Source organism: Agathobaculum butyriciproducens, from assembly GCA_003096535.1.
Classification (GTDB): domain Bacteria; phylum Bacillota; class Clostridia; order Oscillospirales; family Butyricicoccaceae; genus Agathobaculum; species Agathobaculum butyriciproducens.
In genome coordinates, this window is sequence record QEKJ01000007.1 from 1 (window position 1) to 57,391 (window position 57,391).

Annotated in this window: 55 protein-coding genes, 6 tRNA genes and 1 rRNA gene (1 of these 62 cut by a window edge); 45 read left to right on the top strand and 17 right to left on the bottom strand. The window is 55.2% G+C overall.

Annotated elements, in window-relative coordinates:
* Positions 1-236 precede the first annotated feature (236 nt).
* The 8 genes from C7386_RS06950 (at position 237) to C7386_RS06985 (ending at position 1,604) form a co-directional block, all read left to right on the top strand.
* A tRNA-Lys gene (locus C7386_RS06950) sits at positions 237-312 on the top strand.
* A gap of 69 nt (positions 313-381) precedes the next feature.
* A tRNA-Glu gene (locus tag C7386_RS06955) sits at positions 382-456 on the top strand.
* 80 nt (positions 457-536) lie between these two features.
* Positions 537-653 (top strand): 5S ribosomal RNA (gene rrf, locus C7386_RS06960).
* 27 nt (positions 654-680) lie between these two features.
* Positions 681-756, top strand: a tRNA-Asn gene (locus C7386_RS06965).
* Between the two features lie 60 nt (positions 757-816).
* Positions 817-893, top strand: a tRNA-Ile gene (locus C7386_RS06970).
* Positions 894-907: 14 nt separating this feature from the next.
* Positions 908-984 (top strand) — tRNA-Asp (locus tag C7386_RS06975).
* Between the two features lie 34 nt (positions 985-1,018).
* Positions 1,019-1,094: transfer RNA gene (locus C7386_RS06980), tRNA-Thr, on the top strand.
* A 141-nt stretch (positions 1,095-1,235) separates the two neighbouring features.
* On the top strand, positions 1,236-1,604 hold the full coding sequence (locus tag C7386_RS06985) for an Hpt domain-containing protein (RefSeq protein ID WP_110436076.1): 369 nt from the start codon (positions 1,236-1,238) through the stop codon (positions 1,602-1,604).
* A gap of 8 nt (positions 1,605-1,612) precedes the next feature.
* Here the strand turns inward: C7386_RS06985 and C7386_RS06990 are convergent, their stop codons facing one another.
* A complete protein-coding gene (locus tag C7386_RS06990) occupies positions 1,613-1,837 on the bottom strand; it encodes a DUF6514 family protein (RefSeq protein ID WP_110436077.1) in 225 nt (74 codons plus the stop codon).
* Positions 1,838-2,024: 187 nt separating this feature from the next.
* Here C7386_RS06990 and C7386_RS06995 point away from each other — a divergent pair, with 187 nt between their 5' ends.
* Positions 2,025-2,741, top strand: coding sequence for a LytR/AlgR family response regulator transcription factor (locus C7386_RS06995; RefSeq protein ID WP_110436078.1), 717 nt, complete (start codon positions 2,025-2,027; stop codon positions 2,739-2,741).
* 131 nt (positions 2,742-2,872) lie between these two features.
* Here C7386_RS06995 and C7386_RS07000 read toward each other — a convergent pair whose 3' ends face one another.
* The gene (locus tag C7386_RS07000; protein WP_207655856.1) at positions 2,873-3,670 is read right to left on the bottom strand and encodes a ZIP family metal transporter; all 798 of its coding nucleotides are present in this window, start codon (positions 3,668-3,670) and stop codon (positions 2,873-2,875) included.
* Between the two features lie 137 nt (positions 3,671-3,807).
* Between C7386_RS07000 and C7386_RS07005 the strand changes: the two genes are divergently transcribed.
* The 18 genes from C7386_RS07005 (at position 3,808) to C7386_RS07090 (ending at position 20,900) form a co-directional block, all read left to right on the top strand.
* A complete protein-coding gene (locus C7386_RS07005) occupies positions 3,808-4,182 on the top strand; it encodes a DUF3783 domain-containing protein (RefSeq protein WP_158557306.1) in 375 nt (124 codons plus the stop codon).
* Positions 4,179-4,991, top strand: a complete 813-nt coding sequence (locus C7386_RS07010; RefSeq protein ID WP_116705144.1) for a DNA-3-methyladenine glycosylase family protein — start codon at positions 4,179-4,181, stop codon at positions 4,989-4,991. Before C7386_RS07005 ends, C7386_RS07010 begins: the two co-directional genes overlap by 4 nt.
* Before the next feature lie 12 nt (positions 4,992-5,003).
* Positions 5,004-5,312, top strand: coding sequence for a thioredoxin (gene trxA / locus C7386_RS07015; RefSeq protein WP_116705145.1), 309 nt, complete (start codon positions 5,004-5,006; stop codon positions 5,310-5,312).
* A 215-nt stretch (positions 5,313-5,527) separates the two neighbouring features.
* The gene (locus C7386_RS07020) at positions 5,528-7,438 is read left to right on the top strand and encodes a glycoside hydrolase family 13 protein (RefSeq protein WP_318261247.1); all 1,911 of its coding nucleotides are present in this window, start codon (positions 5,528-5,530) and stop codon (positions 7,436-7,438) included.
* A 13-nt stretch (positions 7,439-7,451) separates the two neighbouring features.
* A complete protein-coding gene (locus C7386_RS07025; protein WP_116705146.1) occupies positions 7,452-7,991 on the top strand; it encodes an NUDIX hydrolase in 540 nt (179 codons plus the stop codon).
* Between the two features lie 41 nt (positions 7,992-8,032).
* Entirely contained in the window at positions 8,033-8,728 is a 696-nt protein-coding gene (locus tag C7386_RS07030) for a response regulator (protein ID WP_110436083.1), read from the top strand.
* 3 nt (positions 8,729-8,731) lie between these two features.
* The gene (locus tag C7386_RS07035) at positions 8,732-10,507 is read left to right on the top strand and encodes an ATP-binding protein (RefSeq protein ID WP_110436084.1); all 1,776 of its coding nucleotides are present in this window, start codon (positions 8,732-8,734) and stop codon (positions 10,505-10,507) included.
* Positions 10,504-11,820, top strand: coding sequence for a hypothetical protein (locus C7386_RS07040; protein ID WP_110436085.1), 1,317 nt, complete (start codon positions 10,504-10,506; stop codon positions 11,818-11,820). The genes C7386_RS07035 and C7386_RS07040 overlap by 4 nt, the downstream gene beginning before the upstream one ends.
* Positions 11,821-11,843: 23 nt before the next feature.
* A complete protein-coding gene (locus C7386_RS07045) occupies positions 11,844-12,671 on the top strand; it encodes a two-component system regulatory protein YycI (protein WP_110436086.1) in 828 nt (275 codons plus the stop codon).
* 188 nt (positions 12,672-12,859) lie between these two features.
* Positions 12,860-14,146: a UDP-N-acetylglucosamine 1-carboxyvinyltransferase gene (murA, locus tag C7386_RS07050; RefSeq protein ID WP_110436087.1), complete on the top strand. Its 1,287-nt coding sequence runs from the start codon at positions 12,860-12,862 to the stop codon at positions 14,144-14,146.
* Positions 14,147-14,215: 69 nt separating this feature from the next.
* Positions 14,216-14,683: a GNAT family N-acetyltransferase gene (locus C7386_RS07055; protein WP_165815494.1), complete on the top strand. Its 468-nt coding sequence runs from the start codon at positions 14,216-14,218 to the stop codon at positions 14,681-14,683.
* 22 nt (positions 14,684-14,705) lie between these two features.
* On the top strand, positions 14,706-15,515 hold the full coding sequence (locus tag C7386_RS07060) for an MBL fold metallo-hydrolase (RefSeq protein ID WP_110436089.1): 810 nt from the start codon (positions 14,706-14,708) through the stop codon (positions 15,513-15,515).
* Complete coding sequence (gene rlmH / locus C7386_RS07065; protein WP_110436090.1) at positions 15,497-15,979, top strand: 23S rRNA (pseudouridine(1915)-N(3))-methyltransferase RlmH; 483 nt, start codon at positions 15,497-15,499, stop codon at positions 15,977-15,979. The genes C7386_RS07060 and rlmH overlap by 19 nt, the downstream gene beginning before the upstream one ends.
* A 12-nt stretch (positions 15,980-15,991) precedes the next feature.
* A complete protein-coding gene (locus C7386_RS07070; protein WP_110436091.1) occupies positions 15,992-16,216 on the top strand; it encodes a hypothetical protein in 225 nt (74 codons plus the stop codon).
* 166 nt (positions 16,217-16,382) lie between these two features.
* Positions 16,383-17,324: a 1-phosphofructokinase family hexose kinase gene (locus C7386_RS07075; RefSeq protein ID WP_158580252.1), complete on the top strand. Its 942-nt coding sequence runs from the start codon at positions 16,383-16,385 to the stop codon at positions 17,322-17,324.
* Positions 17,325-17,600: 276 nt separating this feature from the next.
* Positions 17,601-18,443 (top strand): DUF2238 domain-containing protein, encoded by an 843-nt coding sequence (locus C7386_RS07080; protein ID WP_116705148.1) that lies wholly within the window; start codon positions 17,601-17,603, stop codon positions 18,441-18,443.
* Positions 18,444-18,497: 54 nt separating this feature from the next.
* Positions 18,498-20,246: an S-layer homology domain-containing protein gene (locus C7386_RS07085; RefSeq protein ID WP_116705149.1), complete on the top strand. Its 1,749-nt coding sequence runs from the start codon at positions 18,498-18,500 to the stop codon at positions 20,244-20,246.
* A 102-nt stretch (positions 20,247-20,348) separates the two neighbouring features.
* Positions 20,349-20,900: an ECF transporter S component gene (locus C7386_RS07090; protein WP_110436095.1), complete on the top strand. Its 552-nt coding sequence runs from the start codon at positions 20,349-20,351 to the stop codon at positions 20,898-20,900.
* A gap of 251 nt (positions 20,901-21,151) precedes the next feature.
* Here C7386_RS07090 and C7386_RS07095 read toward each other — a convergent pair whose 3' ends face one another.
* The gene (locus tag C7386_RS07095; RefSeq protein WP_116705150.1) at positions 21,152-23,290 is read right to left on the bottom strand and encodes a hypothetical protein; all 2,139 of its coding nucleotides are present in this window, start codon (positions 23,288-23,290) and stop codon (positions 21,152-21,154) included.
* Positions 23,277-25,763: an efflux RND transporter permease subunit gene (locus tag C7386_RS07100; RefSeq protein WP_318261253.1), complete on the bottom strand. Its 2,487-nt coding sequence runs from the start codon at positions 25,761-25,763 to the stop codon at positions 23,277-23,279. The genes C7386_RS07095 and C7386_RS07100 overlap by 14 nt, the downstream gene beginning before the upstream one ends.
* Positions 25,764-25,962: 199 nt before the next feature.
* On the opposite strand from C7386_RS07100, the gene C7386_RS07105 reads away from it, so the two are divergent.
* Positions 25,963-26,538, top strand: coding sequence for a TetR/AcrR family transcriptional regulator (locus C7386_RS07105; RefSeq protein ID WP_116705151.1), 576 nt, complete (start codon positions 25,963-25,965; stop codon positions 26,536-26,538).
* A gap of 317 nt (positions 26,539-26,855) precedes the next feature.
* Here the strand turns inward: C7386_RS07105 and C7386_RS07110 are convergent, their stop codons facing one another.
* Positions 26,856-27,986: an MGDG synthase family glycosyltransferase gene (locus C7386_RS07110; RefSeq protein ID WP_116705152.1), complete on the bottom strand. Its 1,131-nt coding sequence runs from the start codon at positions 27,984-27,986 to the stop codon at positions 26,856-26,858.
* Between the two features lie 261 nt (positions 27,987-28,247).
* Here C7386_RS07110 and murC point away from each other — a divergent pair, with 261 nt between their 5' ends.
* The 5 genes from murC (at position 28,248) to C7386_RS07135 (ending at position 32,664) form a co-directional block, all read left to right on the top strand.
* The gene (murC, locus tag C7386_RS07115; RefSeq protein WP_116705153.1) at positions 28,248-29,624 is read left to right on the top strand and encodes a UDP-N-acetylmuramate--L-alanine ligase; all 1,377 of its coding nucleotides are present in this window, start codon (positions 28,248-28,250) and stop codon (positions 29,622-29,624) included.
* Positions 29,625-30,255: 631 nt separating this feature from the next.
* Entirely contained in the window at positions 30,256-30,867 is a 612-nt protein-coding gene (locus C7386_RS07120) for a cytidylate kinase-like family protein (protein ID WP_110436100.1), read from the top strand.
* A 98-nt stretch (positions 30,868-30,965) separates the two neighbouring features.
* The gene (locus C7386_RS07125; RefSeq protein WP_110436101.1) at positions 30,966-31,346 is read left to right on the top strand and encodes a hypothetical protein; all 381 of its coding nucleotides are present in this window, start codon (positions 30,966-30,968) and stop codon (positions 31,344-31,346) included.
* Positions 31,347-31,410: 64 nt separating this feature from the next.
* Positions 31,411-32,031: a hypothetical protein gene (locus C7386_RS13710; RefSeq protein ID WP_252197099.1), complete on the top strand. Its 621-nt coding sequence runs from the start codon at positions 31,411-31,413 to the stop codon at positions 32,029-32,031.
* A gap of 12 nt (positions 32,032-32,043) precedes the next feature.
* Positions 32,044-32,664 (top strand): LptM family lipoprotein, encoded by a 621-nt coding sequence (locus C7386_RS07135; protein WP_207655857.1) that lies wholly within the window; start codon positions 32,044-32,046, stop codon positions 32,662-32,664.
* 46 nt (positions 32,665-32,710) lie between these two features.
* Here C7386_RS07135 and C7386_RS13445 read toward each other — a convergent pair whose 3' ends face one another.
* The gene (locus tag C7386_RS13445) at positions 32,711-33,274 is read right to left on the bottom strand and encodes a hypothetical protein (protein WP_165815495.1); all 564 of its coding nucleotides are present in this window, start codon (positions 33,272-33,274) and stop codon (positions 32,711-32,713) included.
* Between the two features lie 168 nt (positions 33,275-33,442).
* On the opposite strand from C7386_RS13445, the gene C7386_RS07150 reads away from it, so the two are divergent.
* Positions 33,443-33,823, top strand: a complete 381-nt coding sequence (locus tag C7386_RS07150) for a metallopeptidase family protein (RefSeq protein WP_110436104.1) — start codon at positions 33,443-33,445, stop codon at positions 33,821-33,823.
* Positions 33,824-34,100: 277 nt separating this feature from the next.
* Here C7386_RS07150 and C7386_RS07155 read toward each other — a convergent pair whose 3' ends face one another.
* The 5 genes from C7386_RS07155 to C7386_RS07175 all read right to left on the bottom strand — a co-directional run bounded on the left by C7386_RS07155 (position 34,101) and on the right by C7386_RS07175 (position 37,906).
* Positions 34,101-34,625: a transcription repressor NadR gene (locus C7386_RS07155; protein WP_110436105.1), complete on the bottom strand. Its 525-nt coding sequence runs from the start codon at positions 34,623-34,625 to the stop codon at positions 34,101-34,103.
* Positions 34,626-35,100: 475 nt separating this feature from the next.
* Positions 35,101-35,547 (bottom strand): HEPN domain-containing protein, encoded by a 447-nt coding sequence (locus C7386_RS07160; RefSeq protein WP_110436106.1) that lies wholly within the window; start codon positions 35,545-35,547, stop codon positions 35,101-35,103.
* Positions 35,531-35,842 carry a hypothetical protein gene (locus C7386_RS07165; protein ID WP_110436107.1) on the bottom strand — a complete coding sequence of 104 codons (312 nt, stop codon included), beginning with the start codon at positions 35,840-35,842 and terminating at the stop codon, positions 35,531-35,533. The genes C7386_RS07160 and C7386_RS07165 overlap by 17 nt, the downstream gene beginning before the upstream one ends.
* Complete coding sequence (locus tag C7386_RS07170) at positions 35,839-36,579, bottom strand: acyl-[acyl-carrier-protein] thioesterase (RefSeq protein ID WP_118729123.1); 741 nt, start codon at positions 36,577-36,579, stop codon at positions 35,839-35,841. The genes C7386_RS07165 and C7386_RS07170 overlap by 4 nt, the downstream gene beginning before the upstream one ends.
* 28 nt (positions 36,580-36,607) lie before the next feature.
* Positions 36,608-37,906 carry a glycoside hydrolase family 10-like protein gene (locus tag C7386_RS07175; RefSeq protein ID WP_110436109.1) on the bottom strand — a complete coding sequence of 433 codons (1,299 nt, stop codon included), beginning with the start codon at positions 37,904-37,906 and terminating at the stop codon, positions 36,608-36,610.
* A 296-nt stretch (positions 37,907-38,202) separates the two neighbouring features.
* Here C7386_RS07175 and C7386_RS07180 point away from each other — a divergent pair, with 296 nt between their 5' ends.
* Positions 38,203-39,048: a PfkB family carbohydrate kinase gene (locus C7386_RS07180; RefSeq protein ID WP_116705154.1), complete on the top strand. Its 846-nt coding sequence runs from the start codon at positions 38,203-38,205 to the stop codon at positions 39,046-39,048.
* Between the two features lie 60 nt (positions 39,049-39,108).
* A complete protein-coding gene (locus C7386_RS07185) occupies positions 39,109-39,747 on the top strand; it encodes a phosphoribosyltransferase (RefSeq protein WP_116705155.1) in 639 nt (212 codons plus the stop codon).
* Positions 39,748-40,215: 468 nt separating this feature from the next.
* On the opposite strand, the gene trmB is transcribed toward C7386_RS07185, so the two are convergent.
* Positions 40,216-40,875 (bottom strand): tRNA (guanosine(46)-N7)-methyltransferase TrmB, encoded by a 660-nt coding sequence (gene trmB / locus C7386_RS07190; protein WP_110436112.1) that lies wholly within the window; start codon positions 40,873-40,875, stop codon positions 40,216-40,218.
* Positions 40,876-41,325: 450 nt separating this feature from the next.
* On the opposite strand from trmB, the gene malQ reads away from it, so the two are divergent.
* Entirely contained in the window at positions 41,326-42,819 is a 1,494-nt protein-coding gene (malQ, locus tag C7386_RS07195) for a 4-alpha-glucanotransferase (RefSeq protein ID WP_116705156.1), read from the top strand.
* Positions 42,820-42,902: 83 nt separating this feature from the next.
* Positions 42,903-44,141, top strand: a complete 1,239-nt coding sequence (locus tag C7386_RS13715) for an HAD-IA family hydrolase (protein ID WP_286050299.1) — start codon at positions 42,903-42,905, stop codon at positions 44,139-44,141.
* Between the two features lie 450 nt (positions 44,142-44,591).
* On the opposite strand, the gene C7386_RS07205 is transcribed toward C7386_RS13715, so the two are convergent.
* Both C7386_RS07205 and C7386_RS07210 read right to left on the bottom strand, forming a co-directional pair.
* Positions 44,592-45,524, bottom strand: coding sequence for an AEC family transporter (locus tag C7386_RS07205; protein ID WP_110436115.1), 933 nt, complete (start codon positions 45,522-45,524; stop codon positions 44,592-44,594).
* Positions 45,525-45,610: 86 nt separating this feature from the next.
* The gene (locus C7386_RS07210) at positions 45,611-47,281 is read right to left on the bottom strand and encodes a formate--tetrahydrofolate ligase (RefSeq protein ID WP_110436116.1); all 1,671 of its coding nucleotides are present in this window, start codon (positions 47,279-47,281) and stop codon (positions 45,611-45,613) included.
* Positions 47,282-47,561: 280 nt separating this feature from the next.
* Between C7386_RS07210 and C7386_RS07215 the strand changes: the two genes are divergently transcribed.
* The 4 genes from C7386_RS07215 to C7386_RS07230 all read left to right on the top strand — a co-directional run bounded on the left by C7386_RS07215 (position 47,562) and on the right by C7386_RS07230 (position 51,830).
* A complete protein-coding gene (locus C7386_RS07215; RefSeq protein WP_116705157.1) occupies positions 47,562-48,707 on the top strand; it encodes an FtsW/RodA/SpoVE family cell cycle protein in 1,146 nt (381 codons plus the stop codon).
* A gap of 54 nt (positions 48,708-48,761) precedes the next feature.
* Positions 48,762-49,328 carry a hydrolase gene (locus C7386_RS07220; protein ID WP_110436118.1) on the top strand — a complete coding sequence of 189 codons (567 nt, stop codon included), beginning with the start codon at positions 48,762-48,764 and terminating at the stop codon, positions 49,326-49,328.
* Positions 49,329-49,500: 172 nt separating this feature from the next.
* Positions 49,501-51,327, top strand: coding sequence for an N-acetylmuramoyl-L-alanine amidase (locus C7386_RS07225; RefSeq protein ID WP_110436119.1), 1,827 nt, complete (start codon positions 49,501-49,503; stop codon positions 51,325-51,327).
* 98 nt (positions 51,328-51,425) lie between these two features.
* Positions 51,426-51,830: a C-GCAxxG-C-C family protein gene (locus C7386_RS07230; RefSeq protein WP_110436120.1), complete on the top strand. Its 405-nt coding sequence runs from the start codon at positions 51,426-51,428 to the stop codon at positions 51,828-51,830.
* 115 nt (positions 51,831-51,945) lie between these two features.
* Here the strand turns inward: C7386_RS07230 and C7386_RS07235 are convergent, their stop codons facing one another.
* From C7386_RS07235 to C7386_RS07245, 3 genes are all read right to left on the bottom strand, one after another.
* On the bottom strand, positions 51,946-52,512 hold the full coding sequence (locus C7386_RS07235) for a chromate transporter (protein ID WP_110436121.1): 567 nt from the start codon (positions 52,510-52,512) through the stop codon (positions 51,946-51,948).
* Positions 52,509-53,051: a chromate transporter gene (locus C7386_RS07240; RefSeq protein ID WP_116705158.1), complete on the bottom strand. Its 543-nt coding sequence runs from the start codon at positions 53,049-53,051 to the stop codon at positions 52,509-52,511. Before C7386_RS07240 ends, C7386_RS07235 begins: the two co-directional genes overlap by 4 nt.
* Before the next feature lie 125 nt (positions 53,052-53,176).
* Positions 53,177-53,545: a VOC family protein gene (locus C7386_RS07245; protein ID WP_116705159.1), complete on the bottom strand. Its 369-nt coding sequence runs from the start codon at positions 53,543-53,545 to the stop codon at positions 53,177-53,179.
* A gap of 168 nt (positions 53,546-53,713) precedes the next feature.
* Between C7386_RS07245 and C7386_RS07250 the strand changes: the two genes are divergently transcribed.
* From C7386_RS07250 to dnaB, 3 genes are all read left to right on the top strand, one after another.
* Entirely contained in the window at positions 53,714-55,714 is a 2,001-nt protein-coding gene (locus tag C7386_RS07250) for a DHH family phosphoesterase (RefSeq protein ID WP_116705160.1), read from the top strand.
* Positions 55,715-55,817: 103 nt separating this feature from the next.
* Positions 55,818-56,264: a 50S ribosomal protein L9 gene (gene rplI, locus C7386_RS07255; protein WP_110436125.1), complete on the top strand. Its 447-nt coding sequence runs from the start codon at positions 55,818-55,820 to the stop codon at positions 56,262-56,264.
* Between the two features lie 362 nt (positions 56,265-56,626).
* Positions 56,627-57,391, top strand: the 5' portion of a protein-coding gene (gene dnaB, locus C7386_RS07260) for a replicative DNA helicase (protein ID WP_188886039.1). 603 nt of this gene lie beyond the right edge of the window; only the first 765 of its 1,368 coding nucleotides appear in the window; it begins with the start codon at positions 56,627-56,629; its stop codon lies beyond the right edge, outside the window.

Consider the following 57,391-nt stretch of genomic DNA (forward strand, 5'->3'; position numbering starts at 1 on the left):
AGGTTGATAGGTCAGGAGTGGAAGTGCAGTAATGTATGGAGCGGACTGATACTAATAGGCCGAGGGCTTGACCTTAAATGTTAGGTAACCTCGAAAGATAGCTTGTGAGTAGGATTGTTCAGTTTTGAGGGTGTAAAGAAATAAATTACACTTTCAGATTGTGAATGAGAAAGTAAAGCACACGAAGTGTGCAGGTAAAGTTTTCTTTGCATACTTTCTTGTACACAAGAAAGTATGCACCATTAGCTCAGTTGGTAGAGCAACTGACTCTTAATCAGTGGGTCCACGGTTCGAGCCCGTGATGGTGTACCAGATTCGGTGCGCTGTGGGTTCGAGAGAGTCCACAGCGGAACCGAGAAATACCGGAAGTCTAACTGTTATGGCCCGTTGGTCAAGCGGCTAAGACGGCGGCCTCTCACGCCGCAAACGGGAGTTCGATTCTCCCACGGGTCACCAAATTTCTTCAAGAAAGATGTTGACAGCAGACTGATGGTATGGTATAATAACAAAGCTGCACAGGAATGTGCAACGAAATAGTAGGTGTTAATGGTGACGAGGGTACACCTGTTCCCATTCCGAACACAGTAGTTAAGCTCGTTTACGGTGACAATACTTGGCTGGCGACGGCCCGGGAAGATAACTCAACGCCTACACCTGCGGATCGCAGATCCGCTCGATATTCCTCAATAGCTCAGTTGGTAGAGCATGCGGCTGTTAACCGCAGGGTCGTTGGTTCGAGTCCAACTTGAGGAGCCACTCAGACAATGCTTTGCCGTCACTTCATTGTGACGGCAGGGTAAAGTCGATTCCCTATATGGGCCTTTAGCTCAGTTGGTTAGAGCAACCGGCTCATAACCGGTCGGTCCCGGGTTCAAGTCCCCGAAGGCCCACCAAATTAAGTTAATATGGCCCGGTAGCTCAGTTGGTTAGAGCGCTAGCCTGTCACGCTAGAGGCCGTGGGTTCAAGTCCCATCCGGGTCGCCAAAAACGGTACCATAATTGTGCCGTTTTTTCTTTCGCTGCTATAGCTCAGTCGGTAGAGTGCATCCTTGGTAAGGATGAGGTCACCAGTTCAAATCTGGTTAGCAGCTCCATGAAAACGCCTGATCATTTGATCAGGCGTTTTTCTTTTACTGCAAACCGCGATCTTTGTCGAGAAATGGCGATAGAAAACTATTTTCACCCCTTGCCAGTCGATTTTTGAAATGATAAAATATGCATAGGGAGATGTCGATATGTCTCTGCATAAATTTTATCAAGCAATAGATGGAGATTTTGAAGCAGCCTGCCGCCGGTTTTACAACGAGAATATGCTGCAGAAATTCCTGATCCGATTTTTGGACGAGCCTTGCTGCGCGGAATTGAACGATGCCCTGGGTCGGCACGATCGTGATGCAGCAATCAAAGCGGTACACACGCTGACCGGACAGGCACGCAGCTTTGGCTTTATACGGCTGGAAAAGAAGAGCGCAGCACTGTTGCAAGCGCTGCGCGGCAATCAGGATGAGGAAATCACGGAACTGCGATACGAAGTCACGACCGAATACATCCGCATTGTGCATGCAATTCGCTCGCTGGCCTCTGAGCTGGGCATTTTTATGTAAGCTGCGTGTTAAACGCCCAATGCGTCCTCGATCACATCGATCAAATGGATAGGCGACACCTGAAGCGTATTCAGGCGTTCTGTAAAGGCGCGTGCTTCCGACTCGTCGATGAACACATCGGGAACGAAGCAGGTTTGTCCGTGCTCCGGATCGTGGGCACTGATACCGAAAGATATATAGGCCCCGGTCTCAGGCGAATAGTGGTTTTTGCTGATTACTTTGTAGACAAACATGATGCTTCCTCCGTCGATATTTGCTGATGTTCCCACTTCGTTTGGGAACATGTTCATTTTATCAGAAGAATTACGCGGTTTTTGCTATTCTGTGAAATTGGAGCAGAATCTTGTGAAATCGGCAGAACATGTTTAGAAACCGTTAAGAAATTCGACAAAAACTGACGAGAAAGGACTGTCAATAACCATGCTGCGGGTCGCAATTTGTGATGATTCGGCGTTAGAACGGGATATCCTTGCGGATTTTCTCAGTCATTACTGCAATGCACATGCGATTGACTATTCCTGCAAAATGTACGACAGCGGTGAACCGCTCTATTATGAGCTTGGGGACGGCGGATGGTTTGATATTATTCTGCTGGATATTCTGATGGACCCGCCGCTCGGCATTGATGTAGCACGCCGTCTGCGTGAGATCGGCTACAAGGGCACGATCGTATTTTGTACCGCTGCGCTGGATTTTGCACCGGACAGCTTTGAAGTCGGTGCATCCGGTTATCTGCTCAAGCCATATACCCCGGAGACGTTCGAGCGAACCATGCACCGCGTACTATCCGATATCGTCGAGAATACATATGCGATCAAGAATCGTTCGCAGGTGCTGCACATTCCGCGCGAAGAGATTATGTATGTGGAAAGCCATAATTCACAGTGTATTCTGCATCAGGCGGGGCAAAAGACATACACATTATATAAAAAGCTCGGCGAGATTGAGCAGGAACTGACGGCTCCGTGTTTTCTGCGGTGCCACCAGAGCTTCCTTGTGAATATGAACTACGTCAAAGCTGTGGATAAGGACTTCACCCTTACAAACGATGATGTAGTGCTTATTCGCAAGAAAAATCTGAAGGAATTGCGGCAAATCTATTTTGATTACCGCAAACAGATTCATAATAGATATTGAGGATAATTTGTGTTTGGCAAAGTTAAAACACGGATTATCTGAAAAACGAAAAGCGTCCCATTGGGACGCTTTTCGTTTTTGTGGAAGGAGAAAGAAAACTTCATTTTCCATTCTCAATTCTCCATTTTCAATTATCCCAAAGCTGTATCCAGCACCATCATCACCAGAAACCCCGCCATCACACCAAGTGTGCCCGGATGCGAATGCTCACCGAGATGTGCCTCGGGAATCAACTCCTCGACCACGACGTACAGCATCGCGCCTGCGGCGGCGGACAGCAGCCACGGCATGAATGGTGTCAGCGCGGACGCGCACAGCACAACAAGCACGCCGAAGATAGGTTCGACAATGCCGGACAGCGAACCGTAAACGAACGAGCGCGTGCGGCTGAGTCCCTCCTGATGGAGCGGAAGCGCGACTGCGGCTCCTTCCGGGAAATTCTGAATGCCGATGCCGATGGCAAGCGCACCTGCCGCTGCAAACAATCCTGCGTTGCCGGTATGCTGTGCCGCACGAGCAAATGACAGACCAACCGCCATGCCTTCCGGAATGTTGTGCAGCGTCACTGCGAGGACGAGCAGCGTTGTCCGTCGAAAGGAGGACGGCAGACCTTCGGCATGCTCTGCGCCGCTGTGCAGGTGCGGCATTAAGCCGTCCAGCGTAAGCATAAGCACCAAACCGAGGATAAAGCCGCCTGCAGCGGGTATCCAGCCCGGCTGGCCGTTCTGCGCGGCTTCGTCAATCGCGGGAATGAGCAGACTCCAGATGGACGCGGCGATCATCACACCGGACGCGAATCCGAGAAAAATCTGCTGCATCAGTGCACTGGACTGCCGTTTCATAAAGAATACCATGGCGGCGCCGATCGTGGTCATCAGGAAGGTGAATCCTGTGCCTGCGGCCGCCCAAAGCAATGCCTGCTGTATCATAAACACCTCTCTTTTTTGCGGTTAGTTGTTACTAACTATGAGCATAGCACCGAATACACTTTCTGTCAATAGGGGTTGACAGAAATGATATAATATTAGTATACAATCTTATGGGAATAAAACAGGAGGATTCCACTATGGCGGCATCCCGTGAAAAAGTGTTATATTTTGAGCCGCAGCCGAGCGAACAGACTGCGGCGCTCAAGACCGTGCTCGTTCGCATGGGCGTGCGGATTAAGAACGTCGAAGCAGTCTCTGCCGGTCAGACGGTCGGCTTTCTGCTGAACCGCAAGGGCTTTGAGCCGACTGACGAGACTGCAGATGCGCCTTCCGCACCGATGATGGTGCTGGACGGCTTTACCGAAAAGAGACTGGACATTCTGCTCCGTGAAATGAAGGCATACGGTGTTTCCGTGCCGTACAAAGCCATGGTCACCGAGCACAATATCGGCTGGACGCTGAGTGACCTGTTTACCGAGCTGGTGCGCGAGCATGAGGCTATGCACCAATGATCGAACGCGTACTGAACGATTTCGACATCGACCAGATCGCAAACTCCGGTCAGTGCTTCCGTTTCCACAGGGTTGGGGATAAGTCGTACAACTTAATTGCGGGAACACACCTGCTGAATATTCAGCAGAACGGCCGGACCGTACGGTTCGACTGCGATGAAGACGAGTTTAACGCCATCTGGCGGCCGTATTTCGATCTGGATACGGACTACGGCCGCTGCAAAGCCGCAGTTGCCAAACGCGACATCTATCTGCAGAACGCCGTTGCATACGGCGGCGGACTGCGTATTCTGCGGCAGGATCTGTGGGAAACTATTCTATGCTTTATCATCTCGCAGCAGAACAATATCGCGCGGATTACCAAGTGTGTCGAAAATTTGTGTTCCCTTTTCGGGGAAATCTGTTATAATAAGAGTGAACAGGTATACAATAGCATTCCCGCGGCAGAGCGTCTGGCGGTGTGCACGCCCGAGGACCTTGCGCCGGTGCGGCTCGGCTACCGCGCCAAATACATTTGTGCTGCGGCCCGGCAGGTCGCGTCCGGTGAGGTTGATCTGGAGGCTATCCGGCACATGGATTACGCCCGCGCCAAGGACGAACTGCTGCGCCTGACCGGTGTCGGCATCAAGGTTGCGGAGTGTATCTGTCTGTTTGCACTGCATCACATCGACGCATTTCCGGTCGATACGCATATCCGGCAAATGCTGGACACACACTATCCGAAAGGGTTTCCGCTGAAACGATATAAAGGCTTTGCGGGTGTCATGCAGCAGTATGCATTTTACTATGAATTATCACTGAAAGGTTAAGGAGTGTTTAATATGGCAGTAGTAACCATTACGAAGGAAAATTTCGAGAACGAAGTGCTGAAGTCGGACAAGCCGGTCCTGCTGGACTTCTGGGCAACGTGGTGCGGTCCCTGCCGCATGGTTTCGCCGATTGTGGACGAGATCGCAAACGAGCGTGACGATATCAAGGTCGGTAAGATCAATGTAGACGAGCAGGGTGAGCTGTCCATGCAGTTCCGCATTGTCTCTATCCCGACCCTGATCGTGATGAAGAACGGCGAGGTTGCCAATAAGGCTGTCGGCGCTATGCCGAAGGAAGAAATCCTGAATCTGCTTGGCTAAAATCAAAACCGAATCAAAAGAGCTGACTCCGTTGGAGCCAGCTCTTTGCTTTGCACCTAAAAAGTTTGTATTGAGCCGGTTTTCTTTTCTTTCGTGCGACAGCTTTTGTTTACCGTTTTGCGGTTTTGTGCTATACTAAAAATACTACCGCCAATATTGCTGATATAATGGTAAGGTATGATTTGGCAAGAGGATATGTGTTTGGAGGAGCTTGCGTGAATCGCATTTCTGATAGTATGTTTCACTCCCGCAGCACTGCATGCAAGAAGCCGTATGGCGCGGTACCGGCAGGGCAGGCGGTCGAGTTTTCTGTTTATCCGCAGCGGGCACAGGGCGCGCTGCACGTTACCCTTTGGATTGAGGAAGACGGCTGTCAGGCCGAATCCTATCCGCTGCACTGGTGCGGCTATCAAGGCTCACACGACCGGTATACGGTAACCTATACGCCGCCGCATCCCGGTCTGTACTGGTATTATTTTTCGGTGGAGCTGGCGGATGGTCTGCACTACTGTGCACGCGGCTACGGCGGTCAGGCGGAGCTGCTCGAGGCGGTCGGCGATAAGTACCAGCTGACCGTGTACGACGGCGAGTACCATACGCCGCGCTGGTTCGGCGAGGGCATCACCTACAACATTTTTCCGGACCGTTTCTGCCGCGACAAGGCGCCCGAGCAGCCGGAGAGTGAAGGCGTGGTCGAGCGTGTGCTGCACCAGAACTGGGACGATATTCCGGTCTATCTGCCGGATGAGCACGGCGAAATCCTCAACAACGACTTTTTCGGCGGCACGCTGCGCGGCGTATACGCCAAGCTGGATTATCTGGAGAGCCTGCACGTTACCACCATTTATTTCAATCCGATCTTTCAGGCGTATTCCAATCACCGCTACGATACCGGCGATTACAAGCGCATCGACCCGCTGCTCGGCTGTGAGGAGGACTTCCGTGCGCTGTGCAGCGAAGCCGCCAGACGCGGCATGCGCGTTGTACTGGACGGCGTGTTCAATCACACCGGCTACGACAGCCGCTATTTCAACGCACGCGGCCATTATGACAGCGTAGGCGCGTTCCAGTCCAAGGAATCGCCGTATTTCAGCTGGTTCGACTTTCACAACTGGCCGAACGAGTACGGTTCGTGGTGGGGCATCTACACGCTCCCGCAGGTCAATGAGAGCGACGGCAGCTATCAGGATTACATCATCGAGGACGAGGACAGCGTGGTCCGCCGCTGGCTGCGGCTGGGCGCGTCCGGCTGGCGGCTGGATGTTGCCGACGAGCTGCCGGACAGCTTCATCCAGAAGCTGAACGCTGCCGCCCGCAGGGAGAAATCCGATGCGCTCATCATCGGTGAGGTGTGGGAGGATGCGTCCAACAAAATTGCGTACTCCGAGCGTCGGCGCTATTTCCAGGGCGGCGAACTGGATTCCGTCATGAACTACCCGCTGCGAGACGCCATCCTCGGCTTTTTGAACGGCGGCACTGCCGAGCATTTCGCGGAGAGCATGGAGTGCATCCGTGAAAACTACCCGCGGGACGTGTTCTACAACCTGATGAACGTTGTAGGTACGCATGACACCGCGCGTGCGCTCACCCTTCTCGGCGTAACCGAGAACGAGTGGAAGATGGACAGAAACGGCCGCGCACACTATCAGCTACCGCCGGACCGTCTGGAGATTGCGCTGCGCCGTCTGCGGATGGCGGCAGTCATCCAGTTCACTATGCCGGGTTCTCCGACCATTTACTACGGTGATGAGGCCGGTCAGCAGGGCTTCGAGGACCCGTTCAACCGCCGGACCTACCCGTGGGGACACGAAAACCAGGAGCTGCTGGCGTTCTACCGCAGGCTGTGCGAAATCCGTGCCGAGGAGCAGACGCTCGCGGACGGCGACCTGCAGTTCAGCGACACGACAGCCGGTGCACTGCTGCGATACGAGCGCACGAGCGGAGACTCGCGTCTGGTGATCGTGGTCAACCGCGGACACCAGTATGCGGAAACAAAAATTGATGCGCTGTATGCGCTCGACCTGCTCAGCGGCGAGGGCTTCGCGTACGCCGACCCGGACGGTCTGATCGTATCCGTCCCGCCGGAGACCGCCTATATCCTGCGCTGTGTAAATGCAGCTGATTAAGGAGGATTTTTCTATGGATATGACAGAAAAACAGCTTTCCAGCGAATATAAGTTCAGAGGCAGGATCATGACCGCTCGTGTGGACGAGGTATCGCTGCCGAACGGCAAAACCGCGCCGCGCGAGATTTGTGAGCATGTTGGCGGTGTCGGCGTGCTGCCGATCGACAAGGACGGCAACGTTATTCTCGTGCGGCAGTTCCGCTATGCGTTCGATACCGAGCTGCTCGAAATGCCCGCCGGCAAGATGGACCACGGCCCGGAGGACGCCGAGGAATGCGGCATCCGCGAGCTGAAAGAAGAAACCGGCTGTACCGCCGGACGCATCGTGCCGCTCGGCGCGATCTATCCGTCTCCCGGCTTTCTGACCGAGGTGACCTATCTGTTTGCCGCGCTTGACCTGACCGAAGGCGAAATGCAGCCGGATGAGGACGAATTTGTCGAGGTCGTGCGACTGCCGATCGCAGAGGTAGAGAAAATGATCGAGCGGGACGAGATCCGCGATGCAAAAACGGTGGCGGCTATGTATAGAGCAAAGCTGAAGAATCTTTACTAAAGATAAGAGTGGAGATTGGAGAGTGCAGAGGAGGAAAGGGTTTGGATAAGAAAAAAATCCTTGTGGTTGAGGACGAAAAGGCCATTTCAGACATTCTGGTATTCAATTTACAGCGTGAGGGCTACGACACACTCGCGGCGTATGACGGCGCGGAAGGTCTGCGCTGCGCGCTTGAGGAAGCGCCCGACCTGATTCTGCTGGACGTGATGCTGCCCGAGATGGACGGCTTCGAGGTCTGCAGGCGGGTGCGCGCGGAAAAGGACACGCCGATCATCATGCTGACCGCCCGTGAGGAAGAGACCGACAAGGTCATGGGTCTCGAGCTGGGTGCAGACGACTATATTACCAAGCCGTTCTCCATGCGTGAGCTGATGGCGCGCGTCAAGGCGAACATGCGCCGTACCTACGCAGGAGAGGACAGGGAAAAGGCGGAAGCGCCGTCCGGCGGCGGTCTGCGTGTATCCAAGGACAACGGCATGGTCTACAAAAACGGTCATCCGCTCGAGCTTTCCGCGCGGGAATTTGATATTCTGTGCTTCCTGTCCGCTGCTCCGGGACGGGTTTTCTCCCGTGAGGAGCTGATGGAGCAGGTCTGGGGCTATGACTACTACGGCGACCTGCGTGCGGTGGACGTGGCGATCCGCCGTCTGCGCGAGAAGATCGAGGATGAACCGGCAAGTCCCAGATACATCATCACAAAAAGAGGCATGGGATATTACTTTGCTGACGGGGAGTAAGCTATGTTCCGTTCACTACACAGAAAACTGGTACTGATTCTGGTGCTGCTGATCGTATCCGTTATGGCGGTGGTCGGCACGTTTCTGATCAACAGTATCAACACCTTCTATCTGAACAGCTTTTATGAGCAGATGCAGGCGGTGTTCACGACCGACACCATCCGCTCCATGCAGGAGGCGGCTGCCGAACCCGGCACGGATGGTCTGAAAACCATCATAGATGCCCACAAGAGCCGACTCGGCATTGACGATTACCGCAACTATGCCATTCTCGACAGTGAGGGCGGCTTCCTTGACGGCTCCAACCCGAACGTATCCGTCACCCGCACGAGCAACGTCATTGCCGCAATGGCAGGAGAGACCGGAACGCGCTCGGCGGTATCCGACAGCATTATGGACATTGCGGTGCCGCTCGACAAGAACGGCGACGGTGCGGTGGACTACATCGTGTATATCGCGGACAACAAGCGGGAGATTTCCGATCTGTCGTGGCGGTTCTTCCAGATTGTCATGCAGGCGATGATGTTCGGCCTTCTGGCGGCTATCCTGCTGTCCTTCCTGCTCAGCAAGACCATCACCACGCCGATCGAGCGCATCACCGAGGGGGCGCGGTCGATCGCGGAAGGCAACTTTGATCAGGACCTCGGTGTGCAGTCGTCGGATGAGATCGGCGAGCTGACCCGTTCGTTCAATTACATGGCGCATCGTTTGAAAAACACGGTCGGCGAGGTGCAGGGCGAGCGCGACAAGCTGAACACGCTGTTCCTGCACATGACCGACGGCGTAGCCGCCTTCACGACCGACGGCACGCTCATCCACATGAATCCGGCAACCGAAAATCTGCTGGGCGTGCGTGTAGAGCAGAAGCTGAGCTTTGATGAGATGTTCGCCGATCTGGACATGCCGGATACGGACGAAACCGTCTCGCGCAGCTTCCTTACGAACGAGATTACGCGATTTGGGCGCGTGCTGTCCGTCACGCTGGCGCCTTACGGCGCACTGGACGGCGAGGGCGGCGTCATCGCGGTCATTCACGATGTCACCGAGCAGCGCCGTCTGGATGACGCACGCCGCGAGTTTGTGGCAAACGTGTCGCACGAGCTGCGCACGCCGCTGACGAATATCCGCTCGTACACCGAAACGCTGCTCGATGCCGCCGGAGAGCTGCCGCTTGACACGGAAAAGCAGTTTCTGGGCGTTATTTCGAGCGAGAGCGAGCGCATGGCGCGTATTGTCACCGATCTGCTGACGCTTTCCAAGCTGGATTACGGACGGATGGAGCTGCGTATGACGCGGTTCTCGGTGTCCGATCTGCTGAAAAAGGTGACGAATGCCATGAAGCTGACCGCCGAGGACAGCGGTCATATGATCCTCGTTGAGACCGAGCCGAACCTGCCGCCGATGGTCGGAGACAGAGAACGCATCGAGCAGGTTGTGGTAAATATTCTGTCCAACGCGGTCAAGTACACGCCTTCAGGCGGCAGGATCCGTCTGACGGCACAGCGCGCAGGCGCAAACCATGTGCGCATCACAGTTGAGGACAACGGTGTCGGCATTCCGGCGGACGATGTGCCGCGCCTGTTTGAGCGATTCTACCGCGTGGACAAGGCACGCTCGCGTGCCGCAGGCGGCACCGGACTGGGTCTGGCGATCGCCAAGGAGATCGTTGAGCAGCACGAGGGCAAGATCGCTCTGACCAGTGAATACGGCAAGGGCACGACCGTGACGATCACGCTTCCGACCGACCTCAAGCCGCACGGCAGGGAGGATAAGGTATGAGAGGTGCGAAACGCTCAGCGAAGAACACCGCAAAGAATATCTCGCTTTTGGTGCTGTGCGGACTGATGGGCGTGCTGTGTGCGGTAAACTGGCTGATGGGTCTGAACATTGCGCAAATGCCTGCAGACAGCGCACTCCGCCGTCTGCACGACCGCTTTGTGGGCGGTGCGGTGGGCTATGAGATACGGTCCTCCGGTGTTTCGGCGGCGGATCCGGCACAGATGGCGCTGACCGTTGACGGCAAGCTGTACGGCGTGCAGTACAATCTGACCGATATTGACGCCGGCATCACGGCAACGCGTTCGCTGTGGTCGCAGGCGCTCACAGGTGAGGGGCTGCGGACGGCTGATGAGAGTGAGCTGTGCACGGCTCTGCGGTCGGGCAGCTGTGCGCTGCTGCGCTACCACGGTGCGATCCCGATGCAGTCTATTGCGGGCTGGCTGGGCGGCTCGTGGAAGGATAATGCCCGACTGCAGGTCGAAACACTGGTGTATGCCGCCGGTGTGCAGCGGCTGTTTGTCCGCATGGCAGACGGCAGGCTGTATGCTGCGGATGCAGCGGTCTCGCAGAATGCACTCGAGGAGGCACAGAAGAACTTCCGCGGTCTGTCATGCAGCTTTGCGGAAGATGCGTATGCGGTCTATCCGGAAACGCTGCTGTTTGACAGCGAGGCGCTGTCGCTTCCGGTGCTGAAGCCGGCGCAGATCAACCTGTTTGCCGCACAGAGCGGCACCGGACTGGAGGATTTGCTCGATGCATTCGGCTACACGGCCTACACGGATTTTTACAATGAGCAGGACGGAACTGTCCGCGTGTTCCTCGATGATACGAGCACGCTGCGGCTGAATGCGTCCGGTCTGGTGCAGTACGCGTCCACGGACGGCTCGGCAACGGTGAGCGCTTATGACGAAAGCGATATCACGGATGCGGCGGCGCTGGATGCACAGCTGGACTGCGCCCGGCTGATTCTCGATGCGGCGCAGCGAGCGGGCGATACGGATACGCATGCGTCGCTGTACGCGGTGGAGCGCAGCGGCGAGCAAACCACACTGATTTTTCTGCAGATGTACAGCGGCGTGCCGGTGCTCGGTGACGCGGACTTTGCAACCTTCGTATTCGATGGCAGTGCGCTGCGCACGGCAACGATTCGGCTGCAGAAATTTCAGCCGACCGGCGGCAAACGCACGGTCATGCCCGCAAAACAGGCGGCAGCCGGAGCCTCCGGCGCGGAACGCGGTCTGATGGCAGCCTACCGGGCACAGGACGGACAGTATGTACCGAGCCGGTTTTATCTGAAAAATGCGGCAGAGTGACCGCAGAAGGGAGATGAGAGCGCTTGCAATGGGATAAAGTCAAAAATATACTGATCGCAATACTGCTTACGATCAACCTGTTTCTGCTGGGCAATCTGGCGGTACGCGGCTGGCAAAGCCACCGGAGAACGAGTGAGCTTGAGGCCAATCTGCGCACGCTGGTGAGCGCCAGAGGGATGCAGCTGGATACGGCGTTCTCGTTTCCGGAGGACATCACGCTGCCCGAGCTGTCGCTCGACCGCAGCCGCGCAGATGAGGAAAAAATCGCAGCCGCCATGCTGGGCGAACACGCTGAACGCACCGAGCAGGAGGACGGCACGGTGCGCTTTGAGAGCGATAGGGGCACGCTCGAGTGGCAGGCGGACGGCAATGTGCAGGCGGACTATACGCTGACTGAATCTGCGCCGACTTCCGCATCGGAAGCGCTCGAGCAGGCGCGCCGACTGTGCAGCCGGTGGGGCTTTCAGGCCGAGCAGGCCAGCTGGACGGCGGAGGACACGGTAGTTACGCTGACCGGCTCGGTCGCCGGACTGCCGGTGCACAATCGGCGGCTGACACTGGACTTTTCTGCCGGAGACGGCTCGGTGTCGCTCGTCGGACTGTGGAGCTTCGGCACGCCGTACACCACCGCGAACGGCATCAGCATTACCTGCAGCGCAGCAGATGCTTTGCTGCAGTTTGCCGCAGAAAGCGGCGAAACCGGTAAGATTGAGTCGATGACAGCCGGTTATCGTATGCAAACCGACAGCAGCCGCCGTATTCGTCTTACACCTACTTGGAAGATTGACACCGAAACAGGCGAATATTTGGTGGATTGTGACAAAAAGACGATTATCGGTGAAGAAAACTGAAAAACTGCTTTTCTTTATCTGAAATTGTGGTAAAATGTATTAGTGAGATTTTACGCGAATGGGTTTAGCCGCTGTCGGAGCTGCCTGTAAAGAGGATCGGCACGGACAGTCATTCGCTGACATAAGATACAGTATTCGGAGAAAAACGCGGAGATTTCCGCGCCAAGGCTTAGTGAGGAGTAGGTAGATTGACAAAGTATGTAATCAACGGCGGCAAGACGCTGAATGGTGAGGTGACCATCTCCGGCGCAAAGAATGCAGCGGTCGCAATCGTTCCGGCGGCTCTGCTGGCAGATGGCCCGGTTCGTCTTGAAAACGTGCCCAAGATCATTGATGTAACGCTGCAGATGGAGATCATGCGTGAGCTGGGCGCGCAGATCCGCCAGATCAACGCCACTACGGTGGAAATCCAGAATACGCAGAACCCGAGTCTCAAGCCGCACGAGCTGGAGCGCAAGCTGCGCGCATCCTACTATCTGCTCGGCGTGCTGCTCGGCAAGTACGGCTTTGCCGAGGTAGCAATGCCAGGCGGCTGCAACTTCGGCGGCGTCCGTCCGATCGACCAGCACATCAAGGGTTTTGAAGCTCTGGGTGCAAAGGTAACGCTGCCCAAGGGCGGTTACATCCGGGTCGAGGCACCCGAGGACGGCCTGCACGGCGCACATATTTATTTTGACGTTGTTACGGTCGGCGCGACCATGAACATCATGCTCGCAGCCGTTCTGGCCAAGGGTCAGACGATTATGGAGAACTGCGCGAAGGAGCCGCACATTGTCGATCTGGCGAACTTCCTGAATGCAATGGGCGCGGATGTTAAGGGCGCCGGCACCGATGTGATCAAGATCCGCGGTGTAGAAAGCCTGCACGGCGGCAGTTACTCCATCATTCCGGATCAGATCGAGGCGGGCACCTTCATGGCAGCCGTTGCAGCCTGCGGCGGTTCGGTTCTGGTGAAGAATGTTATTCCGCGTCATCTGGAGTGCATCACCGCAAAGCTGCGTGAGATGAGCGTTGAGGTCACCGAGTTTGACGATGCGGTGCTCGTTCGCCGCGAGGGCAAGCTGACCAAGACCAACATCAAGACCCTGCCGTATCCGGGCTTCCCGACCGACATGCAGCCGCAGATGACGACGGCGCTGTGTCTGGCAGAGGGCACCAGCATCATCACTGAGGGGATCTGGGGCAGCCGCTACCGCTATACCGAGGAGCTGACTCGCATGGGTGCAAACATTCATGTGGATGGCGCGATCGCGGTTGTTGAGGGTGTCAGGGAGCTGAATGGTGCTCCGGTCCGTGCACACGACCTGCGTGCAGGCGCGGCGATGGTCATCGCCGGTCTGGCAGCCAAGGGTGTTACCGAGGTCGAGCAGGTGCAGAACATCGAGCGTGGCTATGAGACGCTCGTAGAGAAGTTTGTTGCTCTGGGTGCGGATATGTATCGCTCCGAGATTCCGGAAAGCGCCGAGAACAAGTAATTTCTAATTGTAATGAGGAAAAAAGGCGGAGGGAGCATCCTTTCGCCTTTTTTGCAGAATATAAGGCAGATGAGCAGAATGGAAGCAGAGTGTATGGTTCGGCGTGCGTCTGATGCGGACATGGATGCGGTTCTCGCTTTTGCCGCGCAGATTTTCGCGGACGAGCAGGATATTCCGAAGGAGCTGAACTTCATCCCGGCGGATAAGCAGCCGCAGTGGTGGTGCATGGAGCAGGACGGCGAACTCGTCGGCACAGCGGCCATTTACCGTGAGGGCGGGCAGTGGCACATGGGCCGCATCACGGTCGCGCGCAGGCTGCGCGGACAGCACAAGGGAACCTTTCTGCTGAAACGTGTGCTGGACGATGTTTTTGCACAGGGTGTGGATAACATTTTCCTCGAAGCGAGAGACGCAACGGTGCACATTCTTACCGGATTCGGCGCAGAGATTGCCGGGGAATCGTTCGCATTCTACTGCGGAAACGTCACACCGATGATTCTAACGCGAACCGCCTTTCTGCAGCACACAAACGGATGAAAACAACTGCTGAAGGAGTACCATGGCAGAGCATTATTATTACAGTATCGCCAGCGGTTCGAGCGGCAACTGCGGCTTATATATGGCGGACGGCACCGCGATCCTGATCGATCTCGGTGTGTCGCTGCGCAGGATTACGACTGCGCTGAAGGCACTGTCGCTCACGCTGGAGGATATTTCGGCGGTGGTGCTGACGCATGAGCACATCGACCATGTGAAGGGACTGCCGATGTTTCTCAAAAAAGCGAAGGCGCCGGTGTTTGCCACTCGCGGCACAGCCGAGGCTTTCGAGGAAAAGAATCCGGAGTACGCCGACCGTCTGAACATATTCGACAGCGGTGAGCGCTTCTGGGTCAGGGATGTGGACGTTGTGCCGTTCCCGACGCCGCATGACGCAGCCGAGAGCACGGGCTACATATTCGAGCACGGCGGCAGCCGGTTCGGCTTTGCAACCGACCTTGGCTTTGTGCCGCGCGATGCGGCCGAGCTTCTGCGCGGCTGTGAAATGGTCGTGCTGGAGAGCAACCATGACCCGCACATGCTGCAGGCCGGTCCGTACCCGTATTCGCTCAAGATGCGTGTTGCCGGACCGAGCGGGCACCTGTCCAATCCGGACTGCGCCGTATTTGCAGCGGATCTGGTGAAAAACGGCACGCGAACGCTCGTGCTGGCGCACCTGAGTGAGAAAAACAACATGCCGGAGTTGGCGCGGCAGCAAACGCTGTCGGCGCTGCGCGGACTGCCTGCGTGCGAGGTGCTCGTTGCACCAAAGGAGCACATGGAGCATCCGGTATCGTTTGGGGAGGAAAAACTATGCTCTCTGTCCGGCTGATCTGCGTCGGAAAGCTCGGAGAAAAATTCTGGGCGGACGCTGTCAAGGAATATACCAAGCGCCTCGGCGCATATTGTAAATTAGAGATCATCGAGCTGCCCGAGCAGCGTCTGCCGCAGACGCCCTCTGAGGGCGAGATCGCACAGGCGCTCGAAAAGGAAGCCGCGCTCATCGAGAGCAAGCTGCTGCCCGGCGCGTCTGTGATTGCGATGTGTGTCGAAGGCAAGCCGATGTCCTCTGAGCAGCTGGCGGACTATTTCGGAAAGCTGACCGTATCGGGGACAAGCAAGATCTGCGTGCTCATCGGCGGCTCGTGCGGCCTGTCCGAGCGGGTGAAAAAGAAGGCGGCGCTGCGGCTGTCCATGTCACCGATGACGTTTCCGCATCATTTAGCAAGAGTGATGGTGCTCGAGCAGATTTACCGCGCGCTCAATATCGCGGCAGGCGGCAAGTACCACAAGTGAGGAGCGTGCCGGATGATAGATGGCGAACTCGTTACGATCATTGTAAATCTGCTGCTGGTAGGCGGGTTTCTCTGGTGGATGCTGCATCCGCGGCATAACAATAACGAAGAGCCGCCGGTGCCGAAACCGCTGCCGAAAACCGGCAAAATGCGCTGTCCGATGTGCGGCGCGGAAGCAAAAGTCACGGGCAAACAGTGGGAGTGTCCGTGGTGCGGTGACTGCGGTTGGATCAAATAAAGTTTGGGTACAAAAACAACCCGGTTAAATGCGGCTAATATCAAGAAAAACCATTTACATTATGGACCGGATTTTGTAAAATATATATTAGAGAAGAACGCGGTTATTCGCACGGGACAAATGCGGAGCCGCGATGAGGGAAATTTTATTTCAGGAGGGGCGTCCCATGATTATCACGATAACGCTTAACGCTGCACTGGACCGTACGCAGCGGATCGAGCACCCGCTGCAGGTGGGCAAGCTCAATCGCGCGGTGTCCAGTCATCTGGAACCGGGCGGCAAGGGCATCAACGTGTCGCGCGCGATCAAGGCGTTGGGCGGCAGCAGTATTGCGCTTGGCTTCAGTGCGGGCACAAACGGCCGCATTATGAAGGACATGCTGACAGCAGCGGACATTCACCACGATTTTGTTGATATTGCGGGACAACTCCGTGTCAATACGCAGATCATTGATGCGCAGGGCGGCCATACCGAGGTAAATGAGCCGGGCAACAAGCTGGATGATTCGGATTTCCTGCGTTTGCTCGACCGCATGGAGAACTATCTGGACGAGGGCAATATCTTCGTTCTGTCGGGTTCTACGCCGCCGGAGTTCCCGCTGAAGAACTACCGTAAGCTGTGCAAGACCATCAAAAAGCACGGCTGCAAGCTGATCATCGACGCACAGGGCGAGCTGCTGCAGGAGGCACTGAGGTGCGAGCCGGACTTTGTAAAGCCGAACATCTTCGAGCTGGCTGAGGCTGTAGGCGACAAGCCGTCCGCCGATCCCGAGGTCGTTGTACATTCCGCACGCAAGATGCTGGATATGGGCGCAAAGGCTGTTTGTGTTTCCATGGGTCAGGAGGGCGCTCTGCTGACCGCAAAGGACGAGCCGGAGTCGCTGTACGTTACTACCAACCCGAAAATCTACGACGAAGGTGCGGTCGGTACCGGCGATGCAATGGTCGGCGCGATTGCAAACGCTATGCACGCGGGCATGAAGTTTGACGAGGTGGCACGCTACGCTGTTGCGATGGGCCGTGCATGTGCCCGTCTGGCCGGCACCGAGATGGCCTCTCTCAAGAAGGTTTACGAGGTGTACGAGACCACGCAGGTTTACGTTCTCTGAGCTGTCGCGGAATCACGGTTCCGCCGACAAGCAGGAACGGACCGCAGGCCGTTCCAAAGTCGTCCGAAAGTTCCTATACAGAAACTTTCTTCCTCTTAAAGTCAAAAAAGAGTGATATATGCTCCCTCTTTTTTGGCATTTGCAATGCAAATGCTATTTTATGCGCGCTGCCGCGCGGGACGATGAAATCTGGTAGTTAGTTGAGAAATGGAGAGAACAACAGATTGTTGTTCTCTCTTTTACGCTTTTCGCAATTACTTTAAGGAGTTAACAAATATGGATAAAAAACAATTACAGCAGCGCGTCACGGAGCAGCGCCGCCGCGTACGCCGCAGACTGACCATTCGCGGCGTACTGTCGCTTCTGGTCGTGCTGACATTCATACGCTGTGCGTTCATGCAGCGGTATGAGAATATGTTCGTATGCGTGCTGTCGCTTGTGCTGCTGGCGATGCCGACGCTGATTGAAAAACAGCTTGCCATCGACATCCCGCCGATGATGGAAGCTATCATCTACTGCTTTATCTATGCCGCCGAGATCCTGGGCGAGATCAATTCGTTCTACACCATCATTCCCGGATGGGACACCATGCTGCACACGATAAACGGATTTCTGGTCGCGGCGGTCGGCTTCTGCCTGGTTGACCTGTTTAACCGAAGCGAACGGTTTACCTTCAAGCTGTCGCCGCTGTTCCTGGCTATCGTGGCGTTCTGCTTCTCCATGACGGTCGGCGTGTTGTGGGAATTTTTCGAGTTCACCGCTGATCAGGTGATGAACACGGACATGCAGAAGGACTATGTCGTGCACGAGGTCAACACGGTGTCACTCAACCCGGACGGCCTGAATGTGCCGGTGCATGTGCAGATTGAGTCGGTCAGCGTTAACGGTGAGGACTGGACGGAGCAGCTTGGCGGCTATCTGGATATTGGCCTGATCGACACGATGAAGGATCTGCAGGTCAACTGCATCGGTGCGATCGCGTTTTCCATCATCGGCTTCTTCTACGTCAAGCACCGCGGCAAGGGCAAGCTGGCGGCAGCGCTCATTCCGGTCGTGCTCGATCCCGAAAAAGAAAAAAGTAAAAAAGATGAGCAAAACAGGGAACCAAATGACGAGTGATTCCGTCTAATTCAATACTATCCCCGAAAACGATCTGAAGGAGAGTATGAAAGTATGATGAAAAAACGAATGACCGCAGGTATGCTTGCGACACTCATGGCGGCAGTCCTGCCGGTTTCCGCGTGCGCGGCTCAGAATTCGGCGCCGCAGCCGCAGCTGAATACCGCAGAGCATATGCAGTATATGAACGGCTACACGGACGGCACCTTCCGTCCGGATGCGTCCATCACCCGTGCAGAGGCGAGCAAGCTGCTGGCCTCTCTGTTGGTGAACAAGGTCGAGAATGAGGACCATCTGTTTAATGACGTTTCGGTTTCCGCGTGGTATGCGGACGCTGTTCGTCAAATGACCGGGTTCGGTCTGGTGAACGGTTACACGGACGGCACGTTCAAGCCGAACGCCAAGATTACCCGTGCAGAGTTTGTAGCGATTCTGTCGCGCTTCCCGCACACCGACATCGGCACGGACAAGTCGTTCGCTGATGTACCCAAGACCAACTGGGCGTACAATGCGGTGCAGACCGCTCTGGCACAGGGCTGGATTTCGGCAGGCACGAATTTCCGCCCGAATGCGCCGATTACCCGTGCGGAGACGGTAACTATCCTCAACCGTGTGCTCGGCCGTCAGGCGGATGAGTTTACGATCAATACGAGTGAGGGCATCCGTATTATGCCGGACGTGCCGAACACGCACTGGGCATACTGGGATATGCTTGAGGCAACCACCGACCATAAGTTTGACAAGTCGAGCGGCTCCGAAAAGTGGACTTCGTTCGATAAGGAGACTACCGATTTGACGCCGGGCTGGCATAACATTGGCGGCAAGCTGTTCCATGTCAACGAGGACAAGCAGTTTGACCATGACAAGTTCATCGGCTCGCTCGAGCTTGACCACAACGGCTATTACATCACCGGCTCGACCGAGCTGGACGCGCTGCTGGCTTCTGCAGTAAAGAGCGTTGTCAAGGACAGCATGACCCAGCAGCAGAAGCTGCGTGCGGTGTATGATTACGCGAAGAATACGTTCGGCTATCTCGGCATCGGCGCGGCTGACACTTCGAAGAGCGACTGGGCGCTGACCTCTGCGACCGATATGCTTAAGACTCACAAGGGCAACTGCTACTCGTGGGCGGCAGGCTTTACTTACCTCGCCCGTCAGGTCGGCTTTGATGCACAGGCGATTCCGGGCACCGGCGTTTCGCCCAAGGGCAGTGAGTCGGTTCACGCGTGGACCGAGATCACCATTGACGGTACGGCGTACACCTTTGACCCGCAGATTGAAAGCGTGTATAAGAAGCGCTACAACGAGAATTACGACCTGTTCATGAAGAAGTACGGCGAGGCTGTCTGGGGCTATAAGAAGCCGGAGGTGAGCGAGCCGGAGCAGCCGGAGACCGCCAAGGTGGATGAGCAGCTTTCCGCACTGGTGAGCAAGATTTACGGTGCGCGTCCGTTCGGCGGCATGGGCGTTGCCGAGGAGGCACTCTATAACGGCATGGGTGAAGACGGCATGAGCCGCGGCCTGTTCTGGTACCTTGGTACGGATGACATCAAGTTTGAGGCAGGCGTGGCCTCCGAGTCTATGATTACCTCGCAGGCACATTCCATCGTTGTTCTGCGCTTTGCGGATGAAAAGCAGGCGGCAGACGCGGCGGCTAAGCTCAAGACCACGGTTGACCCGCGCAAGTGGATCTGCGTAGGCGTTGATGAGGCCAAGGTTGTCTCCAAGGGCAAGCTGGTCTGCGTTGTGATGGACGACGAAAACGGCGATTACTACATCAATAATTTCAAGGCGAATGCCTGAAACTGACCTTGTGAAACTTGCGTGAACTGACACTTTCCTAAAGCCACAATATCGCATACAATAGGCTTACAGACAGAATTACTGGAAAAGAGGGTATGCGATATGACAGGAAAAAACATCAGAAAGCTTGTGCTGGCAGCACTGCTGGCGGCACTGACGGCAGTTGCTACGATGATCATCCGCATTCCGACACCGACACAGGGTTACATTCATCTCGGTGACGGCATGGTGCTGATCTGCGGCATTCTGCTCGGTCCCGGTCTGGGTGCACTGGCAGCCGGTATCGGCTCGATGATGGCAGATCTTATCGGCGGCTACATGGCATGGGTGCCCGGTACGTTTGCCATCAAGGCGCTGACCGCTCTGCTCGGCGGCTGGCTGTATCACCGCATGGCAGGCAAGGGCATGAATACGATTACCCGTGTGGTTCTGTGCGGCATTCCGGCAGAGATCATTATGGTTCTGGGCTACTTTGTGTATGAGGTCGGCATGGAAGTCGTGATGGGCAGCAGCATGGGCGCTGCGGCAGCCGCGGTTGTTCTCGGCGTGCCGATGAATATCGTGCAGGGCATTGCGGGCATTATCGTTGGTGCGGTGCTGCTTCCGGTGCTCAGTCACGCAAGCGCGGAGATGGGCGAGAAGATTCGCGCATGATAAATGGATAGGAAAAACGGTTCCGGAGACGGAACCGTTTTTTATGCGAATTTTGATTTGTTATCGTGTGATTCTCTGTGGAACGGCGGGGGGATCTTACCCCGCTGTTTCTACTTGAATTGCACCAATCGACGTCGATGATATAAATGGATTTGACAAACGGTTTCACACCATACGGTTACGCAATTATCCCCAACCTGTGGATAAGAAAAAGGACAGGAAATTTTCCTGTCCTTTTGGTCTATATGCGGTTACTCTTCCGAAGCAAATACGCCGTAAATCGCGCTTGCGAGCTTCTTGAAGATATTCACGATACGCGCGAGAACGCCTTCGTCGGCAGCATCCTGATCCGAGGTGACAGCATCATCGTCATCGTCGGTCGAAATCTCCTGCGTGCGCAGGATGAACTGCAGACTGCTCGGTGTCGGGTTCATACTGCTCGTGACAGACTGCAGGTCGGCCGAGGAGTCGATATTGAGGATGTTGGTATCGTCCTCAAGGTCGGTCTTAGCGTCGTCGATGGCATTATGAATATCATCGGTCGCGTTCTGCAGCTTATTCGAGCTGTTCGAGCGGGAAGCCTTATCAAGCACATCGAGCAGGCCGTCGAGCGTGGTCTGTGTGCTGGCATCCGCGTCGCTGCGAACCGAACGCAGTGTGCTGTTGACCGTGTCGAGCAGCTGGTAGGACGCGGTGAGCGTTTTGGTGGTGGTGCCGATCAGCTCGGTGCCCTTGTCGATGGAGGACGAGGTGATCGAGGTCAGCTGGTTGAGCGACTCGGTCAGTGCCGGAATCTCGGTCAGCTGCTGGTTGACGCGGCCGAGTGTGGTGTTGGCGAGTTCGGTCAGCTTTTTGCCCTCGGCAGTGAAGTCCTGACCGAGACCCTTGTAATCGTCGAGTACGTCGCAGATGTCGTCCAGATTGTCGAGAATGGAATCCGAGGTGTCGAGGAATCCGGAGAGGGAACTGCTGGTGCTCGAGAGATTGTCATTCAAATGCTTAAGTGCATCGGTAAGCTCCTTGCCTTTACCAGCGAAGGTGTTGAGTAATTCATATGCCATTTTGGTACTTCCGGACGGAACGACTCCAGCGTCCTCCATATTCTGTAAATGTGTTAGAGCCTTGGTACCGGCATTAGTTACTGCTTTAGTAATCGCATCAATTTTATCATTCAGGTTGCTCATATCATCCTGAATAGCTTTGAGGTTCTTTTTCAGCTTGCTGATATCACTCTGCAACTCACTGATATACAGCCACTCCGAACCGGTCTTATCATCCAGATCATCCATGAGATCCTCGAGATTATTCAGCGAGGTACGGATATTCTGCAGCAGCGTCTGGTATTCGGTGATATCCGCACCGGACTCCTCAAGCGTATTGAGAATGCTGTTCGTAGTCGCGTTCAGCTTAACGAGTGTGTCCTTGGTGTTGTTCAGCTCCGGAATCAGCGAATCGCTTTCGCCGGTCAGCTTTTCCAGAGCGGTCAGCGCGGCATCCGTCTTGGGATCAATGGTGCCGCGGTCCTTGATCAGCTGCTGGCGCACGGCGTTGATACCCGAAATACCGCTCGACATCGTACCCATGCCGTTCTGCATGGACTGCATGGTGTCGAGCATGTTGCTCATGCCGGAGTACAGGCTGTCGCCGGAATCGCTCAGGCGGTCCTTGACGTCCTTCAGGTCGGAGATGATATCCAGCGAGGACAGAGTAGCCGGCGTCATAAACATGAACATACCCATGTTCTCAAAGTTATTCGAGCCGATACGCACGGTGAACGTGCTTTCCTCGCCCGGCATACCCATGAATACGACCAGCTTGTAGGTGCCCACGGACTGAACCTGTGCACCCGGTGCATCAATGGAAAGCGCCTTGCTCATGTCGATACCGGTGCCGCAGACGAGCATCATATTGTTTTTGTAGTAGTCGCTTGCGTAGCTGTTCGGCACCGCGTGAATGGTGATCTCCACCAGACCGTTTGCGCCTGCACAGTCCTCCGCCTTGACCGAAACGCCGTTCAGCTTGTAGGAAACATCAAAATTCCACGGCATCTGGATATTGACCTTGTCGGTCGGGATGCACTCGTAGTAGAAGCGCTGCTTGCTGGTGTCGGACAGCTTCCAGTACACCGAATTGTCTTTGATGACCGGCTCGTCGTAGGTGCTCATGTTGTACACATCTGCGTAGCTGCCGAAATCGGTGAACTCGGTGTGGCCGTTCAGGCTGACACCCTTTACGATGCGCGTATTGGTCGGCGCACCGTAGTAATCCATGTTGATATATACCGATTCGTCGGTTTCTACCGTGGGCGCGGCGGCCTGTGCCGCCTGCGGCAGCGTGAACGCAAGAACAAGCGAGGCTGCGGTCAGTCGGCGCAGCTTATCTGTTTTCATGGTCGTTCTCCTCCGTATTATCGTTCTGGTTGTCATTCTGGCTGTCGTTCGGTTTATTCTTGTCGCTGCCGAGACGCTGGGCCAGCTGTTCAAGCTGCTCCTTACGCATCTCAATGCGATTATGGATACGCATACGCAGCTTTTTGCCGATCATGCGCTTGTGTGCGGATTCTTCGGTCTGCTGCTGTTTGGGCGGCTCCTGCGTCGGCGGCGTGTAGTTCTGCGGCAGCTTGAAGCCATCGCCGTTCATCAGGTTCTTGAGTTTGAGGCGCAGCTCCTTGTTGCGTGCCTTGCGGTTTTCGCGGATCTGGTTCTGCAGGTTGACGCGCTGCTGGTGCAGCTCGCTCAGAATCGGCAGCTTGATCTTGGTCGCGCGGATCTTGTTCATCTTGGCGTGCTTCTTTTCTGCGTAATCCGACTTGACGATCCAGCGGTCGAACAGCATCAGGCACATCGGCAGGAAGAACAGTACGAGAATGACCGAGATCAGCGCACCGCGGCCGATCAGCTGGCCCAGACCGGAAATCGCTTCGACCGAGGTCATGAAGTACAGACCGTAGGCAACCGTCATAACGATCAGGCCGGAGGTCATAACCGATTCGGCGCTGACCGATACCGCCCGTATTGCGGCTTCCTTTTTATCCCCTTGTGAGCGGGCATCCAGATAGTTGCCGGTCATCAATATTGAATAGTCAACCGTCGCGCCCAGCTGGATACAGCCGACGATGATAAAGCCGAGGTACATGGTTCGCTGACCGTAAATGTACGGCAGAGCGGTGTTGATGAAGATCGCGCATTCAATCGGGATCAGTACGACGATCGGCAGGATCAGTGCCTTGTAGGTGATCGCGATAACGAGTGCTACGCCCAGCAGGGAAACGATGTTGACGCGGTTGTAGTCCGGTACAATAATATCCTTAATATCCTGCGTGGACGGCGTTACGCCGACGAGATAGGTCGTTTCGTTCGGGTAATACTTGTCAATGATCGCGCGGATGTTGTCCGAGAATTTGAAGGCATCGTCACTTTCACCGGCGGAACGCACGTTGATGATCACGCGTGCCCAGTTTTTCGAGTGCATCAGGCTGGTGATGTTCTCCGGCAGGAAATCCTCGGGAATGCCTTCCGGCAGAACGGACGACAGGCTGAGTGCGTACTTGACGTAGGACAGGTCGTTGATCTCCTCGGTCATCTTTTTCTCGGTGATGTTGCTGTCGGGCGGGACAAGCGCGATCATCATGTTGCTCTTGCCGAACTTGGCATTCATCTGCTGCTCGGCCTCGTAAACCGGTGTACCGGGTGAGTTTGCAACGGCCTCGTTGCCGTAAGAGAAATTCGCCATACCCTGTGCAATATAGCACGGAATGATGATGATAAGAACCACAAGAAATACGATATGACGGATTTTATACGCAAATTCACCGATGCCGCGGCCCTGTTTGGGGATAAACGGACGGTGCTGCGTCTTGGCAATGATGTTCTGCGAACGCAGGATGAGCGCCGGCATGAGCAGCAGCACGGTCAGCAGGCTGAGCGCGATGCCCTTGGCCAATACGAAGCCCATATCCGGGCCGATGCCGAAGTTCATCAGTGCCATGGCGGCAAAGCCGACGATGGTCGTCATGCCGGAAGCACCGATGGATGAAAAGGCGGTTCGCCAGGCGTTCGCCATCGCCTGTTCGGGTTCTGCACCGGTTGCGCGCTCCTGCGTGAAGGCGTGCAGCAGGAAGATGGAGTAGTCCATCGAGCAGGCCAGCTGTAGCACCGCACCAACGGCGTTGGACAGGAACGAAATCTCGCCGAAGATGATGTTCGTGCCCATGTTGATGAGGATTGCAATGCCGAGCACGGACAGGAACAGCACCGGCTCAAACCACGAGGTGGTCGTGATTGTCAGAATGATGTAAATAATGACAACGGCCAGTGCCATAACACGGGCGACCTCTTTGTTAATGGTCGGGCCGAGGTTGGTATCCGATACAGCGGAGCCTGCTACCAAACCTCTGTCACCGACGATGTTTTCAATCTCATGCACCGCCTTGTGGGTCTGGTTGGACGAGTCCTTGTCGGTGAAGATAACATCCATGTAGGCGGTGTTATCCTTGTAGTAGTCGTCGATATTGTCGTAGTTGATGAATTCGCTCGAGCCGTAGATATTGGTGGCCATATCGCACCACATGACCATGTCCACACCGTCAACGTCCGCGATACGGTCCTTTATGTTTTTGGCTTCGTACAGCGTCACATCCTCGAGCATGACGCGTCCCATGCCGGGATAGGTAAATTCGTCCTCCATGATGTCCAGCGCCTGTGCGGACGGAGACGAATCCGGCAGGTATTTTGTTAAATCGTAGTTGATCCCAACCATCGGCACACAGATTAAACTGAAGATGATCAGTACGATATAGATCTTTTCAATCAGTTTTCGATTGTTAATGATCAGGTCAACAGGGCTATGTCCTTTAAGTTTCACAAAGAAAACACCATCTTTCTCAGAAATAGATATTGTGTAGGATTTCTTTTCGTGTTATAGTATAGTACATAAGGATAACGAACGCAATAATCAAATATGATAAGAGTGAATGATAACGCACAAAAATATTGTATATGTTCGTTAAAATGCGAATTACGGAAATGGAACGGAAAAAGCAATATGAATGGAGTGAAATACCATGGCAGAAGTGGAGGATAAGCGCATCCGACGAACGAAAAAGCTGCTGCGGCAGGCACTGACGCGGCTGATGCAGCAGAAGGACTTCCAGAGCATCACCGTGACCGACGTAGTGCGCGAAGCGGATATCAACCGCGGCACATTTTATGCGCATTATCGGGACGTGTATGACCTGCGCGATAAGATCGAGACAGGGATGATCGAGGATTTCCGCGGGATGATCGCAGCCATCCGTCCGAGTGAGACGGTAACGCTCAAGCTGGTGCTCAGCCGTCTGATGGATTATCTGGAGGAGAATCGTGAGATCGTCACCGCACTGATCAAGGTCAATGCACCGGATGGTTTCGGCAAAAAGATGATCGGCGTTATCGAGGAATGCCGCATGGAGCTGCTGCCGTACCGCAGTGTCGAGGATGCGTATGCTGCACGCTTTCTTGCGACTGGTGTCATCGGCATGACCGAAAAGTGGATCACTGAGTCGCAGCCTATCCCGAAGACCGAGATGGTCAGCCTGATCACTAAGCTGCTGACACCGCTGACACCGCTGGTGCCGCAGTCGGAGGCAGCGCAGAACTGAGTAAATCAGTAGGAATTTAACGGCACGAAAGGGAGTACCCGCAGGCGGGTACTCCCTCAGTCTGTCGATAAAGTCAATCTATCGTTTTTACTTTTCGTGCGGCAGCACGCATAAAATAGAATTTGCACAGCAAATTCATAATTCCCGGGGGCGTGTACCTCGGGAATTATACAAGGGACGAAAAATTGTGCCCGCAGGGCGCGGCTTTTCGTCAAGATTCGATTGAAAGCGTGGTTTCAATCGAGAGGCTGCTCGAAAAACGGAGTTTTTCGACAGCCTCAGGGAGTACCCGCAGGCGGGTACTCCCTTTCACTGTATTATCGTTTACGCAGGACAAATTCAGCCAGCCGTTCGGTGGCATCCGGATGGGCGATCTCGCTCATGGTTCTCCGCACGGTCTCCAGCCGCACCGGATTGCAGAACAGCTCGTACACCGCCTCGTCGATCGGGAAGTGCTTGGTAATGAGCGCCGCCATGCCGTTGTTGACCAGAAAATCAACATTGCGCTCCTCGTGCCCGGGGATCGGATCGAACAGCAGCATCGGCAGGTTTTTCGCCAAAGCCTCGGACACGGTAAGACCGCCCGGCTTGGATACAATGCAGTCGGACGCGCTCATCATCACCTCTACGTTGTGTACAAAGCCGTAGGGATAGATCCTGCAGCTGCCCTGATAGTGTGAGGCAAACTGCTCTACATGGTAGAGCATCTTTTTGTTGTTGCCGCATACCACAAGAAACTGGAACGGCGTACCGATCTGCGACAGGCTTTCGATGTTCTTCACATGGTCGGCGTGGCCCATGCTGCCGCCCATCAGCAGGATGGTTTTCCTATTCGGGTCAATGCCGAGCTGTGCCGCCGCGTCCTCGCGGGACAGCTTTTCGTTGAATTTCGGGTGCACCGGAATGCCGAACGGCAGGATGCGGTCCTCCGGAATGCCGCGCTGCACACAGCGGTAGGTGAGCAGTTCACTCGCAGTGACGATGTACTGCACGCGCGGCACATCCTCCCAGTACGGGTGGAGCGTATAGTCGGTAACAATGCCGATGGTCTCAATATCGGCGAGTTTTTTGCGTTTTTTCAATTCATCGACCATCTGCGCCGCAAAAACGTGCGTACAGATGATAACATCGGGCACATGGTTCGCAATGACCTTGGCAAACTTGGACGCACCGAGTGCGTTGATGATATTGATAATGCTCGGCGCAGAGTTAAAATAGCTTGCGCCGTTGTTCTCGGCCAGTTGGTAGACCAGACGGTACAGCGTCTGCATGTGTTTGGAGGAGAACAGATAGCCCTTGTCGATGGTGGTTTTGATCAGGTTGCTGATATAGGCGTAAACATCCAGTGTGTGAACTTCCGCGCCCTTGGATTCCAGCATATCGCCGATGGCCTTTGCGGTGGCATGGTGGCCAAATCCGGCGGTGACGGATAAAATCAGTACTCTCATACAATGCCTCTCCTTATATTGCGGCGTTTGTGCTGACCAGACCGGACAGCACGCCTAAGGATATTTTATCGTAAACATGTGAAAAAATCAAACTACACTTTAGTTAAATGTATGCGGATAAGCGATATGCAGCGGTATTTCCGGTATCATATATTCCTTTTTTTCAGGTCCGGCAGGAGTTTTTCTCGGTTAGCTATTTTATTCCGGGCGATTTTGTACTATAATAAATCTGATAAACAAAAATACAGGAGGCTTAGGGAAATGGCTCTGTCTATTAAGCCCTACATTGAAAATAAGGAACGCATCCACCTGATCGGCATCGGCGGCGTATCCATGAATTCGCTTGGCGAGCTGCTGCTCAGCCGCGGTGTGCCGATTTCCGGCTCCGACCGTCTGCGTACGGATGTTACCGCACGGTTGGAGGCTCTGGGTGCAAAGATTACCTACGAGCACAAGCCGGAGAACGTCGAGGGTGCGTCGCTCATCGTGCGCACCGCTGCTGTGCATGACGAAAATCCGGAGATTGTCCGCGCCCATGAGCTGGGCATTCCGGTCATGGAGCGTGCCGAGGCATGGGGACACCTCATGCGCGATTATGACAACGTGGTCTGTCTGGCAGGCACGCACGGCAAGACAACTTCCACCTCGATGATGACGCTCATGACCATGGAAGCGCAGATGGACCCGACCGTTATGGTCGGCAGCAACCTGCCTGCCATCGGCGGTACGCTCCGTATCGGCGGCAAGGGCTGTTTTGTGGCTGAAAGCTGCGAATACTGCAATTCGTTCCTGCGCTTTGCACCGACCGTTGCGGTTATCCTCAATGTGGAGGAGGATCATCTCGACTTCTTCAAGGATATCAACGATATCATCCACTCGTTCCATGAGTTTGCCGAGCTGACCCCGATGAACGGTCTTGTTGTCGTCAACGGCGATGACCCGCATGCAATGCGCAGTGTGGCAGGCATCAACCGCAAGGTCCGTACCTTCGGCACGAGCGCAACCTCGGACGTTTACCCGACCGACGTGCGCGATGAGAACGGCTACTACCGCTTTACCGTTATGATAGAGGGGAAGAAATACGCTAAGGTGGCGCTGTCCGTTCCGGGTCGTCATAACATGCTGAACGCTCTGGCGTGCTGCGCCGCTGCCGAGTTTCTCGGTGTGCCGGGTGACGCTGCCGAGCGCGGTCTGAACAAGTTCACCGGTTCGTCCCGCCGTTTCCAGCTGGTCGGCAAAATGCCGAACGGCGCAACCGTCGTAGACGATTACGCACATCATCCGAGCGAGATGAAGGCCACGCTGAACACCGCAAAGGAAATGCACTTCGACCGTATTCTGTGCGCGTTCCAGCCGCACACATATACCCGCACCAAGGCGCTGTTCCACGAGTTCGTGGAGGCGCTCAAGATGTGCGATCAGGCGGTTCTTGCTCCGATCTATGCCGCCCGCGAGAAGAATACCATCGGCATTTATTCCTCGGATATCGCCAGAGAGGTGCCGGGCGCGGTATCGTTCGACAGCTTTGACGAGATTGCGGATTATCTCCGTAAGGAGGCAGGCCCGAATGATCTGGTGCTTACTATGGGCGCCGGTAATATCAATGAAGTCGGACCGATGCTGATTAAGAATAAGTAAACAGATAACGAGAAAACCCGCTTTCGAGCGGGTTTTCTTTTGCTAAATTGAGAATTGAAAATGGAAAATGGAGAATTGACATGGCGGTTATACAATGCGCAGATGGGCTACAAACGGTGCGCCGAGGTCGCACCCCAGGGCACTTTCTCTTGCCCTTCGGGCAATTCACCTTGCCGCACCCTGCGGTAAAGATTATTGATAATCGTAATCCGTAGGAACTGTCTATAACAACGCGTAAAAGAGTTGCGCGACACAGATGTGTCGCGCCTGCGGAGAGTAACCGATATGTGTAGCAGTAAGCTGTCTATGAACTGCGAATATTTCACGAAACAAACGTAAGAGTAACCCGACTGTCGTTCTCCTTTTCGGAGCGGTTGCCGGTCTCTGGTCTGCGTCAGGCTAAGAAATAAAGGAAACGGGATTCACAAGGGTGGAAACCTTGGTGTCCATCCTTGTGCCCACCGCCGTGGGTGCGGCGACGTTCCCGCCGCCTGCAGGCAGCAATTCCAACCCGATTTACAGAATGAAAAAAATTTTGAATCCCACTTGACAAAAACGCATAAATGGTTCATACTACAAATATAGAGAATTGTACAATTTGTATAATTCCGGTTGGTAAGGAGGGTGCGTTATGAATAACAACTTGATTATTACTATTGGTCGTGAATATGGTACCGGTGGTCGTGAGATCGGTCAGAAACTGGCGCTCCGTCTGGGCGTTCCGTTCTATGACCGGGAACTGATTACCCGTGCGGCTAAAAAGACCGGATTTGACGAAAAGCTGTTCGAGCAGCTCGACAAGCGTGCCACCAACAGCTTCCTGTACTCGCTGACGATGTTCGGTTCGGTTGGTCTGAACGGCATGAGCCTGACCGATCAGCTGTATCTGGCTCAGTCCAATATCATCCGCGAGATGGCAGAGGATTCCTCGTGTGTTATTGTCGGCCGCTGTGCAGACCATGTACTGCGTGACTTCCCGAATAAGTTCGATTTCTTCATCCATGGCTCGATTGAGGACCGTGTAAAGCGCGTTCAGACCTGCGGTGATTACGTCATCGAGGGTAAGACGCCCGAGGCTGCTCTCGAAAAGATGGATAAGCAGCGTTCTACCTATTACAATTACTATACCGGCAAGGTATGGGGCAAGTGCGACCATTACGACCTCTGCATTAACGCAGGCCGTCTGGGTGTTGAATATTCCACCGATATTATTCTGGAGTACATCAATCGCTTGAAGAAGTAACTGCTATATAGGGAAAAGAGAAAAGAGAGAGTGCGGAAAGGTCGTCCCTTGCGGACGGCCTTTCGCATTTTTGCAGATAAGAGGATAGGAGAAAGACGATGAAAATACGAAAGATTATTGTTGCGTTAGCTGCAGTTCTCGTACCATTTCTGGTGTTTCGTGTGGGATCGGGATTGACCGAGCAGCAGAATGTCACACTGCGCGATTACACGGTTTCCGAGAATGAGAAAACGCTGACACTCCATGCAGCTGTCTTTCCGCCGATTGAGGATATCCGGGATTATAAGGACGAGCCGAAGAACGGCGAACATTATCTCACGTTTTACAACGCATTCGGCAGTGCAAACACGATGAGTGCGGGATACACCGTTGTCCTGCCGATTGAGGATACGGATAAGGCGGTTTATTTTAATGATGCCGACGGCTTCCATCTGGTTCTGCAGAAGAATGAACTGACCGGTGAGTGGGTACGACCGTAAATTTCCGCAGAACAGGGAACCAAACCGCCCCGATTTCGTCTAACCGAACAAAGGAGGAATCGCTATGAAAAAATTGCTTGCAGGAACACTCACAGCGGCGTTTGCACTCGGATTGACTGCCTGCGGACAGCAGGAGGAGTGCTCTGCCAAACCCGTCATCTACCTCTATCCAGAGCAGGAAACGACGGTTTCCGTATCGCTGGATTACGCGGGCACGCTCACCGCGACCTATCCGGCGTATGAGGACGGCTGGCGCGTCACCGCCGAACCGGACGGCACGCTGTACGATGAGAACGGCGACGAATACTCCTACCTGTTCTGGGAGGGCGAGAACAACACCGACTACGACTTCTCCACAGGCTTTTGCGTCGCCGGAGCGGACACGGCGGATTTTCTCCGCGAAAAACTGGCCGAGATCGGCCTGACACCGCGCGAGTACAACGAGTTCATCGTGTACTGGCTGCCGAAAATGCAGGATAACCCGTACAACCTTATTTCGTTCCAGTCCGAGGCGTACACAGATGCCGCCAAGCTGGATATCGACCCGACACCGGACAGCGTTCTCCGCGTATTCATGGCGTGGAAACCGCTGGGCAGGCCGCAGACCATTGAGCCGCAGACATTCGCATCGTTTGAGCGCAACGGCTTCGCTGTCGTTGAATGGGGCGGCTGCGAGGTGAAGTAAGGAGGGAACGGCATGAAACGATTGTTTGCGGGAACGCTCACAGCCATGCTGGCACTGAGCTTGACTGCCTGCGGTCAACAGGAACAGGGCGATGCCAAACCCGTTATCTACCTCTATCCTGAGCAGGAAACGACGGTTTCCGTGTCGCTGGACTACGCGGGCACGCTCACCGCGACGTATCCGGCCTACGAGAACGGCTGGACTGTCACCGCCGAGCCGGACGGCACGCTGTACGATGAGAACGGCGACGAATACTCCTACCTGTTCTGGGAGGGCGAGAATAACACCGACTACGACTTCTCCAAGGGCTTCTGCGTCGCTGGAGCGGACACGGCGGATTTTCTCCGCGAAAAACTGGCCGAGATCGGCTTGACCCCGCGCGAGTACAATGAATTCATCGTGTACTGGCTGCCGAAAATGCAGGATAACCCGTATAACCTCATTTCGTTCCAGTCCGAGGCGTACACAGATGCCGCCAAGCTGGACATTGACCCGACACCGGACAGCGTTCTCCGCGTATTCATGGCGTGGAAGCCGCTGCACAGGGCGCAGACCATTGAGCCACAGACATTCGCATCGTTTGAGCGCAACGGCTTCACTGTCGTTGAATGGGGCGGCTGCGAGGTGAAGTAAGCACAAAAAAACCGCCGAAATTTCGGCGGTTTTTCTTTTAAGGGATTTAATCCTGCGAGGTACGCAGCTGCGGCATTGAAGTGCACAGCGGCTTCCAAACCAGGATGGAAATAGAGTAGTCCAGCATGGAGTGAATGACCGTGCCGAGACCAACCAGCAGAACAACGCTTGCAACAAAGCCGTTTGCGAGCTGCTCAGCAGTGAACAGCGCACCGGATATAAAGAACGGCGTAACGATGATCATCTCGGCGGCAGCGTGCAGCAGTGCAATAATGAAGTTGAATACGATGCTTGCAACCGGACGGTTGATGATATCCGGATTGCGCTTGAGATAGGCTGCACCGATGAACGCGAACACGATATGGGACGCCGCACGCAGTGCAATGATTGCCGGCGTGGTAAGAAAGAAGCCAATGGTTGTGCCGATGCAGACCGCTACGGCAACCGCCGGAGAGATGAACATGCCGAGGAATACGGCAACGTGGCTTGCCAGCGTGAAGGACATCGGGCCAAGTACGATACGCGGCATAAACATCGGGACAACAATGCCAATGGCACAAAGAATACCGGCCAGCACCATGTGGTACAGCTTGTTTTTCGTCATAGTCATAAGTGATACAATTCCTTTCCGATCCCTTTATTTGTGAACAGATAGAAGTATACAACATGAAACAACACCTGTCAAGACACCTTGTTCATAAAAAGTTTGGTTGCCTGCAAAAACAGGTTGTGATATAGTAAGGGCAGACAAGCAGCAAGGTCAGAAAGGAAGACAGGCATGATCTCGATTGACCGATTTGAAGAAATTTTATCCGATCTTGCGGAGGAGATTCCGCAGTCGTTTTACGAGGAGCTGAACGGCGGTATCGTCGTGGAACCCGGCTATCTTCTGCACCCGGAGGACCGCAACGGAACGCTGTATGTGATGGGGCAGTACCGCATTGATCCGGCGATGGGCAAGTATATTATAATGTACTACGGCTCGTTCAAGCGGGCGTACCGCCATTTGAATGAGGACGAGCTGACCGAAGAAATGCGAAAAGTCCTGCGGCATGAATTCCGCCACCACGTTGAAGGACGAGCCGGTGTGCGTGATCTGGAGGTATGGGACGCGGAGCAGATCGCCATGTATAAGGAACAGCAGGCGGAAAATGAGTAAAAGAAAACCACCCGAACGAAACCTGTCGTTCGGGTGGTTGCGGCTGTCGCGAAACTACAGTTTCGCCGACAAGCAGGAACGGACCGCAGGCCGTTCCAAAGTCGTCCGAAAGTTCCTCCAGAAGTGTAAAAAGCCAGATACATGCTCCGGCTTTTTACGAATTTGCACAGCAAATTCTATTTCATGCGCGCTGCCGCGCGGCAGCGTCAGCATCGCGAAAACGGACTTTATTGATAGACTGAACCACCCGAACGAAATCTATCGTTCGGGTGATTTTTTAGTTATCCTCGAGCAGCAGAAAGCCTTTGTCCTTGAGCCCCTGAATTACGCGTTCGAGCGTTTTCTCATCCGTAGCGCGGATGGTGTGCAGGTGGATGCCGCCGGTCAGGTTGGACAGCGGCCGGGAGCCGGACTGCTGAATCTTCTCGTTAAACGCGTCGGCGTCATACCGCGAGAAAATGTGCAGCGGTGCACAGATCTGACCGTATACAGCGTGCTCGACCGTCACATCAATCACGGCTCCGCCGAGATCGACGACCGTGTATAGCTCCTCAAGCATGCGGCTGTTGTCGTGATGGCTGACAATGTGTCGCTCCGCACAGGCCGGCGCCGAGGTGTTCTCCAGAATATATCCGCGCGGCGTAGCGAGCACGGCCAATCCGCCTGCACGCAGCAGCGCAACATCGCCTACAATAATCTGGCGGCTGACACCGCATTGCGCGGCCAGCGCGGTCGCCGATAACGGCCCGTTCGCCTGTGCAAGCAGGTGGGTGATTTTAGTGCGTCGTTCCGCAGCGTTCATGGTTAGTCACTCCTTACATCCTTATATGATAGCAAAAGTTGACGGAGTATGCAAGTGTCAAGATGGGAGAGATTATGCAAGGCAGGAGTGAGGAGGTAAGAGTTGAAGGATAGGTGTAATTCACAGGTGCCGTCCGCAGCCCCAGACGAACGAGTTGCGCGGTGCGAGCATCCCCCGGAGGACCCTCTCTTGCCCTTCGGGCAATTCACCTTGTGCCGCGCCTGCGGAGAGTAGCCGATATGTGTAGCAGTAAGGTATCTGTGAACTGCGAATATTTTACGAAACAAACGCAAGAGTAACCCGACTGCCGTTCCCCTTTTCGAAGCGGTCGCCGGTCTCTGGTATGCGCCAGACTAACAAACAAAAGGAAACTGGAGTCCCAAGAGGATAGAAACCTTGGTGTCTATCCTTTTGGAACCCCAGCTAAGGGTTAGCACCTATTCCTAATTCGTTAGGCAAACAGCGCAAATAAAAATTATCTGCGCTGCACAATCTCATGCGGTCTCCCGCCCTCATACAGCTGCTGACGAATCGCGGCAAACATCCGCTCTGCCATATCTAGATACCGGCGGACCTCCAGCTCATCAATCTCAAACGGCAGGTCGGTTGGATACCGCGTCTCAATATATAAATCGTTGAGCGCCGCACTCTCGTCCAGATATTCGGAGAACGCCCTTGAGTCCAGCTGGATCGCCTGACGGCACAGGTACGTCAGGTTGTGTCCGTCAAAATGCCGTCCGGTGCGGAACAGCAGATAGCCTTTCAGTGCCTTTTCAATCGCCTGCTGGCAGTGGAACGCGATGTTGTAATGATCGCCGCCGTAGGTCAGCAGCAGACGTGCGGCCTGCAGGTCGCACAGCGCCTTGTCCAGCCATTTGTAGTAAAAACAACTGTCGGATGCACCTTTACGCCGTCTGGTCATAAATCACCTTGCCTTTCCGGGCGATCCATGCGGCATACGAGGTACTGTCCGTGCAAAGCTCCGCCCATTCCTCGGTGGTGTAAACGCTCAGACTGACGGGTACGGAAACCGTAATCGCCAGGTGCAGGTGTGTGCGCAGTGTGCGGCAGTTGGCGCTCTCCGGCACGATAACGCAAAGGCTGAACGCCTTGAGCTTGTCGGTTGCCATCGTACGCTTTTCTGCATACAGGATGATTTTGACCGGCTGGCACGCGCCCAAAATGTCGCATACAGCCTGCTCGATCGCTTGCGTCATACCAATCCCTCCTTCGGGTCGGGCAGCGGCGAAAGCGTGGCAAGCGCCTCGAAGCGGGTTCTGCCATCGGCTTCACCGCGAATGTAACGTGCGCTGTCCGCCGTGCCGGTCAGCAGCGAAAGCGATTCGCCGCAGGCGGTTTCGGCGGTGTAGTTGACCTGCAGCTCGGAGACAAAACCCGGCTGCTTGTACAGGTCGAGCGCGTCCGAGATCAGCTCGACCGCACGCACGTTGTTGACATGATTGTTGACATCAAGATCTGAATAACGAACCTCGTGAACATGATGCAGGCGCACGTTGTCACACGACAGCTTGGGCAGCGGCGCAAACAGCTCTCCGCGGGAGGTGTGCAGGTACTGCTCGGCTTCGGGAAATGCGCTCGGACGCACAATGCGGTGAGTCTCCGGGTCGAGCGTTACCCACATAGACTGTGCGTCGCCAACCGGCTTGTTATCCACAAAGAACGAGAAACTGCGGTACCAGCTTGCACCCTTGATGCCCGGACACCACGTTTCGCACCGCAGCCGCTCATACGGCAGCAGCGGACGCGTCAGCCGCGCTTTCATGCGCGAGAGCACCCACACGATCCGCAGATCGAGCGGACCGATGTGCAGCGCTTCTGCGTGGACGGTCGCTGCGTCCTGCATGATATTCCACAGGAAGGACGGCTTGGCAATGCCGCGGTTGTCAATGTGGCTGTAATTCACCTCATATTCACGGGTGAGTAGATCGACCATGGGAATGCACCTCCGAAAAAATGTGCGGTCAGCGGAACAGGGAAACGATAAAGCGGGAAAGCATATCCAGCAGGGTAGCCTGCCGCTGTGCTTCCTCCTGGGTGATGGTGCCGGAATTGTCGGCATCCGGCTTGGTGACCGGCTTATCCTCCGCGTAGTGCGCGGTCAGGAAGGCCGGACAGCCGTCGATGGACTCAAGAGAGGCATAGCTGAAAAATACCTCGCCCTGAATATCAATGCTGTTATCGAGCAGAGTAAGCTGACGCTCGATTTCATCCGTGCCGTACCAGGTATCACCGGGCTGCGCTTCCGCCGAACGGTATGCGCCGATGCCGATGTACAGCGCTACATCGCTGGTGGAAACCGCCTTCTGCCACCACTTGACGAGCGTCTGGAAGTCAGCAGGCTCAAAGCCGATCGACCAGTACAGCTGCGGACAGATATAGTCTACTGTGCCGGCGTTGATCCACTGCAGGGAATCGCAGTACAGCTCGCTGTATGAGGACTGCCCCTGCGTGTTGCTGCCCTTGGAGTTTGCGCTCTTGTTTTCCCAGATACCGGCTGGACTGACACCGAACGAGAGGTTCTTATCCAGCGTATGCAGTGTCTCATCCAGAGCAGCGATGAGTGTGTTGACGTTGTCGCGTCTCCAGTCACCGATCCTGCTGAAATCCTGACCGTAGCGCTTGTAAGTCGCCTCATCGGCAAAATCCGTACCCGGATAGAAATAATCATCCAGATGAATGCCGTCTACGTCGTAATTCTTGACGATCTCAGCCGCACCGTCTACGACAAGCTGCTGCACCGCCGGAATACCGGGATCGAAGTAGTAGTTATCGTTGTACTTGATTACCCACTCCGGGTGCTGCTTGGCCGGACTGGAATCCGGAATTGCGTTCCATTCGTCCTCGCCGTCAATCGTAATGCGGTATGGGTTGATCCACGCGTGCAGCTGCAGACCGCGCTCGTGCGCTGCGGTTACCCAGTAGCCGAGGACGTCAAAGCTGCCGTTCGGTGCCTGACCGGCCGTGCCGCTGACATAGCGGCTCCACGGGAACAGCTCGGACGGATACAGCGCATCTGCGGAAGGCCGCACCTGCAGGAAGACCGTGTTCAGGCCCATTGCGGCAATATTGTCCAGCTCAGTATCGGCCTCGGCCTTGAGCTGGTCGGCAGTCATGCCCTGCTCGGAGGGAAAATCAATATTATGTACGGACGCGACCCAGACACCGCGCATATCGTCCTTTGCGGGCTGAGCGGCGTAAGCGCCCGGTACCATCAGCATGGTCAGCGCCAGCACGATGGATAGAATGCGTTTTTTCAGCATGAAGAATCTCCTTTTATCCGGAAGCTGCTTTCATAACCATTGCATACCCTGCTTGCGAAAGCAGCTTCGCCAATTTGTTACCCTATATTATACCACAACCGATCGGGAAATTTAAGTACATAATGTGAATTCTGGCAGACAGGTGCGTTGACAGAAAAGGCTTTTCATTGTATGCTGAAATACAGACAGGGCGTAAAATTTCCGCAAAGCGCCGCGGCAGCGCGATCGGAGCCTGCGCAAGAAGCCGCAGCTTTAATTGTGCGGTGTTGCCATAGAGTAAGAAGGAGAGCAAATCCATGCAGAAAAAGGTTTTAGCGCTGCACGATCTGTCGGGTTTCGGACGTTCGTCGCTTGTGCCGATCATTGCAGCGATTTCGGCGGCAGGACACCAGTGCGTGCCGCTGCCGACCGCATATTTTTCCACGCACATGGCCATTCCCGGCTGGGAAACGGTCGATCTGACCGGCGTTATGCCGCGTGTTATCGACCAGTACGACCGGTTAGGGTTACGGTTTGAGTCGGTGTACGCGGGCTTTCTCGGCTCAGCGGATCAGATCGACTGTGTGCGGGATGCTGTGCTGCGGCTGAAATCCGAAAACGGCACGGCGTTCATCGACCCGGTGATGGGCGATAACGGTGAGGTCTACGCCACCTATACCCCTGAAATGTGCACGCGTATGCGCGAGTTGTGCGAAATTGCGGATATCATCACGCCGAATACGACCGAAGCGGCGATCCTGCTCGACCGCGATCCGGCCTCCGCACCGCAGAACGAAACGGAAGCGCAGGAGTGGCTGCATGCACTTCACAGCCGCTACGGCGCACAGGTTGTGCTGACCGGCCTGGATTACGAGCCTGGGAAGGTCGGTTCCGGCTGTCTGTCTGAGGATGGCGGCACCATCAGTCTGCACGAGAGGATCGCGCAGTATTATCCCGGCACCGGAGACCTGTTTGCGGCGGTCGTGCTCGGCGCACTGCTGAACGGCAGGGCGCTTGCCGATGCCTGTGCGCTCGCCGGCGAGTTCGTCAAGGACTGCATCGCCTACACCGCCGCGCAGCATACCGACCCTATGCATGGTGTGCAATTTGAGAAGCTGCTGCCGCGCCTTTTTTCTTGCCACGAGAACCGGACTGAGGTATAATATAGATAGATTCTCAGATATTCCCCGATAGGGGTGCGCTGTAAGAAAGGTGGTTTTTGTATGAAGCAGTCGATCCGCATCACCTCCCGTGTGAACAAACGGCTTTACGCGGACGCGATACCGGGGCATTTTGCCACGAATCATTCGCACATCAACTACTATATTGATATGTCCGAGATCAAGCACCGCATGGCAATGTCCAGAGAAGCCGCGCGCAGCATTGCATACCAGTTCTCGTCCACCAGCATTGATACACTGCTGTGCATGGAAGGCACGGAGTACATCGGCGCGTATCTCGCCGGTGAGCTGTCGAGCGTGGGCATGGGCAATGTCAACAGCGGCAAGGATATTTATCTTGTCGAGCCGGACAGCAATGTCAACGGTCAGTTTGTGTTCTCGGATAACCTGCGCCATATGATCGAGCACCGCAATGTGCTTGTGCTGGTCAATTCCGCATCCACCGGTCAGACCTTCTCGCAGGCGAAGGAGTGCGTCGAGTATTACGGCGGCCGTGTCTCCGGCTTTGCGGCGCTGTTCTCCAATATCAGCGAGCTGAGCGGAAAAAAGGTCGTCAGCCTGTTCTCCGGCGCGGATTTTCCGCATTACCAGAACTTTGTGCGCGGTAAAGCCTGCCCGGACTGTGCCGCAGGCACTCCGCTGGATGCAATCGTCACCCCGAGAGGGTACAATAAGCTGTAACGGGCAAGAGGAAAGCGTGTGCTTTCCTCTTTTTTATGCGTATAGAATGGAAAATTGAAAATTGAGAATGGAAAATGAACGCGATGGTTTCTCTCGCCCTTCGGGCAATTCACCTTGTGTCGCGCTTGCAGAGATGAAATGGTATGTGTAGCAGTATGGAATCTGACACTGCGAATAGGTAGAGAAATGGGCGCACTCTGTGCGCCCCTACGGAAGAAAAAATCCTCTGCCGTTCCCCATTTTCGAAGCGGTCGCCGGTCTCTGGTCTGCGCCAGACTATCTTAGGAAAGGGGTGATTCACAAGAGGGTGGAAACCTTGGTGTCTACCCTCTTGTGCCCCTGCCGGGCAGGCAAGATTTCGTTCGCTTCGCAAGCGCTCAACCACCGTCTGGCAGAGACTAACAAACAATACTGATAACCGGAACTTTGAAAAAGCAAAAGAGGAAGGTAAAAACCTTCCTCTTTCATTTACTTTTTCAGAAATTCCGGCAGACGGCGGCGTGCCTCCAGACGATAAATCCGGTAGCCCTCCGCGGAGAACTTCTCCTCATACTCGGTCATGACATTGCCCTCAAAGTCCGAGTTATGCAGATCGAGCGAGATATTCTGAATCAGCCAGCCAAACTGGCAGATCTCCTGCAGACTCCACTCGAAAAAGCGCTGATTATCCGTCTTAAAGCACAGATCACCCTGCTGACGCAGGATTTCGTCATATACTTCCAGATATGCACGCCACGTCAGGCGGCGCTTGCGCTGACGGTTGGGCGGCCACGGATCGGAAAAATTCAGGTAAATGCGGTCCACCTCACCGGGCGCGAATACCTCGCGCAGCTCGGCTGCGTCGAAGGATACAAACCGAAGATTGGGCAGCGGCTGCTGCTGGCAGCGCTCGGCTGCCATGATGAGCGCACCTTCCTCGCGCTCGACCGCGATAAAGTTCACATCCGGGTGCTGCTCGGCCATGCCGATGGCAAAACGGCCCTTGCCGCAGCCGATCTCCAGATGGATCGGATTGTCGTTGCCGAACAGGGCGCGCCACTTGCCGCGTTTTTCCTTCGGCTCAAACGCCATAACGTCCGCGCAGGCGGCAAATCGAACGTCCAAGTTTTTCTTTTTGCGCATTCTCATGCGTGATAAACCCCTTACATCAGTATTTTAGGGCAACACCGCACAATTAAAGCTGCGGCGCTTTGCGGAAATTTTGAGTCCTGACTTTGTTGCGATTTTTTGCAATACGTCAGTATTGCTGCAAAACCGCGCCTCGTCAGTACGCAAAATTTACTCGCAAATCGCTCTTGTTCAATTGTGCGGTATTGCCCTAGTGCGGAAAACTGTCCTCAAACGGGACGAAAAAAGAGTAAGCTGTCGCAGAATACTCCGGTCTGCGGCACATCTTCTGCAATAATAGACATAATATTATACCACAGAGATATAGTATGACACAACCGTTATCTCAGCCAAATTTATAGAAAGACCACAACTTTCACAAAAAATATGCAAATTTGCAGATAGTTCTTGGTTAAATGCTACATCTGTGCTATAATAACAACAGATCCACTGACAGGGGGAGAGAAGGATATGTTTAAGCGTTCCAGCGGCGTGCTTGCGCACGTCACTTCACTGCCTTCGCCGCACGGCGTGGGCACCATGGGCAAGACCGCCCGTGATTTTGTAGATTTTCTGGCGGCGGCGCACCAGACCTACTGGCAGGTGCTTCCACTCGGTCATACCGGCTTCGGCGATTCGCCGTACCAGTGCTTTTCGGCAGCGGCAGGCAATCCGTATCTGATCGACATGGATCTGCTCGTGGAGGACGGTCTGCTCACTGCGGATGAGGTTCGTCAGGGCGATTTTGATGCTTCGCCGGATACCGCGGATTTTGAGCAGCTGGCCGATACCCGCTGGCCGCTGTTCCGCAAGGCATACAGCCGCGTGACACCGGAAATGCGCGAGGAAATCGCCGTCTTCACCGAGAAGAACAGCGAATGGCTGCCGGATTACGCGCTGTTCATGGCGCTCAAGGAGGAGAAATACCATCACATGCCGGTCTACATGTGGCCGGATAAGGATGTGCGCGACCGCAAGCCTGCAGCACTCGAAAAAGTGACCGCAGAGCTGCGTGACGAGGTAGATTTTCGTATTTTTCTGCAGTATATTTTCTTCAAGCAGTGGACGGCACTGCGCGAGTATGCCAACGAAAAGGGCATTCAGATCATCGGTGACATCCCGATTTACGTTTCCGCCGACTCGTCCGATGTATGGACACACCCCAAGCTGTTCAAGCTGAAGCCCGACCGCAGCCCCAAGCTGGTGGCAGGCGTACCGCCCGATTACTATTCTGCAACCGGTCAGCTGTGGGGCAACCCCGTGTACAACTGGGCAGCGCACAAGGCGGAAAACTACGCGTGGTGGATCTGGCGCATGAAGAGCAACATGGCGCTGTTCGACGTGGTACGTCTCGACCATTTTCGCGGTTTTGCCGCTTACTGGGAGGTCGGCGCGGACGAGGAGACCGCCATCAACGGCAAGTGGCGCAAGGGTCCCGGCATGGAGCTGTTTAACGCCATCGAGAAGGCGCTCGGTCCGGTGCCGCTCATCGCGGAGGATCTCGGCGTGCAGACCGATGAGGTCAAGAAGCTGCTCGAGGAAAGCGGTTTCCCGGGCATGCGTGTGCTGATTTTCGGCTTTACGCCGGATTACGACAACGAGCACCTGCCGCACAACTATAAGCCGAACAGCATTGTCTATACCTCGACGCACGATTCGCAGATCGTGTGCGAGCAGATCATGGACATCTGCTCCGAGCCGGAAAAGCAGTTTGCATACCGCTATCTGCGTACCTCGCACGCCGAGGCCATGGGCTGGAGTGCCATCAAGTGCGTATGGGCGTCCTCGGCGAACATCGCTATGACGACCCTGCAGGATCTGCTCTCGCTCGGTGCGGATTCCCGCATGAATACGCCTGCCACCATCGGCGGCAAAAACTGGCGCTGGCGCGTGCGCGCGGAAGCGCTCAACCCGACGGTTTCGTCCATGCTCGGTGAAATTACCAAGACGTATATGCGCGGGTAAGAAAATGTGCTATAATGATACCGCATCACGGGATTCTGTGGTGCGGTATTCTATTTTCACGGACAAGAAAAGGACGAATATGTATGAAAATGACAACGGCCATTTTTGATTTAGACGGTACGCTGCTCAACACGCTCGGTGATCTGTGCGACAGCGTAACCTATGCCGTGGAGAAGCACGGCTTTCCGCCGGTGAGCATGGAGCAGACGCGCATCCGCATCGGCAACGGCGTACGCAAGCTGGTCGAGCGCAGCATTCCCGAGGAGAGCCGCACGGACGAGATGATCGACATCTGTCTGGCGGATTTCCGCGCGTTCTACGGCGAGCACATGATGAACCGCACGCATCCGTATGAGGGCATTGTTTCGGTGCTCGAAACGCTCAAGGAGAACGGCGTGACGGTCGGTGTGCTGTCGAACAAGTACGATTCCGCCGCGAAAGCACTGATTGAGCACTATTTTGGTGATTTAGTAAGCATTACCTATGGCGAACGCCCGAATATCCCGCGCAAGCCGGATCCGACAAGCGTGCTGCAGCTGCTGGACGAGCTGGGCGGCGATAAGGAAACGACCCTCTACATCGGCGACAGCGCGACCGATATGCAGACCGCAGTAAACGCAGGACTGACCGCCATCGGTGTTGCCTGGGGATTTCGCTCGGCGGAGGAGCTGCGTGCATCCGGTGCGGACGCGCTTGCGTATGAGCCGAGCGATCTGCTGCCGCTGTTCGAGTACGGCGTGCCCGATGTGAGCAAGGCGGAGAAGGCTCTGACCGGCTACGGCTTCGGTTTCCACTATTTTGCAACAAAAGACGAGGCGGTTTCCTACCTGAGAGACACCTGTGCAGGCAAATCCGTGTCGATGGGCGGCTCAATGACGATGAAGCAGCTTGGTTTTCCGGAGAACTTTGCGGACAGCACGGACGTGCACTGGCATTGGATCGACAAGGGCGTGTACTGCCAGACGCCGGACGTTTACCTGTCTTCAGCGAACGGACTGAGCGAGACTGGCGAGATCGTCAACATCGACGGTAAGTGCAACCGCGTGGCGGCCACGCTGTTCGGACCGAAGCGCTGCATTTTCGTGTGCGGCGTGAACAAGCTGCGTCCCGACCTGCAGAGCGCCATCGAGCGGGCAAGAAATATTGCCGCTCCGCTCAATGCCAAGCGGCTGAATAAAAAAACACCGTGTGCGGTTGACGGCAGATGTCACAACTGTAAAAGTCCGGAGCGTATCTGCCGCGCCATGGTCATTCATATGGGCGTGCCGAGCGGATTTGAAAGCTGTGAGGTCGTGCTCATCGGCGAAAAACTGGGATATTAAGGCAATACCGCATAATTGAACAAGAGTGATTTGCGAGTAAATTTTGCGTACTGACGAGGCACAGTTTTGCGGTAATACTTGATGTATTACCGTGAAACTGCAACAAAGTCAGAGCACAAAATTTCCGCAAAGCACCGCCGCTTTAATTGTGCGGTGTTGCCTTAACAAAAACCCGTGTATTTCTTGTGAAATACACGGGTTTAGTTTATCGAAAAAGTTGAAATTTAATTCAATCGCGCGACAGCGTGCAAAAAATAGAATTTGCTGTGCAAATTCGTAAAAAGCCGGAGCATGTATCTGGCTTTTTACACTTTTAGAGGGAGAAAGTTTCTGCATAGGAACTTTCGGACGACTTTGGAACGGCCTGCGGTCCGTTCCTGCTTGTCGGCGAAACTGTAGTTTCGCGACAGCCGCAACCCGTGTATCTCTTGTGAAATACACGGTTTTTTGTTAAATAAGCACCTCAAACACCCATACCATCAGCGGCATGGTGAGGATGGAGAACAGCGTTGTGAGCACATACAGTGCACTGGAATACTCAGCATCGCGGTCGTAAAGCTGCGCCATCGAAGTAACCGTAGCGCACGCAGGCGTGATGCACGCGAGATACACGGTCAGCAGAATGCTGTGTCCATCCGGAATCCAGCTTGCCGCACCGATGACGCGAAGCAGCAGTACCGTGATAATCGGGCAGATAATCAGCCGCAGCAGCACAGGAACATAATGCCGACGGCGCATAAACAGCTGGCGGAGCGGCGTGTCCGCAATGACGATACCGGCCAGCAGCATGCCGATCGGACCGACCATCGCGCCAAGCTGAGAGAACAAATCGTTCACCAGACCGGGCAGCGGCAGCCGCAGGATGAACAGTGCACCGCCGATCAAAATGGCGATGATATTGACATTGCCGATGATCTTTTTCCACTCAAAGCCGCGCGTACCGCAGAGCAGACTGCGGCAGTGCGTCCACAGGAGAACCTGCTGTACGACGAGGAACGCACAGGAATAGATCACATAATCCTCGCCAAGCAGTGCCCGCACCAGCGGAATGACCAGAATGCCCGCATTCGTGTAGATGATGCAGGTGCGCTCAATCACATCCAGCCGCAGCGGACGGCGCAGCAGCCGCGCCAGCAGAAGAAGCAGCGCGTGCAGCGCAATCGCCAGCGCAAAGGCGTACAGCAATCCGGTAACAACGGCAGGAGAGTAATCCACCTGAAAGGCGTTGATGATGACGCACGGCATGACCGCATATACCATCACGACCGACAGCACGCGGCTGTCCGCACTTTTGAGCAGCCGGGCCTTGACGAGCACGCAGCCGATCAGAAGAATGAGAAACAGCTCGGCAATCTGCTGCGCTAAAATAAGACTGATTTGCATAATATCACTTTCACAGCAAAAAAAAGAGGGAAAAGTGGAGAGCATACCGCAGCCGGTGTTCTCTCCACTCTTCATTTAAATTGTATTTAGAACAGACCGGTGATCTTACCGTTGCTGTCTACGTCGATCTTCTCTGCAGCCGGAACCTTGGGCAGACCAGGCATGGTCATGATCGAGCCGGTCTCTACAACAACAAAGCCTGCACCGGCAGCCAGACGAGCGGTGCGCACGTTGACAACAAACTCGGTCGGGCGGCCGAGCAGCGATGCGTCATCGGAGAGCGAATACTGCGTCTTTGCAACGCAGACCGGCAGGTTGCCGTAGCCCATCTCGGTGATGTTTGCCAGCTCCTTCTTTGCGGCAGGCGCGATGGTCACGCCGAGTGCACCGTAAATCTCCTTGGCGATCTTGCGGATTTTGTCTTCGAGCGGGAGCGAATCCTCGTACAGCATGTGGAAGTCGGCCTTGCTCTCGTCAAGCACAGCCAGAACTTCGTCAGCCAGCGCCTGACCGCCTTCGCCGCCCTTGGCAAATACCTCAGAGAGTGCTACGCGCACACCGCGCTCGGCACAGTGCTCGCGGATGAAATCCATCTCCTCATCGGTGTCGGTCGGGAATGCGTTGACGGCAACAACGACCGGTACGCCGAACTTCTTCATGTTATCCAGATGCGCATCCAGATTGCAGATACCGTGCTTCAGCGCATCCATGTTCGGCTGGTTGAGATCAGCCTTGGCTACACCGCCGTTGTACTTGAGCGCGCGGACGGTCGCAACCAGTACGATGCAGTCCGGAGCCAGACCGGCCTTGCGGCACTTGATGTCCATGAATTTCTCTGCGCCGAGGTCAGCGCCGAAGCCTGCCTCTGTGATGGCAATATCACCCAGCTTGAGCGCCAGCTTGGTTGCCTGCACGCTGTTGCAGCCGTGCGCGATATTGGCGAACGGACCGCCGTGCATCAGACAGGGCGTGCCCTCGAGCGTCTGAATCAGGTTGGGCTTGATGGCATCCTTCATCAGTGCCGTCATGGCGCCCTCTGCATGCAGGTCGCGGGCGTAGATCGGCTTGCCGGCGTAGCTGTATGCCACCAGAATATCACCGAAACGCTTTTTCAGGTCGTCCAGATCAGCAGCCAGACACAGGATAGCCATAACCTCGGATGCTACGGTGATCATGAAGTGATCCTCGCGCGGCACACCGTTCACCTTGCCGCCCAGACCGATGGTGATGTTGCGGAGAGCACGGTCGTTCATGTCCATTACGCGGGTGAACACAATACGGCGCGGATCAATGTTCAGCAGATTGCCCTGCTGCATGTGGTTGTCCAGCATGGCGCACAGCAGGTTGTTTGCCGCTGTGATGGCGTGCATATCGCCGGTAAAGTGCAGGTTGATGTCCTCCATCGGCACGACCTGCGCGTAGCCGCCGCCTGCCGCGCCGCCCTTGATGCCGAATACCGGACCGAGAGACGGCTCACGCAGTGCGATAATAGCGTTTTTGCCCTGTTTGCACAGTGCCTGACCCAGACCGACCGAGGTCGTGGTCTTGCCCTCACCGGCAGGCGTCGGGTTGATGGCGGTAACGAGGACCAGCTTGCCGTTTTCCTTGTCCTTCACCTTGGTCCACACGTCTGCGGACAGCTTTGCCTTGTACTTGCCGTACAGCTCCAGATCGTCGGCATCCAGACCGGCAGCAGCGGCAACCTCGGTGATCGGGCGCATCTGACAGCCCTGTGCGATTTCAATATCGGATAACATGAAATTCCTCCTCTATTTTGCAGCGGGTAACATAATATATTCATTATATCAATACTTCGTCCGGTTTTCCATACAAGCACGCGAAAAATTTGCCGAAATTGTTACTCGCAAAGCGGGGTGTGTTGTGGTATCATATAGAAATGTAATTGAGAATGGAAAATGAACAATGAAAATGAGTGTGGCAGTGCAAAGCACTGCAATTTAATTCTGCCGCTTTGCGGCGATACATTGATTTCCGATTCTCAATTCTCAATTTTCCATTTTGAAAGGGAGGGGTTTGATGGATACTGCTCGTTCCATTGTACACTCTGTTACGCATTATATCAAAAACACCGACCTGTATCTGATGCTGCTGGGACTGGTCTGCTCGATCTACGGCATGCTCCTCATTTACTCGGCAACGCTCAATCCGGTGACGGCGCTGGACGGCTCGACGAAAAACCTGTATGTACAGGGTGCCGCGATCATTCTCGGTCTGGCGGCGTTTGTCGCGCTCAGTCTGATCGACTTGGAAAATCTGGGCGACCTATGGAAAATATTCGTGATCGGCAATATTCTGCTGCAGTTTCTGCTGTTTACGCCGCTCGGCACCGAGGTCAACGGCCAGCGTGCATGGCTCAATCTGGGCGTGACAAGCCTGCAGCCGGGTGAGCTTGGCAAGCTGATCTTCATCTTCACGATTGCCGCGCACATGACCGAAATACAGGATCATATCACCGAATGGCGCGGACTGGTTTCGGTCGGTCTGCACACGCTGGTAATGATGGGGGCGGTCGTGCTCTCGTCGGGTGACACCGGCATGGCGATTCAGTACCTGATGATCGCGGTTATCATGCTGTTCTCGGCCGGTCTGCCGCTCAAGTGGCTGGGCATTGCTGCCGGAGTCGGTATCGCAAGCGTGCCGATCCTGTGGAATTATGTGCTCAAGGATTACCAGAAAACGCGAATCCTCGTGCTGTTTGACCCGTCCATTGACGTGGAACAGTCCCGACAGGCGACCTACGGCAAGATCGCCATCGGCTCGGGGCAGTTTACCGGTCAAGGCTGGACCAACGGCACGATGACCCAGATGCAGTATGTGCCGGAGAACCAGACCGACTATATTTTCTCGGTAGCCGGCGAGGAACTGGGCTTCCTCGGCTGTCTGCTCATCATCATCCTGCTGATGGCGCTGATCATCCGCCTGTTTTATGTGGCGTACCGCGCCTCCACGCCGTTTTCGGCGCTGATTGCGGTCGGCGTAGGCGGCATGCTGCTGTTCCAGACCTTTATGAATATCTTTATGAATGTCGGTCTGCTGCCTGTCATGGGCCTGACGCTGCCGTTCTTCTCCTACGGCGGTACGTCCATCGTTACCATGTTCGCCGCGCTCGGCATCGCCGCAGGCGTCAGAATGCGGGAAAAGCCAAGCTGGCTGCAAAACTGATATGGGCATCCCGCCCTGCGCATACATTGAAAATGACAGAAGGGATTTTGCAAAATGACCAGACAACAAGCATGGGAGCTTCTTCGCAGGTACAACGCGGAGCCGTTCCATTTACGGCATGCGCTGACGGTTGAGGGCGTCATGCGCTGTTTTGCGGAGCAGCGCGGTTATGACTCGGAATTCTGGGGCATTGTCGGCCTGCTGCACGACATTGATTTCGAGCAGTGGCCGGAGCAGCACTGTGTCAAGGCGCCCGAGCTGCTGCGCGAGGGCGGTGCAGACGAGAGTATCATTCACGCGGTATGCAGCCACGGCTGGGCAATTTGCGTGGATATCAAGCCGGAGCACGAGATGGAAAAGCTGCTGTATGCAGCCGATGAGCTGACCGGCCTGATCGGTGCGGCGGCGCTCATGCGCCCGTCCAAGAGCGTGCAGGACATGGAGCTCAAGAGCCTGAAGAAGAAATACAAGGATAAAAAGTTCGCGGCAGGCTGCTCGCGTGAGGTCATCGAGCGCGGCGCGGAGCTGTGTGGACTGACGCTCGAGGAGCTGTGGCAGCAGACACTGGATGCCATGCGCTCCTGCGAGGATTCCATCAACAGGCAGATGGAAGAGATTTAACGAAATATTGTACTTATATGGAATAATCGGGGCATTTGTAATATTACAAATGCCCCGGTTTCGTCATATTTCGTTGAAATGTGCCATGTTTTGTGGTAGAATACCATCGAGAATGTCCACAGCGGGCATGCAGGAAAGCAACCCACCGGCGAAACAGCATGGAGGTTCAAGAATGCGTTTCAAACGAATGATCGCGGCATTGCTTAGTGCGGCGATATATATGACAGCGGGTGCGGCAGCCGCAGAATTGCCGCAGGATGCCGCGGAGGCAGAGACCACAGCCGTCACGACCGAGACTGCCGCCGAGCGGGATCTGACACAGGATCTGCCGCAGGCGAGAGCAGTCGTCAGCGCGGCAAAGACCACGCACGCGTTTCAGCTCAACGGCAAGGCGGTGACCAATCCGCAGGCGTACTTAATTAACAAGTATAATTATTTCAAGTTGCGCGATGTAGCGTATCTGCTGCGCAACAGCACCGCAGAGTTTGAGGTAGGCTGGGAGAAGTCCACCAACGTTATCACCCTGACGACCGGCAAGAACTACACCGCGGTCGGCGGAGAGCTGAACACGAAGGCACTGTCCAGCGCGGCAGGCAAACCCACCACGGCTATCGTCAAGGTGAACGGCAAAAAGGTTTCGTTTGACGGTTACATCATCAACGGAAACAACTACTACAAGATTGCTGATATGGCGGCCGCACTCGGCTTTACGGCGGATTATGACGTACCAAGCCGCACGGTTTCGCTCAAAACACCGACGCCTGCACCGATTCCGGCTTCGTTCACGACCGGTGTGTACCGCGTCAATGTCCATTCGGCGCTGACCGTGCGCAGCGGTCCGGGCAAAACCTATTCCGAAGTCGGTGAGTACGCCAAGGATGCGCTGGTTATCGTGGACAAGCTGTCGAACGGCTGGGCGCACCTGCTGGACAGCGCAGGTGGCAGCGGCCGTTACTGCAGCGCGGACTATCTGGTGCGTGTAAGGGATTACAATGCGGCGGTCGATAAGCAGACCGAGCCGACTGTCTCCCAGCCGAGCACACCTTCGACGCCGAGTACACCTTCGACGCCGAGTACACCGGTGACTCCTGACGAGCCGACAACGCCGACTGAGCCGACAACGCCGGACACGCCCGCCGAGACATTCACAAGCGGCGTGTATCGTGTAACCGTGGGTTCCGAGCTGTCTGTTCGCTCGAGCCCGAGCACCTCCGGTACACTGGTCGGTGTGCTGAAAAACGGCGCGGAAATCGCGGTTGACAGCATCAGCAACGGCTGGGCGCATATTATGGATAACTCTTCGGGCAGCGGCCGCTACTGCAGTGCGGCTTACCTGACGCGCGTGCGCGACTACGTCAGCGGCGACGAGGATAACGATCCGATACAGCCGCCGCGCACCTCGCACATTGACGGCGTGAAGACGGTCATTATCGACCCGGGTCACGGCGGCAGCGATGTCGGCGCGAACAACGGCGGTTCGCTCGATGAGAAGCACGTCAACCTGTATGTGGCGCAGTACCTCAAGCAGTACCTTGAGGCAGCCGGTGCAAAGGTTATCATGGTGCGCGATACCCTTGAGGAAGGCAGCGAGCTGACGCTGCGCGGCGCTGTTATGAAACAGTATGCGTCCTCGGCGGACCTGTTCTTCAGTATCCACCACAATGCAGCCAACACCACTGCACGCGGCGCGGAGATCCTGGCGCAGATTGCGGACAAGAACGGCGGACCGACCAAGATTCTGGCGCAGGCGCTGCTCGACGAGTACGAAAAGCTGGGTGTTCCGATTCGCCAGATCGTGTTCCGCGAGGGCAGTCACGGCGATTATTATTACACCAACCGTGCAGCAGCGGCGCTGAATATTCCGGCGCTGACGAGTGAATTCTGTTTCATTGATAACGAGGAGGACCAGAAGTTCATCGACAGTGAGGAGGACTGGCAGAAGCAGGCGCGTGCACAGTGCAATGCGATCCTGTATTATTTCACACAGGTGCAGTATTAAGGCAATGTCGCATAATTAAAGCGGCGGTGCCTTAAGTAAACTATAAGTTGACCGCGTCGTTTACGGCGCGGTTTGCTTTGAAAAAGGAGATATTTGTTATGACAGAACGGGCAAAACTGGCACAGGATTTTCACGATCAGGGCTACAACTGCGCACAGGCGGTGGTCTGCGCGTACTGCGATCTGGTTGGTCTGGATAAGGAGACCGCCTATAAAATGTCGGAAGGCTTCGGCTTCGGCATGGGCTGTATGGAGATGTGCGGCGCGCTGAGCGGTGCGTTCATGCTCGCGGGCATGAAGAACAGCGCAGGAGCGGATAAGCCGGGCACGACCAAGGGGCAGACCTATAAGGTCACGAAGATGCTCAAGGAGAAGTTCGAGCAGAAGAACGGCGCGTATCTGTGCCGCGACCTCAAGGGCGTAGCTGACGGCAATGTACGGCGCTCCTGCCCGGGCTGCATTGAGGATGCGTGTGAGTTGATTGAGGAATACCTCACGAAATAAAAAGAAAATCCCTTTCTCGACTGAGAAAGGGATTTTTTTGTGCAATTCGGAGGGCAGCGGCGGGATGTCTCATCCCGCCGTTCCACAGAGAATCTGCACGATAACAAATCAAAACTTACAGATTAAACACAATGCCGCATACCGCGCCGATCAGGATAAACACGATCGGATGCAGCTTTTTGAGCTTCCAGATACCGAGCGACAGCACGAGGAAAATAATTATCGCCGGAACATTGATGACTGAGCCGAGACTTGCGATACCTGACCAGTTTTCCGTATGCAGCAGGGAAGCGGCGAACACCTCGAGCATTGCGCCGAAGATCAGACCCGCAGACGCCGGACGCAGGCCGTAAAAGCCGTTCTTGACCAGCGGAGAGTCGCGGAACTTATCGAGCGCACGCGACACCAGAATGATGATGATGACCGACGGCAACACAAGCGAGCAGGTCGCTGTGATGGCACCGGGAATGCCGGCTGCGTGGAAGCCTGCGTATGTTGCCGAGTTGACACCCATCGGACCGGGTGTGGACTCGGAGACCGCAATCATGTCCATCAGATCATTCGGCGTGAACCACGGATACCGCAGCGAAATCTGCTTGAGAAAGGGCAGGGTCGCCAGTCCGCCGCCGATGGCGAACAGACCCGCCTTGAAAAATTCATAAAACAGCTGAAGGAAAATCATGCGCGTTTCCTCCTGATCATACCGATGATAATACCGGCAGCAGCGGCGATAACGACCATTACAACCGGCGATACGCCGAAGAAGGCGACAGCCGCGAACGTAACGAGCAGGATAACGCTGGTCGGCACGTCAACAACGCCCTTTTTCGCCATTTTCCACACGGACTGCAGCACGAGCGCGCAGACCGCGATGCGGATTCCGGCAAATGCGTGCTGCACAACAGCGAGATGCGCAAACTGCTGGATAAATGCGGCGATAATCGTGATAATAATCAGCGATGGCGTGATCATGCCCGCCGTGGCGGCAATGCCGCCGAGAATGCCGTGCGTCTTGTAGCCGATGAACGTGGCGGTGTTCACCGCGATAACGCCCGGGGTGCACTGACCGATGGCGTAGTAGTCCATCAGCTCGTCCTCAGTTGTCCAGTGGCGATTTTCAACGACCTCGCGCTGCAGAATCGGCAGCATGGCATAGCCGCCGCCGAATGTGCACACGCCAATCCTTGCAAACGTGAGGTATAAATCAAGGTAAGGATTCAAATGATACAGTCCTTTCGTCAGGAGATAACTTCAATAGTATACACCCGTTGTCGAAAAATGAACAGAATAATCCTGTTAAGAGAATGAAAAAAACGCTCAAAGCAGCAGCTCTAAGCGTTTTCTGTTTACTTTGCGGGAATGACCTCCAGCCAGTAGCCGTCCGGGTCGGAGATGAAATAGATGCCCATTGCCGGATTTTCAAAGCAGATGCAGTCCATTTCCTTGTGCTTTGCGTGTGCGGCATCGAAATCATCCACGCGGAAGGCCAGATGGAACTCGTTGTCACCGAGGTTGTACGGCTTGTCCCAGTCGCGCAGCCACGTCAGCTCGAGCAGATGCGGCGTTACGCCATCGGTCAGGTATACAATAATGAAGCTGCCGTCCGGTGCGTTGATGCGGCTGGATTCGGTCAGACCGAGAGCCTCCTTATAAAAAGAAAGCGAGCGGTTCAGATCGCGGACATTAAAATTGTTGTGTGCAAACGAAAATTGCATAATGATATCCTCCTGATTGCGAATCTACGGTTACTGTACCATGAAGCCGCAGAAATTGCAAGCGGACGGCGAAAAGATACAAAACCGGTTTGCATTTAGTGTTGAAATTTCTACAATGGCTTGCTATAATTAGGTTGAATATTTGCGTCCCAAAAAGGAGGCAGGGGTTTGAAAAAGAGATTACAGAATATGCTGGCTCCCAACAGCGTAATTTTTTATGTGCTGTTTTTCCTGTTTGCAGTCGTGGGACTTTATTTCTCCCGCGTGTACGGTGCGGCAGGTATTGTGGTGTGCATCATCCTGCGGATTGTTTCGCTGCGCATGAATGCGGCACGGCGGCGGCAGGTGCAGGAGCTGATGAACAACATCGAGGTAGATGGCGGAGAGATCCGTCCGGCGGTGACACGCTCGCCGCTGCCGACAGCTGTTGCGCTGGCTACCACGGGCGAGATCGTATGGGCGAATGACGCATTTGCGGAAATCAGCGGTCGGGGGACTGCGGTAAGCGGCGTTCGCATGGGCGAGATCGCACCGACGTTTGAGACCGGCTGGCTCATCAAGGGGCAGACCGCGTTCCCGGGAGAGCTTGGCATCGGCAAGCGGCAGTACCATGTATTCGGCAGTATGGTGCAGAGCGGTGCGGGACAGCTGATGATGCTGCATTTTATCGACTGCACCGAGTTTGTCCGTCTGCGGGATGCGGCTGAGACTACCCGTCCGGCTATCGCGGTTATCGCGATCGACAACTACGAGGAGCTGGTCAAGAACACCACCGACTCGGAAAAATCCAACATTCTGGCGGGCATTGACAAACGTCTGTTTGCCTGGGTGAAGGACTCAAGCGCCGTACTGCGCAAGTATGACCGCGACAAGTATATCTTCGTGATCGAAAACGCCGAGCTGGACAAGCTGGTCGCGCGCAAGTTCTCTGTTCTGCAGGAGGTGCGCGAAATTGAGAACCACGAGGGCGTTGTAGCTACCCTGTCCATCGGTATCGGACGCGACGGCGAAACGCTTGCAGAAAGCTATCAGTTTGCCGGACTCGCTGTCGACATGGCGCTGTCCCGCGGCGGCGACCAGGCGGTTATCAAGAATAAATTTAACTTTGCTTTCTTCGGCGGATTGAGCGAGGAAGTCGAGAAGCGCACCAAGGTCAAGAGCCGCGTGGTTGCCAACGCACTCAGCCAGCTGATCCGCGACTCGTCTCAGGTGCTGGTCATGGGCCACAAGAACAGCGATATGGACGCCATCGGCGCTGCTGCCGGTATGGTCTGTGCCGCGCGTGTCAAGGGCAGACCGGTGCACATTGTTGTGGACCGTCAGCACACCATGGCAAATGACCTGATCGAACGGCTGGAAACCCAGTCTGAGTACAAGGGCGTGTTCATCAGCGCCGAGGATGCGATGATCGCGTGCGATTTCAACACGCTGCTTATCGTGGTGGACGTAAACCGTCCCGGCTATGTGGAGAGCGCGGCGCTGCTCGAATCCATCAACAAGATCGCAGTCATTGATCATCACCGCCGTGCGGCAGATTATATCGAGAACGCAGTCGTATCCCTGCACGAGCCGTATGCGTCGTCCGCATCCGAGCTGGTCAGCGAGCTGCTGCAGTATCTTGTGCCGACCAGCGGCATCCTCACCTGCGAGGCGGAAGCCATGCTGGCAGGTATTTATCTGGATACCAAGGGCTTTGCAACGCGCACCGGCGTCCGCACATTTGAGGCGGCAGCGTATCTGCGCCGCGCAGGTGCGGAGTCGAGCGATGTCAAGCGCCTGTTCCAGTCCAGCTTTGACCAGTATATGGAACGTCAGAAGCTGATCTCGTCCGCGCGCAACTGCGGTCAGGGCGTTATCTTCGCTATCACCGGCGAGGAGGTAGACCGTATTGCGGCCGCACAGGCAGCAGACGAGCTGCTGTCCATCATCGGCACACATGCAAGCGTTGTTGCGTTCCGCAGCGGCGATGATATGGCGGTTTCCGCTCGTGCGGCAGGCCACGTCAATGTGCAGCTGCTGATGGAGAGACTCGGCGGCGGCGGCAACCATTCGGCGGCCGGTGCACAGCTAAAAAACACCACGCCGGAGGAGGCCGACAAGCTGATCACGGATGCCATTCGCGGCTACTTCGACGATCAGCGGACCGAGAAACAGGACGAAAACAAATAACAGTCTGTCGGAAAAGGCGTTTCACGACAGCCGTAATTAGACCGAAAAGCAGGCGAAGCTGTTCGCCGCATTCGATATAGCAAACACAAAAGGAGTAATCACCATGAAAGTAATTCTCAAGGCCGACGTTAAGGGCAAGGGCAAAAAGGGCGAGCTGATCGAGGTCAGCGAGGGCTACGGCCGCAACTTCCTGATGCCGCGCGGTCTGGCAGAGCCGGCAACCGCGGATAACCTGAACGTCAAGAAGGCGCAGGATGAGGCACACGCACGCAAGATCGCACTCGAGCAGCAGGCAGCCCGCGAGGCAGCCGAGAAGCTCAAGGAGAGCCCGGTAAAGGTTCCGGCCAAGGGCGGCACGGGCGGCCGTCTGTTCGGCGCTGTTACCTCCAAGGAAATCGCTGAGGAGCTGAACAAGCAGTACGGTCTGAACGTACCGAAGCAGAAGATCGTGCTCGAGGAGCCGATCAAGACCTTCGGTGTACACCGCGTAAAGGCAAAGCTGTATCAGGATATCGCAGGCGAGATTCTGGTGCAGGTAGTCGAGGCGTAATCTGCATCTATAGGGGACTTCAAAAGTCCCCTATATACGAAATGTGGTTCCGGAGAAACCACATTTCGATACCCGAATGTCGCGCTCTAAGAGCGCTGGGTCGGGGTACAAAAAGACCCGGCAAAGCTGGGCCTTTTTGTGTGCCGCTCTGCGGCACGGATTGAATGCCGTCGCATAGCGGCGGTCGCCTGAGGGCGGGCCAATGACTCGGTTTTCCATTCGGAAAACCTGTCATGTGGTCGCGCTTTGCAAGCAAAGCGGGATTTGATTGACGCAGGCGATGCCTGCGTTGTCATTTTTTGTTCCTCATTCTCAATTCTCCATTTTCCATTCTCAATTTGTTAGCGGAGGAAGGTAAGTAAGTGCCCGACGAACTTTTAATGCGGCAGGTGCCGCAGGATCTGACTGCGGAGCAGTCGCTTTTAGGCGCGATGCTGGTCGATCCGAATTGCATTCCTGAGGTCATCGAGCAGGTGCGCGCCGATGATTTTTACGCGGAAGAAAACAAGCGCATCTTTGAGACCATCTACTCGATGTTCAACGGCGCACAGCGTATTGACCCGGTAACCGTTCTGGATATGCTCACGCGCATGGGCTACTACGACGAGGCCGGCGGCCGCGCGTATCTCTTTCAGCTGATGGAGGTCACGCCGGGTGCGCGGAACGTCAACGAATATGTCCGCATCGTGCGTGACAAGAGCCTGCTGCGCCAGCTGGCGGATGCGGGCAGCGAGATTCAGCAGAACGCCCTCGAAGCCCACGGCGAAGCCTCCGGCATTGCCGAGCTGGCGGAGCAGCGCATTTACAGCATTCGGCAGGGACGTGAAATTAAGGGCCTGTCACGGCTTTCTGAGGTTATCGCCGATCTGTATACCGAACTGGACGAGCGTGCCCGGTCGGACAGTGAAATTCCCGGTATGTCCACTGGCTTCCACGCGCTGGACACGGCGCTGACCGGTCTCAATAAATCTGACCTGATTCTCATTGCGGCACGACCCGGCATGGGCAAGACCGCCTTTGCGCTCAACGTGGCGCTCAATGCGGCTAAGGCAAGTGTCAAGAATAAGGAGCGCGGCGACAAAAAGGGCACCGGCGTGTGCGTGTTCCAGCTTGAGATGGGCAAGGAA

Excerpts from the sequence above, each read along its gene's own strand:
- C7386_RS06985 (WP_110436076.1), top strand. The coding sequence starts at position 1,236 with ATGTCTCTGCATAAATTTTATCAAGCAATAGATGGAGATTTTGAAGCA.
- C7386_RS06990 (WP_110436077.1), bottom strand. The coding sequence starts at position 1,837 with ATGTTTGTCTACAAAGTAATCAGCAAAAACCACTATTCGCCTGAGACC.
- C7386_RS06995 (WP_110436078.1), top strand. The coding sequence starts at position 2,025 with ATGCTGCGGGTCGCAATTTGTGATGATTCGGCGTTAGAACGGGATATC.
- C7386_RS07000 (WP_207655856.1), bottom strand. The coding sequence starts at position 3,670 with ATGATACAGCAGGCATTGCTTTGGGCGGCCGCAGGCACAGGATTCACC.
- C7386_RS07005 (WP_158557306.1), top strand. The coding sequence starts at position 3,808 with ATGGCGGCATCCCGTGAAAAAGTGTTATATTTTGAGCCGCAGCCGAGC.
- C7386_RS07010 (WP_116705144.1), top strand. The coding sequence starts at position 4,179 with ATGATCGAACGCGTACTGAACGATTTCGACATCGACCAGATCGCAAAC.
- trxA (WP_116705145.1), top strand. The coding sequence starts at position 5,004 with ATGGCAGTAGTAACCATTACGAAGGAAAATTTCGAGAACGAAGTGCTG.
- C7386_RS07025 (WP_116705146.1), top strand. The coding sequence starts at position 7,452 with ATGGATATGACAGAAAAACAGCTTTCCAGCGAATATAAGTTCAGAGGC.
- C7386_RS07035 (WP_110436084.1), top strand. The coding sequence starts at position 8,732 with ATGTTCCGTTCACTACACAGAAAACTGGTACTGATTCTGGTGCTGCTG.
- C7386_RS07040 (WP_110436085.1), top strand. The coding sequence starts at position 10,504 with ATGAGAGGTGCGAAACGCTCAGCGAAGAACACCGCAAAGAATATCTCG.
- C7386_RS07055 (WP_165815494.1), top strand. The coding sequence starts at position 14,216 with ATGAGCAGAATGGAAGCAGAGTGTATGGTTCGGCGTGCGTCTGATGCG.
- C7386_RS07060 (WP_110436089.1), top strand. The coding sequence starts at position 14,706 with ATGGCAGAGCATTATTATTACAGTATCGCCAGCGGTTCGAGCGGCAAC.
- rlmH (WP_110436090.1), top strand. The coding sequence starts at position 15,497 with ATGCTCTCTGTCCGGCTGATCTGCGTCGGAAAGCTCGGAGAAAAATTC.
- C7386_RS07070 (WP_110436091.1), top strand. The coding sequence starts at position 15,992 with ATGATAGATGGCGAACTCGTTACGATCATTGTAAATCTGCTGCTGGTA.
- C7386_RS07075 (WP_158580252.1), top strand. The coding sequence starts at position 16,383 with ATGATTATCACGATAACGCTTAACGCTGCACTGGACCGTACGCAGCGG.
- C7386_RS07080 (WP_116705148.1), top strand. The coding sequence starts at position 17,601 with ATGGATAAAAAACAATTACAGCAGCGCGTCACGGAGCAGCGCCGCCGC.
- C7386_RS07085 (WP_116705149.1), top strand. The coding sequence starts at position 18,498 with ATGATGAAAAAACGAATGACCGCAGGTATGCTTGCGACACTCATGGCG.
- C7386_RS07090 (WP_110436095.1), top strand. The coding sequence starts at position 20,349 with ATGACAGGAAAAAACATCAGAAAGCTTGTGCTGGCAGCACTGCTGGCG.
- C7386_RS07095 (WP_116705150.1), bottom strand. The coding sequence starts at position 23,290 with ATGAAAACAGATAAGCTGCGCCGACTGACCGCAGCCTCGCTTGTTCTT.
- C7386_RS07105 (WP_116705151.1), top strand. The coding sequence starts at position 25,963 with ATGGCAGAAGTGGAGGATAAGCGCATCCGACGAACGAAAAAGCTGCTG.
- C7386_RS07110 (WP_116705152.1), bottom strand. The coding sequence starts at position 27,986 with ATGAGAGTACTGATTTTATCCGTCACCGCCGGATTTGGCCACCATGCC.
- murC (WP_116705153.1), top strand. The coding sequence starts at position 28,248 with ATGGCTCTGTCTATTAAGCCCTACATTGAAAATAAGGAACGCATCCAC.
- C7386_RS07120 (WP_110436100.1), top strand. The coding sequence starts at position 30,256 with ATGAATAACAACTTGATTATTACTATTGGTCGTGAATATGGTACCGGT.
- C7386_RS07125 (WP_110436101.1), top strand. The coding sequence starts at position 30,966 with ATGAAAATACGAAAGATTATTGTTGCGTTAGCTGCAGTTCTCGTACCA.
- C7386_RS13710 (WP_252197099.1), top strand. The coding sequence starts at position 31,411 with ATGAAAAAATTGCTTGCAGGAACACTCACAGCGGCGTTTGCACTCGGA.
- C7386_RS07135 (WP_207655857.1), top strand. The coding sequence starts at position 32,044 with ATGAAACGATTGTTTGCGGGAACGCTCACAGCCATGCTGGCACTGAGC.
- C7386_RS13445 (WP_165815495.1), bottom strand. The coding sequence starts at position 33,274 with ATGACTATGACGAAAAACAAGCTGTACCACATGGTGCTGGCCGGTATT.
- C7386_RS07150 (WP_110436104.1), top strand. The coding sequence starts at position 33,443 with ATGATCTCGATTGACCGATTTGAAGAAATTTTATCCGATCTTGCGGAG.
- C7386_RS07155 (WP_110436105.1), bottom strand. The coding sequence starts at position 34,625 with ATGAACGCTGCGGAACGACGCACTAAAATCACCCACCTGCTTGCACAG.
- C7386_RS07160 (WP_110436106.1), bottom strand. The coding sequence starts at position 35,547 with ATGACCAGACGGCGTAAAGGTGCATCCGACAGTTGTTTTTACTACAAA.
- C7386_RS07165 (WP_110436107.1), bottom strand. The coding sequence starts at position 35,842 with ATGACGCAAGCGATCGAGCAGGCTGTATGCGACATTTTGGGCGCGTGC.
- C7386_RS07170 (WP_118729123.1), bottom strand. The coding sequence starts at position 36,579 with ATGGTCGATCTACTCACCCGTGAATATGAGGTGAATTACAGCCACATT.
- C7386_RS07175 (WP_110436109.1), bottom strand. The coding sequence starts at position 37,906 with ATGCTGAAAAAACGCATTCTATCCATCGTGCTGGCGCTGACCATGCTG.
- C7386_RS07180 (WP_116705154.1), top strand. The coding sequence starts at position 38,203 with ATGCAGAAAAAGGTTTTAGCGCTGCACGATCTGTCGGGTTTCGGACGT.
- C7386_RS07185 (WP_116705155.1), top strand. The coding sequence starts at position 39,109 with ATGAAGCAGTCGATCCGCATCACCTCCCGTGTGAACAAACGGCTTTAC.
- trmB (WP_110436112.1), bottom strand. The coding sequence starts at position 40,875 with ATGAGAATGCGCAAAAAGAAAAACTTGGACGTTCGATTTGCCGCCTGC.
- malQ (WP_116705156.1), top strand. The coding sequence starts at position 41,326 with ATGTTTAAGCGTTCCAGCGGCGTGCTTGCGCACGTCACTTCACTGCCT.
- C7386_RS13715 (WP_286050299.1), top strand. The coding sequence starts at position 42,903 with ATGAAAATGACAACGGCCATTTTTGATTTAGACGGTACGCTGCTCAAC.
- C7386_RS07205 (WP_110436115.1), bottom strand. The coding sequence starts at position 45,524 with ATGCAAATCAGTCTTATTTTAGCGCAGCAGATTGCCGAGCTGTTTCTC.
- C7386_RS07210 (WP_110436116.1), bottom strand. The coding sequence starts at position 47,281 with ATGTTATCCGATATTGAAATCGCACAGGGCTGTCAGATGCGCCCGATC.
- C7386_RS07215 (WP_116705157.1), top strand. The coding sequence starts at position 47,562 with ATGGATACTGCTCGTTCCATTGTACACTCTGTTACGCATTATATCAAA.
- C7386_RS07220 (WP_110436118.1), top strand. The coding sequence starts at position 48,762 with ATGACCAGACAACAAGCATGGGAGCTTCTTCGCAGGTACAACGCGGAG.
- C7386_RS07225 (WP_110436119.1), top strand. The coding sequence starts at position 49,501 with ATGCGTTTCAAACGAATGATCGCGGCATTGCTTAGTGCGGCGATATAT.
- C7386_RS07230 (WP_110436120.1), top strand. The coding sequence starts at position 51,426 with ATGACAGAACGGGCAAAACTGGCACAGGATTTTCACGATCAGGGCTAC.
- C7386_RS07235 (WP_110436121.1), bottom strand. The coding sequence starts at position 52,512 with ATGATTTTCCTTCAGCTGTTTTATGAATTTTTCAAGGCGGGTCTGTTC.
- C7386_RS07245 (WP_116705159.1), bottom strand. The coding sequence starts at position 53,545 with ATGCAATTTTCGTTTGCACACAACAATTTTAATGTCCGCGATCTGAAC.
- rplI (WP_110436125.1), top strand. The coding sequence starts at position 55,818 with ATGAAAGTAATTCTCAAGGCCGACGTTAAGGGCAAGGGCAAAAAGGGC.